Source organism: Mesorhizobium sp. M7A.F.Ca.US.010.02.1.1, assembly GCF_004023085.1.
GTDB lineage: Bacteria > Pseudomonadota > Alphaproteobacteria > Rhizobiales > Rhizobiaceae > Mesorhizobium.
Genome location: NZ_RZRV01000008.1, coordinates 195,200 through 241,473 on the forward strand (window position 1 = coordinate 195,200; position 46,274 = coordinate 241,473).

The following is a 46,274-nucleotide window of genomic DNA, read 5'->3' on the forward strand; positions in this document are numbered from 1 at the left end:
CCAGATCCTCGTTATAGAGATCAGGTGAAGCACCCTGTATTGTCATTGCAATGGTCCCCTTTTGCAGCACGCGCCCTCACGCGTTGGCCGCGTGCAGGTTAAGCCTGCCGCAGGGGAACCGACAAGCAACCTATTTGCCGGCTTTGGCCTTAAAGATATTCAATGAGAACTGCGATTATCGATGCACGGCGATGGTGGGTCATCGCTGAGCCCGGCACGGATGATTCGAAGTTCGACGCCGGGATTCCAATCTGAAGCGGTAGGGCCATCTAAGCGATGGCCATAAGCTGCTTGTGATCCGCGACTTCGGCGAGCAGCCAATCCTGAAACAGGCCGGTGCCTGGTTTGTTGCCGATGCTGCGACGCTGATGCAGGTAAATGCCGGCCGGATAGGTGTGGCGGGCACGGAACGGGGCGACCAGTTTGCCTTGCTGCAGAAAATCTTGCGCCATCATCGTGTCCGCGAGCGCTATTCCCGCGCCATTGATCGCTTCGCGCATGATCAAGGTGCAATCATCCAGTGTTGTGCTGGATTTTGGCGTCGTTTCCAGAACGCCTTCCTGCTCCAGCCAACGCTTCCATCTCATGGTTTCGCATTCATGGATCAGATGATGATTGACCAGATCGGCCGGCGATCGCAGCGGCACAGGCCCCTCCAAAAGCGAAGGCGCACAGACCGGCGTCAAAAGCAGCGGGATCAGCAGCGTCAAAGCCGGGCCGGCCTTGTAGACGAACTCGTCGACAATGGCCAAATCGAAGTTGGCGCGCTTGCCTGAAGTGGAGATCTCCAGATCCACCGACGGATGCAACCGGCGAAAGTTCGGCAACCGGTCCGCCAGCCAAAGGTTCAGAACAGTGGGCACGCACAAGACCCGGACACGTTGGATCTTGCCGTGGCGCGACCCCTCGGAGAGGCTGACGTCATCGGTGGCGCGCCAGATGGCTTCGAACGCCTCCGAGAGGCTGCGCGCATAGTAGGAGCCCCTGATAGTTGGCGTTATCTGGCGAAAACCGCGTTCGAACAGGTCCTGGCCAAGATTTCGTTCAAGCGCGCGGATGTGGCGGCTGACAGCCGAGGGTGTCAGATGCAGTTCTTCCGCCGCGTCCTTGACGCTGCCGAGGCGAGCGGCGGCCTCGAAAGCGCGCATGCCATTGAGTGAGGGAAGGGCCATTGGCCGATCATGAATTGTCAGTTGAGTTTTTGTCAATCGACATGGGCAGAATTCGCGTTTGATCGCCTGCCCCGTTAGGGGATACCCAGAAGGCAAGAGCAATTAAGTCGTCTCAAGAAAGCGACTGTTTGGGGACCGGCATTATACCACGAACGGCGGAGACCGGCTTGACCAGTCTCCACCGGGGCGAGCGAAGCGTTGCTCGCTACCGGCTGGTATTGCCGCAATTGGAGAGAGCGCCAGCCTATGCCTCAATCGCCAGCGCCGGTTTTCGAGACCGCGGATGAGATTTCCGCCGAAGCCTCTGTCGTCGTGATTTTGCAAACTGCCCACACGGGCTTTGGCCCGCGGGCAGTCGCCCTGGATGCCGAGATGAGCGGGATTCTCTCTCGCGCCTGCTCCGACCCGGCCGCCTTGGCCGAATCCGGCACCTGCATCGATCTTATTGCTCCTCAGGCCGTATCGACCAAGCGCGTGGTCGTCCTGGCCTTGGGCAAAGCTGAAACGGTAACCGCTCTGTCGTTGGCACGCGCCGGCGGTCTGCTTGCCGCGCATCTGGAGGGCAAGGGAGAATGCGCGGCCACGCTGGTCCTGGACCCCATCGCCGGCGTTGACCTGCCCGGAGCCGAAATCCTGGCGCGTGTCGCGCTCGGCATGCGGCTGCGCCGCTATCGTTTCGACATGCGCAACCGGCGGCAAGGGGCGGGAGCGGATCGAACCTTGCGGGTGAAACTGGTCGGGGCCCGCGGCCCGGATCTGACCGCGGCGCTGGCGCGGATCAATGCCATCGCCGACGGTGTCGAATATGCGCGGACCCTGGTCAACCTGCCGCCGAACCATCTCCATCCCGACAATTTCCATGATCATCTGGAGCCGCTGCGTGAAGCCGGAATCGACATCGAAATGCTCGATGCCCCGCAACTGAAGGAGCTCGGCATGAACGCGCTTCTTGCTGTTGGATCGGGCTCGGCGCGCCCGCCGCGGGTCGCTGTCCTGCGCTACCGGGGCAAAGGTGCTCCCGCCCAACCACTCGCTTTCGTCGGCAAGGGCGTCTGCTTCGATTCGGGAGGCCTCTGCATCAAAGGCGGAGCGCAGATGTTCGACATGAAGGCCGACATGGGCGGAGCGGCCGCTGTGGTCGGCCTGCTGATCGCGCTCGCCCGGCAAGGCAGCCCAGTACACGTTGTCGGTGTTCTCGGCATCGCCGAGAACATGCCATCCGGCACCGCGCTCAAACCGCGCGACATCATCACGACGGCGTCCGGACAGACCGTGGAAGTGTTCGACACGGATGCGGAAGGACGCCTGCTTCTGGCCGACTGCCTCCACTATGCAGCCACGCGCTTCAACCCTTCGGTGATCGTCGATCTGGCGACGCTGACCTATTCGGTGACGCGTGGCCTGGGCTCGATATTCGCCGGCCTGTTCAGCACCGACGATGCCATCGCGTCACAGATGATCGCGGCCGGAGAAACGGTCGGCGAACGGTTCTGGCGGCTGCCGCTCGACCGGGCCTATGATGAGGGTCTGCAATCGCCGTTCGCGGACCTCAGGCATCATGCCAAGGACATGGAGGACGGCGACGCTCCCTATGCCGCGGCCTTCCTGCGCCATTTCACGGAAGATCGCCCCTGGGTGCATCTCGACATCGCCAGCAAGGAACTGACCGACACCGATCGGCCTCTCGGCAGGCAAGGTGCCACGGCATTTGGCGTGCAGATGCTGGAAGAGTGGGTGCAGGTCACCCGCAACATGAGTTAGGCCCCCGTCGTCACGGACAAATACAAGATGCCTTCAACCGCACTGGGAACTGGGATGTCATCTGAGATCATCGGCATGGAAGGACGGGGCGCTTTCGGTGCCTACGAGACCTGGTATCGGGTCAGTGGCGAACTCGGTGGCGAAAAGGCGCCGGTGGTGATCCTGCATGGCGGCCCGGGCGTCGCCCACAATTATGTCGATGCCTACAAGCTTCTTGCGCGAAGGGATCGCGCCGTCATTCATTATGACCAGTTGGGCTGCGGCAATTCCACCTTGCTGCCTGAGAAAGGCGCCGATTTCTGGACACCTGGGCTGTTCATCGACGAGCTTGAAAACCTGGTCGACCACCTCGGCATTCGGGCGGGCTTCCACGTGCTCGGCCAGAGCTGGGGCGGCATGCTGGGCGCCGAATATGCCGTGACGCGGCCGAAGGGTCTGAAATCGCTGACCATTGCCAACTCACCGGCGTCCATGAAGCTGTGGGTCGAAGAGGCCAACCGGTTGCGTGCGGATCTGCCCGCCGATGTGCAGGAGACTCTGACCTGGCACGAGCAGGCCGGCACGACGGACGATGCGGCGTACCAGGCGGCGACGATGGTGTTCTACGAGCGGCATGTCTGCCGGGTCGTGCCTTTCCCGCCCGAAGTCACGGAAAGTTTCGCCCAGGTCGTGCGCAATCCGACCGTCTATAATCTGATGAATGGGCCGAACGAGTTCCATGTCATCGGAACGCTGAAGAACTGGAGCATCGTCGAGCGCCTGCCGGCCATCGATGTTCCCACATTGATCATCTCCGGACGTCACGACGAGGCCACGCCCGCGACCGTGCAGCCCTACAAGGACGGCATCAAGGGGTCTCGCTGGGAGATATTCGAGCATTCCAGCCACATGCCGCATGTCGAAGAGCAAGATGCGTGCATGCGGGTGGTGGGAGACTTCCTGGACCACAACGATAACTGAAAAAAGGGGAATCAAGACGTGAAGAAACTGCTTCTGGCGGCAACAGCCGCGGCATTGCTGGCCGGTACATGGCTGGCCCCGGCACAGGCCGAATATCTCAAGGAGCACCGGGGCGGCACCATCCGCCTGCTGGCCCGCTCCGCGGCCGGAACGCTCGATCCGCACATCAATTACACGGACCAGGGCTGGCAGATGTACCAGCCGATCTATGACGGCCTGGTGGCCTTCCGCAAGGCCGAGGGCATGGACGGCTTCACCATCGTTCCCGATCTGGCCGAGGCCCTGCCGCAGGTCAGCAATGACGGTAAGACCTTCACCTTCAAGCTGCGCAAGGGCATCAAGTTCTCCAGCGGCCAGGATCTTGGCGTGAAGGACGTCGTCGCTTCCTTCCAGCGCATCTTCAAGGTTTCCGGACCCACCTCCGGCACGTTCTATGCTGGCATCGTCGGCGCGGACAAATGCCTGGCCGACACCAAGAGCTGCACGCTGGAAGGCGGCGTTGTCGGCGACGAAGCGGCCGGCACCATCACCATCAACATCACCAAGCCGGATGCCGAACTGCTCTACAAGCTGGCCTTGCCGCATGCCGTGGTCCTGCCGGCGGACACGCCCGCAGAAGACATGGGTTCCAAGCCCATTCCCAGCACCGGCGCGTACACGATCTCGGCCTTCGACCCCAACAAGGGCATGACGGTTTCCCGCAACCCCAATTTCAAGCAGTGGAGCGAAGAAGCCCAGCCGGACGGCTATCCGGATGTCGTCCAGTATGATTTCGGCTTGTCCGAAGAGGCAGCCGTCACCGCGATCCAGAACGGCGAAGCGGACTGGATGTTCGACGCTCTGCCCAGCGATCGCCTGGGCGAACTGGGCAGCAAATCCATGGACCAGCTGCACATCTCACCGCTTTCGGCTTGGTGGTACGCGCCGCTGAACAACCGTCTCGCACCCTTCGACAATGAAAAAGCCCGCCAGGCCGTTGCCTATGCGATCGATCGCAACACGCTGGTCAAGCTGTTCGGCGGCAAGGTGCTGGCTTCGCCGGTCTGCCAGGTCCTGCCTCCGGACTTCCCCGGCCATGAAGACTATTGCCCCTTCACCAAGAATCCGGGCGCCAAATGGTCGGCTCCTGATCTCGACAAGGCAAAGCAGCTCGTCGAGGACTCCGGCACCAAGGGCCAGAAGGTGACGATCATCGTCGAGGACACCGCCATTTCGCGGTCCATCGGCGTCTATCTGCAGAGCGTGCTGACCAGCATCGGCTATGTCGCCGACGTCAAGCCGATCTCGTCGAACATCCAGTTCACCTACATCCAGAACACCAACAACAAGGTGCAGATGTCCGTCACCCAGTGGTACAAGGACTATCCTGCGGCCTCGGACTTCCTGAACATCCTGTTCAGCTGCGCCTCCTTCCGTGAAGGTTCGGACGCCTCGATCAACATCGCCGGCTTCTGCGACAAGGAAATCGACGCCAAGATGCAAAAGGCATTGGACCTCGGCGTCACCGATCAGAAAGCCGCCGACAAAATGTGGGCTGAAATCGACAGGCAGGTCACCGACAAGGCACCTGCCGTCGGCCTCTTCACGCCGAAGCGGCTCGACTTTGTCAGCAAACGTCTCGGCAATTTCAAGTTCAACCGGCAGTTCAACTGGATGATCACCCAATCCTGGGTACAGTAATGGCCTGGGTGCAGTAACGAACCGCGGAGAGGCACGCGCGTGTCGAACCAAGCTGTCACCATGCCGCGCAAGACGCGAGGGCCCTGGGCCGTCGCGTTTGCGAAGCTGGCAACGGACGGGGCTGCCATGGCGTCCCTGGCCGTGTTCCTCCTCATCGTCCTTGCCTGCCTCAGTGCGCCTCTTTATGCGAAATGGGCAGGCGTGGATCCCTTCGCCTCGACGCTCGACGCCGTCATCCAGATCGACGGTGCCGACGTTCCGGTGATGGAACAATCGACGGAAGGGCTGGGGCTTGGCTACACACCGCTCGGCCCGACCTGGCGGCTGGGCAATTATTTCCTCGGCGCCGACAGCCAGGGCCGCGATGTCATGGCCAGGATGCTCTATGGCGGGCTGAGCTCGTTGTTGATCTCCGGAGCAGCCACTATCTTCACCCTGATCCTGGGCACGGCGGCGGGATTGATCGCCGGCTATTTCGGCGGCGTCACCGACACGGTGCTGTCGCGCTTCCTCGACATACTGTGGGCGTTCCCGATCTATCTGCTGGCGATTTCGCTCTCCATCGTCACCATCGCGCATGGCATCACGATCGGTCCGATCCAGATCGAGTCCGGCAGTCTGTGGCTGCCTGTCATCATCATCGGCATCGTCTACGTGCCCTATGTGGCCCGCCCAATCCGCGGGCAGGTTCTGGCACTGCGTAAAAGCGAGTTCGTGCTGGCCGCGATCAATCTGGGCGTGCCGGGATGGCGCATCCTGTGGCGCGACATCCTGCCCAACGTCACCACCACGCTCATCGTCTTCGTGCCGCTGATGATGGCGCTAAACATGCTTACGGAATCAGCCCTTTCCTTCCTTTCGATCGGCGTGCAGCCGCCGGCCGCGAGCTGGGGCACCATCATCCAGGACGGACAGGCGCTGCTTTACACCAGGCCATTGGTGGCGCTGGTGCCGGGGCTGGCGATCGCGGTTTCCGTCATGGCGCTCAATGTCTTTGGCGACGGCCTGCGCGACGCGCTCGACCCGCGCTCCAAGGTTCGGCTGGGGCGCGACTGATGATCTACGCAATCCTGCGCCGGTTCGGCCAGATGCTGTTCGTGATGTTCGGCATCTCGGTCATCGTCTTCCTGATTTTCTTCGCAACGCCGGGCGCCGACCCGGCGGCGCGCATCGCCGGCCGCAATGCATCGCCCGAAGTGCTGGAGGCGGTACGCCACAGCTTCGGCTTCGACCGGCCGCTCTACGTGCAATATGTGACGATGATGGAGAAGATCTTCGTCACCGGCGATCTGACCTCCTTCGTCAATCGTGGCTGGAAGGTGGTGCCGGCGGTCATGGATTCGATCCCGGTTACACTCTCGCTGGTGTTCGGAGCGGCGATCCTGTGGGTGGTCGTCTCCATCATCATCGGCATCGCCGCCGCCGCGACGCGCGGCAGCTGGCTGGACAAGCTGCTGATGGCGCTGGGGCTGCTCGGTATTTCGATGCCGGTGTACTGGCTGGGCGAAGTGATGAACCTGATCACCCAGAGCCGCTACCACGACAGCTGGGCGTTCTCCTGGGTGCCACCGCTCGGCTACAAGAATTTCTCCGACGATCCGAAGGGCTGGTTTCTGACCCTGGTCATTCCCTGGATCACACTGTCCATTCTCTATATCGGCATTTACGGGCGCGTGCTGCGCGCGGCAATCATCGAATCGCTGCAGGAAGACTATATCCGCACGGCCCGGGCCAAGGGGCTGTCGGAAACCCGCATCCTGCTGCGCCATGCCTTGCGCACGTCGCTCATCGCCTTCGTCACTCTGTTCGGCCTGGATTTCGGCGCGCTGGTGGGAGGCTCGGCCTTGCTCACAGAGGTGGTGTTCGGGCTGCACGGCATCGGCAAGCTCACTTATGACGCTCTGCAGAATCTCGATCTGCCGATGATCATGGCGACGGTGATGTATGCGTCCATGTTCGTGGTTATCGCCAATGCGGTCGTCGATTTCGTCTACATCCTTCTCGATCCGCGCCTGAGGACATCATGATACTGTCGGTGCGCGACCTCAGAGTTTCCTTCCGCACAAATGATGGCCTGGTGCGGGCCATTGATGGCGTTTCCTTCGACCTCGAGGAGAGCGAGATCCTCGGTGTCGTCGGCGAGTCCGGTTCCGGCAAGACCGTGTCGCTGCTGGCCGTCATGGGTCTCATCACCGATCCCAACGCCACCATCGAAGGGTCGATCCGCTACAAGGGCCGCGAACTCGTGGGACTGCCCGCACGCGAACTCAGGCGGCTGCGCGGCAACGAGATCGCGATGATCTTCCAGGATCCGATGACCGCATTGACGCCTGTCTACACGATCGGCTGGCAGATTGCCGAACAGATCCGCGCGCATCGCAACATCAGCAAGTCCAAGGCGATGGAGCGCGTCGAGGAACTGCTGGCCGAGGTGAATTTTCCGAACCCGCACGAGGCGATGTCGCGCTACCCGCACCAACTGTCCGGAGGCATGCGTCAACGGGCGGTGATCGCAATGGCCTTGTCCTGCAATCCGGCGCTTCTGGTGGCCGACGAACCGACCACGGCGCTCGACGTCACCGTACAGGCCGGCATTCTCGATCTGGTGCGCAAGCTGCGCGCGACGCACAAGTCGGCGGTCGTCTTCATCACGCATGACATGGGCGTGGTCTCCGAACTCGCCGACCGGGTCATGGTCATGTATGCCGGCCGCGTGGTGGAGCGCGGCAGTCGCGCGGAGCTGTTTTCCGATCCGCGACACCCCTATACGCGCGCGCTGCTGGGTTCGATCCCGCCGCTGACCGGCGAAAAACCACGGCGCCTGCCGGCCATTCCCGGTTCGCCGCCATCATTGCTGCGACTGCCGCAGGGCTGTGCGTTCGGTCCGCGGTGTCCAGTTCACTACGAACCCTGCGAGGCCGGCAAGCCCGATCTCGGGAGCGGCACCCATGCCGCGGCATGCTTCAGGGTGGCACAGGCATGAGCGGACCGATGATCGACAAGAACCGCCCAATCCTCGAGACGCGTTCGCTGGGCAAGCGCTTTTCCATCGGCAGCCGCTTTTCTGCCGAGGGCAAGCGAACCGTCCATGCGGTCGACAATGTTTCCCTGACCGTGTGGCGCGGCGAGACGGTTGGGCTGGTCGGCGAATCCGGATGCGGCAAGTCCACGCTGGCGCGCTGTCTGGTGAGGCTCTACGACATATCGGACGGCGAGCTTCTGTTCGAAGGCAACGACATCACCTCGAAGTCGCTGTCTGAACTCAGGCCGCTGCGGCGGCGCCTGCAAATGGTTTTCCAGGATCCGTCGGCATCGCTCAATCCGCGCCGGCGCGTCGGCGACCTGGTGGCCGAGCCGCTGCGCATCCATGGCAGGCTCTCGTCGAGCGAGATCACCAAACGCGTGGCGGAACTGTTCGACCTTGTCGGCTTGCTGCCGGATCACGTCATGCGGTTTCCGCACGAATTTTCCGGCGGACAACGCCAGCGCGTCGGCATCGCGCGGGCTATTGCATTGAATCCGGACCTTGTGGTCCTGGACGAACCCGTCTCTGCGCTCGACGTGTCGGTGCAGGCGCAAATCGTCAACCTGCTCGCCGATCTGCAGGAGAAGCTCAACCTCACTTACATCTTCATCGCCCACGACCTGTCTGTGGTACGTCAGGTTTCAACCCGCATCGCGGTCATGTATCTCGGCTCGATCGTCGAAGAAGGGCCGGCGGAAGAAGTGTTTGCAGCACCAGCCCATCCCTATAGCCAGGCGCTGATCTCGGCGGTTCCCCTCGTGGAGACGACGCTCGGTGGGACGCGCAAGCGCATTATCCTCACCGGCGACGTACCGAGCCCGCTGAACCCTCCAACCGGCTGCCGTTTCCATCCCCGATGCCCGATCGCGGCGGAGCGCTGCCGTTCGGAGCGGCCGCAGTTACGGGAATACCGGCCCGGTCGCAAAGTCGCCTGCCACTTCCCCACGATGTAGGCGACACTCACCACCGCACGGGTGATCGCCTTCGCCTGACAGATTTCTAAAAAATTCCATTTTTGCCTGGAACCAACTGGCTATTGGCGCGTTTGGTGGGTTCGATCGAGCGCATTGCGGTCGACCGGGAGGAAGCGATGGATCAATTGCATTTCTTTTCGCCCGTGCGGATTTCGCGCGGGCAGGGACACCCTTTGGAAGAAATCGATAATGTTGCCGAAGCCATGATGTTCTTGCGGAAATGGCCGACGGGACGGCGCGGTCCGGTTTATCAGTGCGCGCTGAATTGTTGCTCGGCCGCCTTGTCGGGCCAGATGTCGGCCGAGGAAGCAAGGAAAGCGTTCACCGGCTTTGCCCGCATCACGCGTCTTCTCGATGACGACATGGCGTTGCCGGTGCCCGGCGAAAGCAAGGCAAGCGTACACGCGTTGCGGCGATAGGCTGTTGTCCTGACGGTCCCCACAAGGTCCCGCGCCGCAAGGCGCGGGACCTTGTGCCGCGCTCGGTTTGACGCATCGAAGTTCGTCCTGCATGGCACACTTTCACAGTGGACGGTCGTTCATGCTTACTTCGGTCACGAGCTTGCGGCGAAGCGCCATGGTGTAGTCGTCTGGCCCCTTTGGCGTCATGACGAAGGCTTGGGAACCGCCAATCACCGATTTGGCAAAATAGGATGCCAGAGGTTCGCCGGGATTCTCATCCTCCGTCGGGATGGCGATGGCGTTGATCGTATATCCCTTGGCTATGGCGTTCGACCTGCTCGGCTGGACGGGAAGCCCGTCGTTGTTCTCGCCGTTGGAAGAGATATCGATGACTTTCTTGGCCGCCTTTCCCGGGAACCGGTCGAGCAGGAGACTGCCGATGTCGATAGCCGAGGAAACGGATGTTCCGCCACGCCCTCTGCGGATGAAGCCGGTATCGCCTTTCCTGCTGATCACCGCTGCCGCCGCTTTGGCATCTTCCAGTCCGCAGATGCTTGTCCAGGGCAGCACGACGCGTGCGTGTCCGGGGCTCGACCATTCAAAATAGGCAACGCCGATGCAGCCAACGTAATTCCGGCTGATAGCGGCGATGATCTCTGGCGAGGTGAGTGCCGCGGCATGTCCCTCGCGTTGCATATCGGCGATCTTTGGATCGATCGACGACGAGAAGTCGACCGCGAACACGATGGCGACGTCAACGTTCGCGGCATGGGCAGAGATCGCCCAAAACATCGAAGCTGCGACTATTCCTGTCACTCTCGAGATTGAACTGACCGGCGTCAGAATGCCCCAACCTTTCGTCCGTACCCGTTCACGAAAGGATAGGGGGGCGGCGTCCTGATGATATACACTGCCAAACATGTCATTCTCCATCTCGACATCCGGTCGTTTCAAAAAGCGAGCTCAACATGTGGAAATTTGGCGGGGCGCCTTGGCACCCACCCCGAACAGCAGCAGATCGGCCTTGGTCCACAAAAGATAACAGCCGAGCAAGGTCAGCGGCATGGCGAGTGCCGCGAAGGACCCGCCCGACCAGACCTCCGGCAGAGCTCGGCCGAGGGCGACGGTCGTCGCCAGCATTGCCGGCAACCGGCTGGCGAGCACCGCACTGCGGAACGGATCGGGCCAAGCGGCCGGCCACATCGGAATTGGCGTGCCGGGCCTGTGGAAGGTGCTGCCGAATTTGCCCAGGGCATGGAGCAGGCCAGAGGTCGCCGCAAGCAACGGATCGCCGAGCAGCAACAGGGCAATACCGAGTCCGATCGCACCCAGACCCGACAGGAAGTCGCCCAGACGGTTGAGGGTGGGATCGGGAGCATCCGGCCTTGCCCAGGCCCGGTGATAGGCCTCGCCGCCCCAGAAGAAGACCAGGGTGGTCAAGGTCAGCGCAACAGTGCCATGGCTGCCGGCGAAATATTCGATCACCGCCATGGTGACGCTGCTTCCCTCATGCAAGCCGACCGGCGCGGTAGCAATCTGGATCGCGAGACCGACAATGAGGCCGAGCGCGTTACCGCTGTTGTAATAGCCGCCCGGTCCCTTCATGCGGGCGCGAAGCGCCGAAACCAAATGTGCGATAGGAAGAAGGATCGTCCGCGCGTCCATCACTGCGCCCCCACGACAAGTCCTGCCGCCATCGGCAAGGCCACCGCCGCCTGGCTGATCGACGCCACTGGCCCCGTGTCGGGCGGCAGCCGGGGCCGGAATAGGTTTCGCATCACCGGCAAGGGTCATCACATTCCTCCACTGGACCTGAATTGTTGGGGTGACGATCGCCTGCCCAATTTGCGGCGGCAGCTGCAAAGGCAGGGGCCCCGTCGGAGGGTTGAACCGAAGCGGTTCGCAAGGACGTGCGTGCCTGCGGCGCTCGGTTCGACAGTGCCACGGACAGGATCGCACCCAGAATGATGGCGGCACCCAATGCGCTCGCGGACGAGCTCCGCTCGCCGAGAAAGATCGCCGCGCCCAGCGCCCCGAAAACGCTTTCTGCGCTGACGATCACGGCGGCGTGGCTGGCCGGCGTAAAGCGGAGGGCAACCGTCTGTATGCCGAAGGCAATCGCAGTGGAGAACACGCCGAGGATCGCCAGTTCCGGGCCGGCTGCGAATGCGGCGGCCAACGACAGATTGCCTTGCATTGCGCCGAGCGGCAGGGCGAAGGCTGCGGCGCCGAAGAACTGTGTCGCGGCTGCGGTGAACGGCCGCGCATGCACCTGCATGTGCCGGCCCAGCTCGACTGCCCAGAGCGCATAGCAGGCAGCCGAGAGGACAGCGGTGAGATCGCCGCTGCTGAGCCCGGCGATCCCATCCGACAACAGCAGGGCTCCAACAACGGTCAGCCCGGCGGCGACCGTGAGACTCGGCGTCGGACGTTCGCCTATGAGAAACCAGGCGGCCAGCGGTGTCATTACCGTTGCCGTGCTGACCAGGAAGCTCGCATTGGTGACGGAGGCGCCGAGATAGCAAAGCTGCTGGAGCGTGATGGAGATGGCAAACAGCGCGCACACCTTGGCCAAGCTGGAAAAATAGTCCGGCCCGAGCGGAAGCCGCCTCTCCATCAAGACAAAGGGCAACACAAGCAGGCCGCCGATCAGGCAGCGCAGACCCACCGCACTCAGCGCGTCGAGATGCACAAGCACCATCTTTTGCGAGACATTGCCGAAGCCCCACAAAGCGGCTGCGAATAGCAGCAGCAAATTGGCTCTTGTCCTGGACACGCGTCCCCCTCGAACCAAGCCTTTCGTTGACTTGGTCACTTTAATTTAGCAAAGCCTAAACAGCCTGCCGTTACGGCAGCGCTTGAGCGCGAAGGCCGACTGTTGCGAAGCGTTAGTTTTGAGTTAGGATTTCGTCAGGCTGGGATAGCAAATGCAAAGTGAGGACAGGGGCGCTGCAAATAGAATCTCACTCTTCGGCGGTTTCCGGATTGAAAATGAAACGGCCGGTCCGCTTCGGCTGACCGGGAAACGAGGGCCGGCAATCATCGCCTATCTGGCCCGGTGTCCGGGCATGGCGGCGACGCGGGAGAGGCTGGCTGACCTCCTATGGGGCGACAGTGACGGCGAACATTCGCGCAACAGCCTTCGGCAAGCCCTCAGTGTCCTGCGCCAGGATCTGGCGCGAGAAGGGGTGGATCTCATCCATTCCAGCGGTGAGCTGATCGCCCTGAGGCCAGAGGCCTTTCAAATCGACGTGGAGAAGTTCGAAACGGGTCTCTCGGCCCGTTCCGCTCAGGACCTCGCGAAGGCCTTGGCGAACTACACCGGGCCCTTCCTCGACGGGCTTTATCTGGGAAGCAATGCGTTCGATGACTGGATCACATCGGAACGCGACAGGCTGCTCGGCCGCGCGCTTGAGTCCTTCGAAAAACTGGCCCGTCTCGTCGACCCCGATGCCGGGCTGATCCTGGCCGATCGTATTCTGAGCATGGAACCGACACGGGAAGAATCCTATCGGCTCAAGATGGAATTGCTGCTCGCATGCGGGCAACGCGACAGGGCAATCAGGACATACGAAGCTTGCAGAAGCATGCTGAAGAAGGAGTTCGGCGTCGAAGCCGGCCCTGAAACGCGGGCGCTTTGGCAATCTCTGTTGCTTGCCGCCGATGACGCTTCAAATGTGCAGTCGACAAGTGGTGTTCCGGCCAGCCAGCGCCTTGGGCGTCCGTCCATCAGCGTTGCCGACTTCGTCAATCTGACTGGAAAGCAAGGCGACGACTTTTTCGCCAAGGGACTTGTCCAGGACATCACGACGGCCCTTTCCGAAGTGGCCGATTATGTCGTGCTCGCCGCGCTTCCGCCCGAGAAGAGCGGCCCAGGCGAAGAAGCCAAGACGCCAGGGACACTCCGGGCGCGATATATGCTCAGCGGCAGCGTCCAGAGATCTGGCAATGGGTTGAGGGTAAATGTCCAGCTCGTCGACGCCGCCGGCGGCCACCACGTCTGGGCCCAGAAGTTCGACGGCCACTCCGAGAACGCGCTCGAATTCCAGGACAGGATCGCACAGTCTGTTGTTCTTGCCGTGATCCTCGAACTTCAACTGACCAACTGGAAGGTTCGAGACAAAAGCCCGCCGGGGACCCCTGAAGTGCGCAGGCTGGTCAACGAAGCCCTCATGAAATATTTTGAGATGACTCGGGACTCACTTTTGATCGGGATTGAGCTTGCCGAGAAGGCCTTCTCGATAGGTCCCGACAACGCTCGTGCAAAGCGGACGCTCTCGATCGTAATATCCATGGGCGTGGCGTTTGGTGCGCTGCCTCGGGAGCGAGGGGTGATCGAGCGTGCGGTCGAGCTTGCGGAAGCTGCGGTGCGCGCGGTGCCGGACGATGAAATTGCCCGATGTATCTTGTCGTTCGCTCTCGAAAGTTGCGGTCGTATCGACGAGGCGATCGCCGAATGCCGCCACGCGATCAGCCTCAACCCAAGCTACCCGACTGGCCACGGCGATATTTCGATGCTCTTTGCGTTGCGCGGACAGGTCGACGAAGCGGTGCGCGAGGCCAACGAAGCAATCCGGCTCGGAACGCACGATGTGATCGACTTCTGGCGCCACCACGGCCTGGTTGTGGCGCTCTTCGCTGGCGGAGACAACCAGCGGGCGCTCGAAGCCGCCCGCAAAGTGGTCAGGACAAAGCCGGGCTTCGTTCGCGGTGCCCTTTATTGGGCCGCGACCGCGTCGGCCACCGGGAACAACGAAGAAGCGTCCCGAGCCATCCACCATTGCCTGTCACAACTTCCGCATCTCAATCTGAGCAATGTCTGCCCTGGCTTTGTGCCGCGCTATGTGAAGGATCATCACCATTCCCGGTTCCTTGAGATGCTGTCGAGGGCTGGCCTTCCCAGTTCCTAGCCACATCTTTGGCGCAGACACCATCATACGAAACTGGAGGGTTCCATCCTCCGCCCAGGCATCGAAAGCAGATGACGCGTTGGCAATTCCGGCCAGGTCGACCTATAAGCTACCCCTGCGATTGAGCTAGTCGCGCCGCACGCCGTCGCGCCAGCCAGTCATCCGCCGAATTTGCAGCTTGGCCTATCATGGCGTGATAGAGTTCATACGATACGATTTAACCTATTGAAGTTACTAAATATGCAAGAGTATCAAAGGTTTAGGATAGCCATAGCGCCTATGATGGATTGGACGGACCGGCATTGCCGGTTCTTCCACCGCCAGTTGACGAGCCATGCGCTGCTTTACACCGAGATGGTGGTGGCCGACGCGGTCATTCACGGCGCGCGCGAGCGGCTGCTCGGCTTCGATGCGACGGAACATCCGGTCGCGCTGCAGCTCGGCGGCTCTGATCGTGAAAAGCTCGCCGAGGCTGCCCGCATCGGCGAGGCTTTTGGCTATGACGAGATCAACCTCAATGTCGGCTGTCCGTCGGACCGCGTTCAGTCGGGCACGTTCGGCGCCTGCCTGATGAAGGTGCCGGACCTCGTCGCCGGCTGCGTTGCGGCGATGAAAGCGGCGGTGAAGATCCCCGTGACGGTCAAATGCCGCATAGGCGTCGACGAGCAGGACCCGGAACCAGCCCTCGATGCGCTGGCGGATGGGGTTTTCGATGCCGGCGCCGACGCGTTGTGGGTGCATGCACGCAAGGCGTGGCTGGAAGGGCTGAGTCCCAAGGAAAACCGAGACATCCCGCCGCTCGATTACAGCAGAGTCTATCGACTGAAGGCAAAAAAGAACAACAAATTCATAGGCATAAATGGTGGAATTCAGTCGATTGAAGAGGCCCGGGCGCATCTCGGTCACGTCGACGGCGCCATGCTTGGCCGCGCCGCCTACCACACGCCCGGCATTCTGGCCGGCGTCGATGCCGCTTTCTACGGCGTTCAGTCCGAGCCGTTCGATTTTGCCGCGCTGATCGATACGATGGCGCACTATGCGGCACGCCATATCGAGCAGGGTGGCCGGCTTGGCCATGTCACTCGCCATATGGTCGGACTGTTCCATGGCCTGCCCGGCGCGCGCCGCTACCGGCAGATCCTCTCCACCGACGCGACAAAACCCGGCGCCGGCCCCGACGTTCTGAAGACGGCTTTCGCGGCCGTCGAGTTCGGTGGAGCAGCAGCCGAAGCGGCTTGAGTTTTGGAGATCAATCCCTGAGGATCATGCGGTCGCCGCGCACGTCAAAACCCGACAATGAACCGATGAAGTTCATGCCGAGCAGGCTCTGGCTGAGCATGCCGGGTGCGGCGATCATCACCGACATATCCTTGCGCGTGATGCCGCCGATCGCAATCTGATCGGTTTTCACGGCCGCGGCGCGCGCCATGCCGTTGGCGGTCGAAACCGGTATGGTGTAGTTGAGCGCCGCCGGATTGAAACCGGCGGCCTGCGCATCCTGCGACGTCAGCACGGTGCTGGTTGCACCCGTATCCACCACGGCCCGGACCGGGTTGCCATTGATCAGGATGCGCGCTTCGAAATGGCCGTTGTCGGCCTTGTCGAGCGTCACCGTGGCGTGGCCGTCCTCGACGCCAAGTGCAAGCGGGCTGCCGGGAACAAGGCCCGCGGTCACCCGGCTGGCGACATCCTGCAACTCATAGCGATACTGGTAGCCAGCGATCAGCGCGAGTGCGATCGCCGCCCAGGCGCCGAGGTTGCGGGCCATGGCGCCCAGGGGCCGGCCCGAGCGAAGCAGGCCGGCGCCGACAAGGGCGCCAAAGGCGCCGAGCCAGATCAGTCGGCTGAAATCGTTGTTCTCCACGCCGAGCGTGCTGCCGGCGGAATCGTTGAGCATGAGCAGGACTGCTCCCACCCCGATCGCGGCCATCAATATCCAGAACAACCGGCTCATCCGCACCTCACGATAGCGCGTCGCGTTCGCGCGCCATGCGGGTGCGGCGCGTTTCCCGGCGCGGCCGGCGCTCGACCGTTTCCAGCCGGGCCGGCAATTGCGCCATGACGCTGCGGCGCGTTTCCGTCGTCATCCCGATCCAGGTGCCGATCTCCTCGCGCGTGCGGCCGCAGCCGAAACAGAAGCCGGTTTTCATGTCGATCGAACAGACCAGGATGCACGGGGATTCGATGGCCGTCATGACTTTCTCTTGGGCTTCCATCCGGAATCCCTTGTTCCACCTCCACATGGTGCAACGGCAAAGCCAATGCAAGCCCTCGCGATTGCGCCCTTCGGGGCCGGCTTTGCGTCAAATGCAGGCCCATCATCCCAGAGGTTGTGCCAACCTCGCAAGGCGGCTATGCCGCTCACCAACTCCAGGGAATGATCGACAACAAGATGACCAGCGCACTGCCCTTCGACGATTTTCGCAACCTGTTGGCCAATCTGCCGGCGGCCGACACGGCAGCCGAGACCCGCGTGCGCATGCTGTTTGCCAAGGCCGACAAACCAGGCAATTCGCTTGGCCGTATCGAGGACATCGCCGCCTGGCTGGCAGCCTGGAGCGGGCGGGCCCCGCCCGCGGTGACAAGACCGCTGATGGCGGTCTTTGCCGGCAATCACGGCGTCACGCGCCACGGCATTTCGCCACGGCCGGTGGCGGCGACCGCCAATGCGGTCGAGCTTTGCGCCGCCGGAGGTGCCGCGATCAACCAGATCTGCATCGCCAACGACCTCGGACTGAAGGTCTTCGATCTCGCCCTGCACATCCCGACCGCCGACATCACCGAGGATGCCGCGCTCGACGAGCGCGGCTGTGCCGCCACCATGGCCTTCGGCATGGAAGCGATCGCCGGCGGGACCGATCTTTTGTGCCTGGGCGATCTCGGCGTCGGCAACTCCACCGTCGCTGCCGCCCTGTTTACGGCGCTGTTCGGGGGCAGGGGCTTCGACTGGGTCGGCGCGGGGTCGGGCGCCGATGCGGCGATGCAGGCACGCAAGGCCGACGTGGTCGATGCGGCGCTGGCTTTTCATGGCGGCCATCTCGGCGACCCGCTCGAGGCGCTGCGCCGGGTCGGCGGCCGTGAATTCGCGGCGATCGCCGGCGCCATCCTTGCCGCGCGCATGCAGAAGATCCCGCTGCTGCTCGACGGATTGGCCGCCACGGCAGCCGCAGCGGTACTGCATGGCGTCAATCCCGCCGCGCTCGATCATTGCCTTCTGGCCAGCCTGTCGCCAGAGACCGCGCATGCACGCGCCGCCCAAAGGCTCGGCCTGCGCCCGTTGCTTGATCTGGGCATCAGCCATGGCGAAGGGGCAGGGGCCGCCCTTGCCGCGGGTCTGGTCAAGGCCGCCGCGCTGACCAGTTCGGGCATGGCAGCTGCGGTACGCGGCTAGAGTCTTGCCGGATTACCGTCGTCGAGCCGCCACCGCCGCCGTCGGCAGCGCGGGCAGTTCCTCCATCACCCGGCTCAGCGGGAAGATGGCGATCGCCTCGGTGCCTTCGCGCAGCTTGGAATGAAGCTCGAACTCGCCGCCATGCATGGCGAGCAGCCCTTGCACGATCGGCAGGCCAAGCCCGGTGCCTTGCTCGGCGCTCTTGATCGCGATCGAGCCCTGGCCGAAGGCGGAAAGCACGATCGGGATCTCGTCTTCCGGTATGCCCGGACCGTTGTCCTTGATCGAAATGTATTGTCCGCCGCCCGCCGTCCAACCAACGCGGACACGGATTTCACCGCCGGTAGCGGTGAATTTTATCGCATTCGACAGAAGGTTGAGCGTGATCTGTCGCACCGCACGCTCATCAGCGAAAAGGCGCGGCAGTTCGTGCTCGAAATCCTGGACGACCCGGATATCCTTGTTGCGCGCCCTCAACTCCATCATGTGACAGCAGTCCTCGACGATACCAAGCAGCATCACCGGCTCTTCGTTGAGCTGGTAGCGGCCGGCCTCGATGCGCGAGAGGTCGAGGATCTCGTTGATCAGGTCGAGCAGATGCTGGCCGGATTCGTGCACGTCATGGGCGTAGTCGCGATAGGTGGGATTGCTCATCGGCCCCAGCACCTCGTTCGACATCACCTCGGAAAAACCGAGAATGGCGTTGAGCGGTGTGCGCAATTCGTGGCTCATCGAAGCGAGGAACCGCGATTTCGCCAGATTGGCGTCCTCGGCCCGCCGCCGCGCCTCGTCCGACATCGATTTCGCCGTCTCCAGTTCGGCGATCAGCGCATCCTTTTCGGAGCGGAACGACAACATCATCAGGGACGAGTGGTTGAGATGCCGGGCCACATAGGCGAAGAACGGCAGCGACATGACCAGCAGCGCGGCCATGATCGCCTCGACCGGCATCCATAGCTTGGCGCCGGCATAAGCGTAGAGCGCCACGGGAACGGCAAAGGTGGCCAACAGCGCCCCGCGCAGAGACGAGGTCATCACCGCGGTCGCCGCCATGGCGAACAACAGCACCACGGCCTTGACGATGTGGAACGGATCGACCTCGCAGACGCTGCAGCCAAGCCACACAAACCATGCCCAGCCGAGACCGCAAAGGAAATGGCCGATCAGGAATTCCCGTCGTGCTTGCGAAGGGTTGAGGTCGGAAGCTTCCGTGCGCTCGATGCGCCGCGCCATGAAGGCAACGATGGTGTAGCAGGTCAGGGCGAACAGCGCCCAGAGCCCGATCTCGTTGCCGATTCCGGCCAGCCGGCCGGCCGCCGCGATCGCCAGAACAAGAAGCGGGATGGCGATGGCGCCGCTGGTCATCGCGCGGGCATGCAGCTTCAACAGTTCGCGATCGAAATCGGGATTGCCGGCCTGCTGCGAAAGACGGTCACGCGTCTTGCGCACCGCGCGCGCCACATCGCTGTTGCGATGAGGTTTCCTGCGGTCCACAATGAACTTGTCCGCTGTGTTCGAGCGTTGCAAGGGCATCAAAACTTCAATTTATGCGAGCAGCGGTTTCCAAGTGTTAAGCTACGTTCGAATGATTAACCAACCGTTTGCCATATGAGCCGCTCGTGGTCGCCAAGACCGCGCCGGCGATACGTTGCGCGCCCCAGAAGCCTGTGGCGCCGGCTGGTGGATTACGGGCTTGCCGTCATCATCCTCGGACTGCTGATCCTGCTGGCGGCCCGCCTCGACCGGGTGGAGACACGCAAAACGCAAGGCGTGGCAATCATCAACGACGGCGATTCGATCACGCTTGGCACCGAGCGTATCCGCATGCGCGGCATCGATGCTCCGGAATATACGCAGACCTGCCGCAAGAACGGCGCGGACTATTCCTGCGGCACGCTTGCGCGTCAGTCGCTCGTTCGCCTGATCGCCGGCAAGCCCGTCTCTTGTACCGGCTGGCAGCGTGATCGTTATGGCCGGCTGCTCGGCGACTGCACCGCCGGCGGCAAGAATCTCAACCGCGCGCAGGTCGAGGCCGGCTGGGCGGTTGCCTATGGCGACTTCGAGAGCGAGGAGGCCGTCGCCCGGGCGGGAAAGGCCGGCATCTGGGCGGGAACGTTCGATCAGCCGCAGAACTGGCGAGACAGCCATCACGGGGAAGTCGTCGAGAAGAAGCACGGCACACTGGCCTCGATCGGCGATGCCGTGCGCGAGATTTTTCGCTTCTGGTGATACGCGTCCTGGAACTGGAACCGAGAACGAACAGGAGGATGGAATGAAACTCTTCGACGGGGGCCGGGCGCCCAATCCACGGCGGGTCCGCGTTTTCCTAGCCGAGAAAGGCATCGAGGTTCCGCAGGTGCCCATCGACATGGGGGCGCTCGAACACAGGCAACAGGCGGTCAGCTCGCGCAATCCCTTGCAGCGCCTGCCGGTACTGGAACTCGACGACGGCACCGTCATTACCGAATCCGTCGCCATCTGCCGCTATTTCGAGGAACTGCATCCCGAACCGGCCCTGTTCGGGCGCGGCGCACTCGGCAAGGCGCAGGTCGAGATGTGGCAGAGGCGGATGGAATTCAATTTGCTCAGTTGCGTCACGCAGGCCTTCCGGCACACCCATCCGGCCATGAAGGAATGGGAAATCCCACAGGTCCCCGAATGGGGTGAGGCCAACAAGCCGAAGGCCGTGGCGTTCCTCAGGCTTCTGGACGGCGAACTGGGCAGCCGGGAGTTCATCGCCGGTGACAGCTATTCGATCGCCGACATCACCGGCCTGATCGCCGTCGACTTCATGAAGCCGGCACGCATCAAGGTGCCGGATGACTGCGCGAATGTGTTGCGCTGGCATCAGGCCGTCTCCAGCCGGCCGAGCGCATCAGCCTGAGAATGACTGTTGAACTCGAAAACCTCGTCGCCAGGGTCCGCGCCTGCCGTATCTGCGTGGAAAATCCGGCCGGCAAGCCGTTGCCGCATGAGCCACGACCAGTGCTGCGCCCTTCGTCCAGCGCCCGTATCCTGATTGCCAGCCAGGCGCCCGGCACCAAGGTGCATTTGTCTGGCATGCCGTTCACTGACGCCTCCGGCGACCGCCTGCGCAGTTGGCTTGGCGTGACGAGCGACGAATTCTACGACATTGAAAAATTCGCCATCGTCCCGATGGGCTTCTGCTTTCCCGGCCAGGATGCCAAGGGGGGAGATCTGCCGCCGAGGCGCGAATGCGCGGCGGCCTGGCGCGCACCTTTGATGGCCTCGATGCCACGGATCGATCTGGTGCTGACGATCGGCATCTATGCGCAGTCCTGGCACATGGGTGCGGCGCGCCGGCCCTCACTGACGGAAACGGTCATGGATTGGCGCTCCATCTGGGAGAATTCCGTCGGTCCGAAAGTGCTGCCGCTGCCGCATCCCTCGTGGCGCAACACCGGCTGGCTGAAGAAGAATCCATGGTTTGAAATGGATTTGCTGCCTTTTCTGCGTTCGGAAATCCGATATCGCCTCGGCTGACCTTACAGCAAGAAATCACTCGCTTTTCCGTCAATTGGCAGAATTTCTTTCTTGTGAAAGGTCGGAATAAGGGGGAGTATAGCCAATCTATTCCCCTGGGGAGCAAAATATGGACCGCCTCGATAGAAAAATTCTCCGTCTTTTGCAGGAGGACGCGACACTCGCGGTCGCCGACGTCGCCAAGAAAGTCGGGCTGTCGACAACACCTTGCTGGCGGCGCATCCAGAAGCTCGAGGAGGAAGGCGTCATCAAGCGGCGCGTTGCCATTCTCGACCATGAAAAGGTCAATGTGCGCGTCACCGTCTTCGTGTCGATCCGCACCAATTCGCACAGCCATGAATGGCTGCGGCGTTTCTCGGAAGTCATCCAGGAGTTTCCCGAGGTGGTCGAGTTCTACCGCATGAGCGGTGACGTCGATTATCTGCTGCGGGTCGTGGTTCCAGACATCGCCGCCTATGACGCCTTCTACAAGCGGCTGATCGCCAAGATCGAAATCCGTGACGTGTCGTCGTCCTTCGCCATGGAGCAGATCAAGTACACGACCGAAATCCCGCTCGACTACATGGTGCTGGACAAGGAATCGGGTGCCAACGCCGCCTGAGCTGCAGCAGGTTGTCCTGCTTAGTTCTTCTTTTTGTTGAGGAAACTCCAGGGCGAATTGACCGGCAGGGTGACGGTGTCCGGTACGCTGCCGACGGCGACCACGTCTGCCTTGCGGACGCTGTAGCCAGACTGGATGACGCTGACGCCGTCGAGGATGAACAGCTGGCTCTTCTCCATGTCCGGCTTCAGCGCGCCGGTGACCGCGACCGGCTGATAGGCCTCGGAGATTTTGTAGGGACGTGCCGGCGTGACCAGCACGATCTGGTTGGGGGGCGGCGTTGGCATGTGGCTGCACGCACCCGTCCACGGCACCAGCAGGAACTGATAGACAAGATCGCCGTCGCGATCGACCGGCAATGCGTAGCCGGCTAGCTGAATGCTTTTGTCCTGCAGGTTGAGGGACAGCGTCTCGCCATGGTCGGGCAATTTTGCCGCGATCATCGGCAGCCCGACGTTTTCGGCGGCGGATTGCGTAGCCGGACGCAGATCCTTCCAGAATATGTGCGCGGTCTCGGCCGAGGCATCGGTGGCCGCGGACACAAACAATGCCGCTGCGAAGGCCAGGATTGATTTGGGAGGATTGCTCATTGGCCGCGTCCCTTTGAAGCTCAAGTAAAGACGCCGCTGTCAACGACGTCAACGCTCCCGCCGCATCACATGTCGGCAGCCGCATCGCATGTCGGCAGCCACTTCACATGTCGGCGAGATCCAGACATGCCGGAAAGCGGATTTCCGCGCCGTCAGCCTTTCCTGGCGACGATCCGCGCGAGCGTCTTGGCATTGGACAGCTCCCTTACGGCGTCCTTGCCGATCCAGCGCGCCGTCTTGTCTGCCGACTGCGCCAATCGTTCGGCGACAGCCAGGGCAGCGCCGTGCATGTCCATTGATCGTTTGCCGATCGACCGAAGCGCCCAGTTCACGGCTTTCTTCACGAAATTGCGGCTGTCGTTGGCATGCGTTTCGATGATCGGCAGGAAGGCGAGGAAGGTCGTCTCCGGCTCCTTCTTCCGGTGGACGACAGACCAGGCCATCATGGCAAAGGCCGTGCGCCGAACGAATTCCCGCTCGTCCGCCGCGAACTCGGCGATCAGTTCTTTCCAGGCGTCCGTGTCGACAAAGAGGTCGGAGACGCCGTCGACGATGTCCCAGGAGTCGAAGCTGGCCGCCCATCGTCTTGCATCTTCAGCAGAAAACCGTTTCGGGTCAGCCGTGACGGAGGCGATGAACTGCGGCTCCATGATGCCGGTGTCCCATAGCTCGAAGGCGCGCTCGTGGTTGCGTCTGATCTTCCTGGCGATCTGCCGCTGCATGCCGTGCGAGATACCAAGCGCACGGTCGATCTTGATGCCGTAGCGCAACATGCCGAGGCGGTTCTCCTCCGACCCGATAGCGCGAAGATGGGCGACGACTTCCGCGGCTGTGGATTGAGGTGAGAGCTCTGCCACGGCGGAAACCTACTTCTCCAGGCGCGCCAGCAGCGAGGACGTGTCCCAGCGCTTGCCGCCCATCGCCTGCACATCCTTGTAGAACTGGTCGACAAGTGCTGTCACCGGCAGTCTGGCGCCATTGCGATCGGCCTCGGCCAGACAGATGCCGAGATCCTTGCGCATCCAGTCGACGGCGAAGCCGAAATCATATTTGCCGACGTTCATCGTCTTATGGCGGTTCTCCATCTGCCAGGAGCCGGCGGCACCCTTGGAAATCACCTCGATCACCTTCTCGATGTCGAGTCCGGCCTTCTTGCCGAAATGGATTCCTTCGGCCAGGCCTTGGACGAGGCCGGCTATGGTGATCTGGTTGATCATCTTGGTGAGCTGGCCGGCACCGGCCGACCCCATCAAACCGACCATGCGGGCAAAAGCGTCGATAACAGGCTTCGCTCTGTCGAAAGCGTCCTGCTCGCCGCCGACCATGACGGTCAGTACGCCATTCTCGGCGCCGGCCTGGCCGCCCGAGACAGGCGCATCGAGAAACGAAAACCCGCCGGCTTCCGCCGCCGCCGCCAGCTCGCGAGCGACCTCGGCCGAGGCCGTGGTGTTGTCGATGAAGACCGAACCCTTCTTCATCGATTTGAAGGCGCCTTCCGGACCGGTCGTCACCGAACGCAGATCGTCGTCATTGCCGACACAGGAGAAGACAAAATCCTTGCCCTCGGCGGCCTGTGCCGGCGTCGCCGCAAGGCTACCGCCATGCTGGCCAACCCATTGCTCGGCCTTGGCCTTGGTGCGGTTGTAGACGGTGACATCATGGCCACCCTTGTTCTTCAAGTGCCCGGCCATCGGATAGCCCATCACGCCAAGACCGAGAAATGCAACAGATGCCATGAGCTTGCCCTTCAGAAACGGAATTTGCTGCGAAAGCTCTAGGCTCTGCGCTCAATTCGTCAAGACGCGTAGGGCAGGATCGGCTGGTGCAGCTGAATTGAAATAGTCAGCGTTTCAGGTGAACGGTGATCCGGCGCTCGATCCATTCGACGCCATGGCGCAATATCTCGACCATCACCAGATAGACGAGCGCGACCCAGATATAGGCCTGGATGTCGAACGAGTTGGCGAAGGCGAGCTTTGCATTGCCCATCAGATCATAGACCGTGATGATGGCGACGATGGCGGACGCCTTGACCATCAGGATCAGTTCGTTGCCATAGGGCCGCAAGGCGACGATCAGTGCTTGCGGCAGGATGATCTTGCGCAACGTCTGCAATTTGTGCAGGCCAAGCGAGGCAGCGCCTTCCCACTGCCCACGAGGCACGCTCTCGATGGCGCCGCGCAGAATCTCGGCCTGATAGGCGGCGGTGTTGAGCGCAAAGGCAAAGACGCCGCAATTGAACGCGTCCTTGAAAAAGTCCCAGAGGCCGATCGACTGGAGTTCGATCCTGAATGAGCCCAATCCGTAATAGACGAGATAAGTCTGGACCAGCAGCGGCGTGCCGCGGAAGAAATAGACGTAGCAATAGGCGAGGCCGGACAGGATCCGGTTCTTGGACATGCGCCCGTAAGCGACGGGCACCGACAGAATCGCGCCGAGCACCATCGATATGGAAACCAGCGCGAGCGTAACCCCAAGCCCGCTCAAATAAGCCGGCGCATATTTGGCGAAGAAATCGGGATTCCAGGCAAGGAAGAGATAGCTGACGATGCCAATGCCGAACAAAATCCATAGGCAGACCAGCGCGTAACCGGCGATACGCCTGCGCGGCCAGCCGCGCGCCCGTGGCGGCGGCCGTTCGACCATTGTGGCCGTGGCGCTCATCGCTGCGCCTCCTGCCGACCAAGCGAGCGCAGAATAGCGCTGGTGGCGAAGGACGACAGGACGGCCAGGGCAAGAAAGACCAGGGAGGCGACGCCGAAGAACAGGAAAGCGTGCTTGGTGACACGGGCGGCAATGCTGGCATTGCGCAGCGTCTCGGCCAGGCCGACGACCGACACCAGCGACGTGTCCTTGAGCAGGCTGAGCCAGCAATTCTCCAGGCCGGGGAACGCGATGCGCAGCAGCTGCGGCACGATCACCTTGCGCATGGTCAGCCAGTTCGAAAGACCGATGGCATAGCCGCCCTCGTATTGGCCTTTGGGAATGGCGCGGAAGGCGGAAAGAAAAACCTCGCTGGCATAGGACGAGAAGATCAGCGCAAGCACGATCATGCCGGCGACGAAGCTGTTGACGTCGATGGTGGTGTCCGGCCGGAAATACCTGACGAGATGCTGCAGCAGGATCGGCATGCCGAAGAAGAACAGGAAAAGCGTCACCAATTCCGGCAGACCGCGAAAGACGGTGGTGTAGATGTTGGCGGCAAGGCGCAACGAGGGTTCTTCGGACTGCTTGGCGAGTGCAATGAAAAAGCCGATCGTCAATCCGATGGGCAGCGTGGCAAGCGCAAGCGCAATGGTGATCAGTGCGCCATAGGCAATATCGTCAAGCCAGCCTTCGGGTCCCCAACTGAGAAGTGTCCATATGCTCTGGGCTGGCATCGACCGGTCTTATCTCCACGGCATTCCCAAGACGAATAGAAAGACGGCGGGGAAATTCCCCGCCGTCTTGACCGTATTTATCAGGACTCGGCGCCGTAGACGTCGAACTTGAAGTACTTGTCGTTGATTTCCTTGTATTTTCCATTGGCGCGGATGGCGTCGATGGCCGAATTGAGCTTGTTGACCAGGTCGGTCTCGCCCTTGCGCACGGCAATGCCGGCGCCCGGCCCGAAGATCTCGACCGGCTGCGGCGAAGGCTGGCCGAGAATCTTGCAGCAGGCGCCATCAGGCGAATCCAGAAACTGCTGCAGCACGACGATATCGTCCTGGATGGCGTCGAGACGACCATTGGCAAGATCGGCCTGCTCCTCGGGGCTGCTCGGATAACCCTTGACGGTGCTGTCGGTGTAGGTCTTCGAGGCATAGTTGAAATGCGTGGTGGTGGTGGCGACGCCGATGGTCTTGCCGGCGAGATCTTCCTTGGTCACGCCTTTCAACGTCGAGTCTTTCGGCACGGCGAGCGCCGACGGCGTGTTGTAGTATTTGTTCGAGAAGTCGACCTTTTCCTTGCGCTCGGGCGTGATCGACATCGAGGCGACGATGGCGTCAAACTTGCCGGCCTGGAGGGCTGGAATGATGCCGTCCCAATCCTGGGCGACGAAGGTGCACTTGACCTTCATCTCATCGCAAAGCGCCTTGGCGATGTCGATGTCGAAGCCGACGAGCTGGCCATCGGCGGTGAGGTTGTTGAATGGCGGGTAGGCGCCTTCGGTGCCGATCTTCAGGGTCTTTTCCTGGGCCTGAGCTACGCCGAGCGTCAGCAGCGCGGCCGAAGCGGCGAGCGCGATACGGAGTGCAATACGCATGATAGTCCTCTCTTTATGGTCCCGGCCGTCGTTCCGAACGGCTCTGTGGGGCGGTGCTTTTGACCGCCCGCTGGCGCGATACTCCCATTCTTTCCAAGAAAAAAGCAACTGCAAAACCACAAAAATGGGCAAGGCTATTCTGCCGTTGCGTCAGCGCTCAAGCAACGAGCCCAGTGGTGCGCTCGATGAAGTCGGCTATCGATTTTGCATCGTCGAGATCGAATACCGGCAGCAGCTCGCCTTCAATCGCAAAATCGGCGGCGACAGCGACGATGTTGGGATCCTCCGCCGAAAGCGGCGTACGGTCCTTCGCATCCAGCCGGCGGGTTTCGATCTTGTCATGGGCTTCGCGCTTGTAGCCCTCGACCAGCACAAGGTCGCAAGGGGCAAGCCGCGACAGGACAGTCTCCAATGTCGGCTCGTCCTCGCCGCGCAGCTCGTGCATCAGTGCCCAGCGAACGCCGGAGACGATCGCGACTTCGGTGGCGCCAGCCTGCCGGTGGCGAAAACTGTCGGCGCCCGGTTTGTCGATGTCGAAATCATGATGGGCGTGTTTCACCGTCGAGACTTTCCAGCCGCGCCGGACAAGTTCGGTGACCAGCCTTTCGGTCAAAGTCGTCTTGCCGGAATTCTTCCAGCCGGTGATGCCGAAGACGCGTCTGTTCATGGCTTGATGCTCTGCAACAGACGCTCGGCAGACACAAGATCGTCCGGATCGTTGATGTTGAAGAAAGGGTCGACCCCCGCCGATTGCAGAACAGGGAATTCCACCTCGACAAAACCGTGCCGGTCGATGAAAGCCGAAACCCGCCTGATATCCTCGTCGACCAGAAAGTGCCGCAAGGCATCGCGGCAGCCGAGCGGCCAGAGCGCGAAGGTCGGGTGCCGCTTGCCGGCCGAGCAGGCAACGGCAATCGAACCGGGACTTTGATCGGCGGCCGCAGCCAGACGCTCGACAAGGTCCAACGGCAGGAAAGGCGTGTCGCCGGCAGCGCTGACGATCGCCTTGCAGCCCGGGTTGGCCGCGGCCCATTCGAGGCCGGTCAGGATTCCGGCGAGCGGCCCGGCAAAGCCGGGCACGCTGTCGGCAAGCACCGGCAGTCCAAAGCGCAGGAATCGTGCAGGATCGCCATTGGCGCTGAGCGCCAGCGATTCGATCTGCGGAGTGAAGCGCGACACGACCTGGTCAAGCAGGCAGCCATCGCCAAACGGCAACAGGCCCTTGTCGCCGCCGCCCATCCGTCTCGACTGGCCACCGGCCAGGATGATCCCCGCAATGTCTCGCTTCATGCCACGAAGCCTGTACGCCAGCCGTCGGAAATCACAAGAACCTTCAATGATCTGGCTAGATTCCGTCCGGAACCATGCTCGGCCCCGTGCTTTCGGCGACGATCTTGCGCCGGCCGGCGACCCGCTCGCGGTAGAGCGCATAGAGGCCCGAGCCGATGATGATGGTGGCGCCGACGATCATCGGCGGATCGGGGATATCGGCGAAGATGAACAGGCCAAGCAGGATCGACCAGATCAGGGCCGTATAGCGGAACGGCGCGATGAAGGAGATGTCGCCCGCCCGCATCGCCATGATGATGAACTGGTAGCCGATCAGCACCAGCACCGCCGCCAGGGCCAGCAGGGCTGTGCTGTCCCCCGTCATCGGCGTCCAGCCGCCCATTGCCGGCAACAGCGCCGCACCGACGATGGTCATGGCAAGCGCGGTTGCCGTCGACACCAGCAATGTCGGAATGGCCTTGGGAATTTGCTTGGTGGCGAGATCGCGCACCGCACAACAGGCAACGCTGGCCAGCGCCGCCAGCGAGTAGATGCTGAACCCTTCGAAGCCAGGCCGCACGATGATCAGCACGCCGGCAAATCCGATGGCGATGGCCAGCCAGCGCCGCCAGCCGACAGCCTCGCCAAAGACGAGCGCGGCCCCCATCGTCACCGCCAGTGGCAGCGCCTGCAGCACCGCCGAAACATTGGCGATCGGCAAATGGGCGAGGGCGACGAGAAAACTCACCGTGGCACCGGCCTCGCTGATCACGCGCAGGGCCACCAGAGGGTGCAGCATCGAGCCCGGGCGGGCGAGCGCGCCGCGCTGCCAGGCGAGCAAGCCAACGAAAAGCGAAGCGAAAGCCCCACGGATCAACATGACCTGCGCCATGTTCATCGATTGTGACGAGTATTTGGTGATGGCGTCGTTGAGGCAGAAGCCGGCCATCGCCACCATCATGAACAACGCGCCGCGAATATTTGGTGACAGGGGCAAGACGGCTACCGGTTCTGCTAATGCATGTCGCCCAAAAGTGACCTCGATTTTTGGGAAACGGCATGCATAAGAAACAAAGACCTAAAGCGCGTCACCTGAATCCGTTCAAACGCGACGCGCTTTAGGCAGCAAGCCTGTAACAGCCGGGCATGAAACAGCAATAGCAAAGGGCTGGGCCACAGCCTTGTTTGTGGCCCAGAAGATCACCTGCAATGGCGGCAGAACTTACTTCTTCGGCGTCAGCACCTCGGTGCCATTGCCTTCCTTGCCGGCGATGGTCCACAGACCATGCAGCGAGCCGTCGTCCGTCATCTTGTAGACGACGAGGCCGATATCCTTGCCCATGACATAGCCGGCGGAGAAGGCGTCATCGTTGCGCATGCAGATGCCGTCGGAAGATGAGCCACCGGTTTCCCAATGGATCGCGCAGGTCGTCCCGCTGGTCAGCGTGATGGTGGCTTCGCCGCCATAGGCCGAACCGTCGAAGTTGGTGCCGGCGACCGTATAGGTGCCGCCGATCGACTGCGCCGCGGCGGGCGCGGCCGCGAGACCGAGCAAGGCGAGAGAAAGAATGAGTTTGCGCATGATGTATTCCCCCTGTGAGCGAAGAGCCGCTTCCAGAGAAAGGCTAGGCTGGAACAGACTGGCCGTAAATCCGGCTGCGGTTCGCGAACAAGACTTTTTCTGGGGTGTGGTCCGAAACGTTCATGGTCCCTTGAGACTGCCGGCAATGGCGCCGACCAGCGGGTCGTATTTCGACTTCAGGGCCGGAGGGTAGTCGACCCAGACCGTGCGGATGACGCCATCTCCACCAAACAGGCGCCGCTCGTAAAAGATCTTTCCTTCCTTCAAGCCCGACAGCACTGCCCAGTCCTTTCCGGCCCTGCTGTAGGTCACCTTGTAGCCCGGCTCGTTGCTCGCCTTCTGCGCCGCGACAAAGCCTTTCGGCGTATCGTCGTCGATGTTGAGGATGCCCGAGCAGATCAGGCTGGCACCATCGGCACTCAGCCATTGCTGCCCGTCGCCATTGTCGGGCTCGGGCTGGTGCTCGGTGAAGATTTCCTCGGGAAAGGTGCAGACGGTGCCGAAGCGCTCGTTCACATAGGTGAACGGCGCGGCAATTGCCGTGCTCGCCGCGATCGCAGCGAAAAACGTCCCGAATGAAAAGAACCGCCGCATGTCTTGCCCCGAAGTCGATGACCGCACGGCAATTCTTGCACAGATCGGCGGGAAGATCAGCCGCCGGTGACGCTCATATGGCGCGATACCGATGGGCGGCTGGTGCGGCGGTCGATGATGAAGTCATGGCCTTTCGGCTTGCGGCCGATCGCTTCGTCTATCGCTTCGGCGACCAGCTCGTTGCCTTCGGAGGCGCGCAAGGGCGCGCGCAGGTCAGCGGCATCTTCCTGGCCCAGGCACATATAGAGGGTGCCGGTGCAGGTCAGCCGGACGCGGTTGCAGCTTTCGCAGAAATTATGCGTCATCGGCGTGATGAAGCCGAGCCGTCCGCCGGTCTCGGCGACCTGGACGTAGCGGGCCGGGCCGCCGGTCTTGAAGGGAATGTCGGTCAGCGTGAACTGGCGTTCCAGCGACGCGCGCAGCAGCGACAGCGGCAAATACTGGTCGGTGCGGTCGGCATCGATCTCGCCCATCGGCATGGTTTCGATGACCGTCAGGTCCATGCCGCGGCCATGCGCCCAGCGCATCATCTCGGGCAGCTCGGCGTCGTTGAAATCCTTCAGCGCCACCGCGTTGAGCTTGACCTTCAGCCCCGCCGCCTGCGCGGCATCGATGCCTTGCATGACCTTGTCGAGATGGCCCCAGCGGGTGATCTTGTGGAACTTGTCGGCATCGAGCGTATCGAGCGACACGTTGATGCGCTTCACGCCGCAATCGGCGAGTTCGGCGGCAAAGCGCGACAGCTGCGAGCCGTTGGTGGTCAGCGTCAGTTCTTCCAGCGCGCCGCTGGCGAGATGCCGCGACAGCTGGCGCACCAGATGCATGATGTTCTTGCGCACCAGCGGCTCGCCGCCAGTCAGGCGCAACCGCCTGACGCCCTTTTCGATGAAAACCGTGCACAGCCGATCGAGCTCTTCCAGCGACAGCAGGTCCTTCTTCGGCAGGAAGGCCATGTCCTCGGCCATGCAATAGGTGCAGCGGAAATCGCAGCGGTCGGTGACCGACACGCGGAGATAGCTGATCGTGCGGCCGAAAGGATCAATCATGTCCATGCAAGCGCTTCCCGTGGCCGTGAACGGCTTCGTTATATACCGCTATGTGATACGATCCGGCCATTCATTCAAGATACCGCCTCTCGATCTTTGGTAACATCCCTCAGCCGACATCGCATGTCGGTCGGTCTCATCAGGTCTTTTCCCGTTTGGCGAAGCGGCGTAGGGAAGGGCGGATGAGACGGGATCGAACAGCATGACCGCACCGAAAGAACTCCGGGTCTCGAAGGACCGCAAACTGCTGTCCGTCACATTTCCCGACCATCGGCCGTTCGAACTGCCGGCGGAACTGCTGCGCGTCGCCTCGCCATCGGCCGAGGTGCAGGGCCATTCGCCGGATCAGCGGGTGACGGTTCCCGGCAAGCGCAATGTCGCCATTCTCAAGATCGAGCCAGTCGGCAACTACGCCGTGCGCATCACCTTCGACGATTTCCACGACACCGGCATCTTCACCTGGAATTACCTGCATACGCTCGGCCACGAGAAGGATGCGCGCTGGGAAGCCTATCTCGCGGAGCTTGCGGAAAAGGGCCTGAGCCGGGACCGCTAAAATTGATTCCCCTCGCTGTCGTTAAAACGTCATCGATATGGCGTAGCGCCGGCAAAAGTTTGGAGGCGAAAACATGTCCGTCATCACCACGGTCGAGCAGCTCGAGGCGCTCTATGGCGTTCCAGGCGAGGCCTCGCTGGTCAAGGAACTCGACCACGTCATTCCCGAATATGCCGCCTTCATCGAAGCCTCGCCGTTCGTCGCGCTGGCGACCAGTGGCCCGGAGGGGCTGGACTGTTCGCCGCGCGGCGATCTCGCCGGCTTTGTGCGCATCCATGATCCGAAAACCCTGATGATGCCGGATCGTCGCGGCAACAACCGCGCCGATTCGCTGAAAAACATCATCCGCGACCCACGCGTCGGCCTGCTGTTCCTGGTACCGGGCTCCGGCACGACGCTGCGTGTCAACGGCCGCGCTCATATCACCACGGATACGGCGCTGTGCGCATCATTCACGGTGGACGGCAAGGCGGCGCGATCGGTAACCGTCGTCGACATCGATTCGGTCTATTTCCAATGCGCCCGGGCCATCGTCCGTTCCGAGCTCTGGAACGCGGCAAGGCACGTCGACCCGAAGTCGCTGCCGACGCCCGGACAAATCCTGGAAATCACCAGCCGCAGCAACATCGACGGCGAAACCTACGACAAGGAATGGCCGGAGCGGGCGAAGAAGACGATGTGGTAGGTCTGGCTGAATCGTCACGCCTCTTTTAGCACATCATAGATCTTGCGCATCTGCTCGCCGATCATGTCGCATTGTTCCGGCGTCGACTGGCTCATCGCCTTCTCGATCAGCGCCATATGCACTTTCAGCGCCTGCATCAGCAGCGCCTCGCCGGCCTCGGTGAGCGCGAGCCGCAGGATGCGCTTGTCCTTCTCATCACCTTCGCGGCGCAGCAGGCCGCGCGCCTCCAGCTGCGGCAAAAGCATGGTGATGTTGGAGCGGCCGACGAGCAGCTTGCGGGCAAGATCGTGCTGCGACATGCCGGGGTGGCGATAGAGGTTCATCAGCACGTCGAGCTGCGCCGGTTTCAAATCGAGCGGTGCAAGCTTCACCGCGAGCGTGCGCTCCAGCACATGGCATGCGCGCGCCACCGCGACCCAGTTGCGGAAACGGGGGTTGTCCCAAGGCAGCTCTTGTTTATTGTTCATCTTTGAACTATTATGTTCATGCTTGAACGTATGGATGGATTTTCACTATGGCATCATTCGGGCTGAAGGTCATCCGGGGCGTGTTCGGTGCGGCAGAGCGTGTCGCGCCGCGGCTTAGCGGACGCGCGGCGTTCGAATTGTTCTGCCGCACGCCGAATGTCAAGGCGCTCAGCGATGGCGAGCGCCGCGCTGTCGAGCGTGCGGCCGGGTTCATGACCGAGGCGCGACATCACCGACTGAAGACCGCGACCGGCTGCGTCATGGTGCACGAGTTCCGGCCCGAGCCGGGCAGGGCGGCCGCCGGCACGGTGCTCGTCGTCCATGGCTGGCGCTCGCGCACCGAATATATGCGCGCCTTGATCGAAGGCTATCGCGCCGCCGGCTACAGGGTCGTTTCGCTTGACCTGCCCGGCCACGGCCAGTCGCAGGGCCGGCGCCTGAACATGGTCAATGCCGTGGATGCGGTGCGAATTGCCGGCGAATGGTTCGGCCCCTTCGTGGCGGCGGTCGGCCATTCCTTCGGCGGCGCCGTCGCCGCCAATGCCATCGCCGGTTCGGTCAAGAACATTCCGCCGCTGGCGGCCGGACGCCTGGTGCTGATCGCGGCGCCAAGTTCCCTGCCGGCGATCTTTGCCGACTTCAGTCATATGTTGAATGTCGGCCCGCGCTCGCAAGCCGCCATGGCGGACCGGGTCGAGCATCTTTCCGGCCGGCCGCTGCACGAATTCACCGGCGACCGTCAGCTCGCCCAGGCGCCGGTGCCGACCCTGGTCATCCATGCGCAGGACGATCGCGAAGTGTCGGCCGATCATGCAAGGCGCTATGCCGGCGCCGGCGGCCATGTGCGGCTCTACTGGGCCGACGGGCTCGGCCACCGCCGTATTCTCGCCGACAAGGGCGTGGTCGAACGCGCGGTCGGCTTCGTGACGCATCGCGAGCCATTGCTGCTGCACTGAGCGGCGGTCGAGATTATTTCTTCTTCTCGCCGGGTTCGACCGGCAGTCCGGCGGCCTTCCAGGCGGTGTAGCCGCCAAGGATGTGCTTGACCGGCGAAAGCCCCATGTCCTGCGCCGTCTTTGTGGCCAGCGCCGAGCGCCAGCCGCCGGCGCAGAAGAACACGAAGCTCTTTCCCGAGGCGAAGAACGGCTTGTGGTAAGGGCTTTCGGGGTCGATCCAGAACTCCAGCATGCCGCGCGTGACATGCTTGGCGCCGGGAATCTTGCCGTCGCGTTCCACTTCGCGTGGATCGCGCAGATCGACGAAGATCGTGTCTTCATCGTCGAGCAGCCCGGCCGCTTCCTCCGGCGAAACCACCTCGATCACGGCGTTCGCCTCGTCCAGCAGCTCGCGATAACCCTTTTTCACACTCTCATCCCTCCCGGCCTTGCCGGCCCTAGCATTGCTGGCCTCCCGGCCTTGCCGGCCCTAGCATTGCTGGCCTCCCGGCCTTGCCGGCCCTAGCATTGCTGGCAAGTCAGAATTTCGAGCACACCAGCCGGCGTTTGTCACGCCGCGTTGCCGCCGGCCAGCGTCCTCCAGGCCGCCATGGCCCCGGCAACCGTCGCCAGCAGGGCATCGTGCGAGGCGCCGTCGCGTGCCTGGATCGACATGCCGTGCTGGACCGTGGCGAAGAAAGTCGCGGCGGCGCTCGCATCGAAATTCGCCGGCAATTCGCCTTCGGCAACGCCGCGCTCGAGACGCTTCTGCAGGGCGGTGTGGTTTTCGGCACGGCGACGGCGCAGATCGGCGCAGATGGCGCCTCGGCTCGAATCCTGATGCAGCGCGCCGAGCGTGATCAGGCAGCCCTGCGGACGATCGCTCTGCGCATAGGCCTTCGCCGTCAGGCACAGGAATTGTTCGATCGCCTGCCGCGCGGTCGGAGCTTCCTCCAGCGCCAGCCAGATGTCGGCACCCTCGGTGTGCGAGTAAAAATCCGTCGCCTCGAGGAACAGCGCCTCCTTGCTGCCGAAGGCGGCATAGAGGCTGGGCGAGTTGATGCCCATGGCGGCGGTCAGATCGCTTATCGATGCGCCTTCGTAGCCACGCGCCCAGAACACCTGCATAGCGCGGCGCAGGGCTGCGGTTCGATCGAAGGTGCGGGGGCGGCCTCGTTCCGACATGATGATCTTTTCTGTGTTGATCGATACATAATTAAGTTGACGCCGGTGGGCAAGGCTGACAGATATTTATGTATCGATCGTTACAAAAGGAGAAATCGATGTCATCCAACCAACTGGGCGGCAAGGCCGCGCTCGTCACCGGCGGCAGTCGCGGCATCGGTGCGGCGATTGCGCGACGGCTCGCGGCCGACGGCGCCAGTGTCGCGCTGACTTATGTGCATGGCGAGGAGCAGGCTCGCTCGGTTGTCGCCGAAATCGAGGCCAAGGGCGGCCGCGCCATCGCGATCAGGGCCGACAACCGCGATGCGGTCGCCGTAGACAAGGCCGTCGACGACGCAGTGACCGCCTTCGGCCGGCTCGACATCCTGGTCAACAGCGCCGGAATCTGGCGGGCCGCCCCAATCGACACGCTGTCGCTCGCAGATTTCGACGAGACCATGGAGGTCAATCTCCGGGCTCCATTCATCGCCTCGAAGGCGGCGGCCGTGCATATGGGTGAGGGCGGCAGGATCATCTCGATTGGCAGCAACCTTGCCGAGAGGGCGACCGACGGCAGCCTCACGGCCTATTCAGCCAGCAAGGCGGCGCTGGTCGGCCTGACCAAGGCGCTGGCGCGCGACCTCGGCGCGCGCGGCATCACCGCCAACGTCGTCCACCCCGGTTCGACCGACACCGACATGAACCCGGCCGACGGCCCGCACGCCGAGCATCAGCGCCGGAAGATGGCAACACCGCGTTTCGGCAAGGCCGATGACATTGCCGGTATGGTCGCCTGGCTTGCAGGCCCTGAAGGCCGCTTCGTCACCGGCGCTGCCCTGACCATCGATGGCGGCGCCAACGCCTGATCCGAGAGATTTCCGGCTGGGGCGGAACAACCCTCCGCTCCAGCCGTCACGATCTTGTGAAACCGTTCTGCAACAGGCTTTCCAAAATTTATGAAAGCTTAACGAAATCGGTATGAATCAGTATAGTCGCGCCTTACATCCGCCATGCGGTGAGCGGGACGATCTAGCGTGCGGAACGGGAACCGGTTGCGGCCGGAGCGGGTGATTCATGAAATTCCTCGGAAACAAAGCAACCGTGATGCCGCTGATGGCAATCACGGCAACGCTGGCTTTCGGTGTACCCCAGGCAGGCGCGCAGGGGCTGTTCGACATGCTGTTCGGCGGCGGCGTCAAGCATGCGCCGAAAGGCGAGTTTCCGCCTCCGCCACCGAAGCACAAGCCAAAGCCGAAGGCTCCGGCCAGCGGTGGCGGTGGCGGTGGCGGTGCGAGAATCAGCAGCCCATCCTACTACACCTACAAGGCCGACCGGCTGGTTCGCGTCGACTTCTCGGCGCTGGCCCCGACGCCAGAGCCGGCGACGCCACAGGATGCGGCTTTCGTGCCGTCGGCAACGGGCGCTGCGTTTCGTGAAGCGGTTGCCAGCTTGGGTGACTACGAACTCTTAGCCGAGCCCGACATCGCCAAGGCGCTGATCGCGTATTACTCGGCCAATCCGGATTTCATCTGGATAAGCGGAACCAGCCTCAACAGCCGCGCGCAGGATGCGGTGCGGGTGCTTGGCGAGGCTTCAAGCTATGGTCTCACGCCCGCCGACTATACGGTCGAAGTGCCCGCTGCCGGCGCATCGTCGGCCGATGCCAATGCGCAACTGAAAGAGCTCGTCCGTTTCGAGATGGCGCTTTCCGCGCGTGTGCTGCGCTATGCCCACGACGCCCAGAACGGCCGCGTCGATCCCAACCGCATGACCGGCTACTATGATTTCCCGGCCAAGCCGCTCGACTTGCAAGGCGTGCTGAGGACGCTGGCGCATACCCAGCAAGTGCGCACCTATCTCGAGTCGCGGCATCCGCAGAATGCGGAATACCAGGCGCTGCGCGTCGAACTCGAATCGCTGCAGGCCAGCGCTGAAAACGAAGTCGTCGTCGACCCCAAGCTGTTGTTGAAGCCGGGCGAAACCAGCCCGGAACTGCCGAAGCTGCTGACCCTGATCGCGCGCAATCTCGATGACGAGATGGGCGGCGCCTATGGCGAGATCCTGTCCAGGCTGGCCACCAGCGAAGTCTATGATCCGGAACTGGTCCCGGTCATCAAGGCGGTGCAGCAGAAGGCAGGCATGAAGGGCGACGGCGTCATCGGCCCGCGCACCGTCGCGACGCTGGCCGGAACATCCAAGGCCGACAAGCTGCTGAAGGTGGAAGTGGCGCTGGAGGAACTGCGCTGGCTGCCCTCCGATCTTGGCAGTCCGCGCGTCTTCATCAACCAGCCGGCCTTTACCGCAAGCTACATCGACAATGGCGAGGAAAAGCTGAAGACGCGTGTCGTCGTTGGCCGGACCACCAACCAGACCTCCTTCTTCTACGACCAGATCAAGCAGGTCGATTTCCATCCCTATTGGGGCGTGCCGCAGTCGATCATCGTCAACGAGATGCTGCCGAGATTGCGCAACGATCCGGGCTATCTCGACCGGGCCGGCTACGAGGTGACGGATTCGCGCGGCAAGCGCATTCCTTCGTCGGCGGTCAACTGGGGCGCCTATGGCTCCAACATCCCCTACAGCGTTCGCCAGCAGCCGAGCGAGGCCAACGCGCTGGGCGAGTTGAAGATCCTGTTCCCCAACAAGCACGCGATCTACATGCACGACACCCCGCAGAAATCATTCTTCCAGCGAGATATGCGCGCGCTCAGCCATGGCTGCGTGCGGCTGCAGGACCCGCGCGGCATGGCCGCGGCGGTGCTTGGCACCTCCGTGGACTATATCGCCGAGAAGCTGAAGCACGGCCATGCGACCGAGAATGTGACGCGCACGATCCCGGTCTATGTCGCCTATTTCACCGCATGGCCCGATCTGTCCGGCAAGGTCGAGTATTTCGGCGACGTCTACGACCGCGATTCGCGCCTGAAGCAGGCTCTGGACGCTACGGAGGCGGTTCGCTCGCCTTTGAGTTGATCCAGGACTTCGGTAGACCGTTAACTCATAAATACGGAATGACCGAAAGCGGAAAGGCGGCTGAGGGGGAACGAGGAGCGGCGGCTACCGTTATCGAACAAGCTCAAAACGCAACTGTGATCCTGTTTCGGTAGGGACGAACGATGTTGAGCGATCGAAGCGATTCTGCGACGGTGTTTTGCCATCGTCGGCATTCTGCCGATGGCTGACGAAGGTCGACCAAGCTACGGAAGTGGGCACGTTTCGCTTCAGCGTTCAGATGGAAGACGCGCAACCGTTGGCACGACACCATAGCGACGATGCCAACGACTTCGGGCCTTCATTCGCGATCACACGGCCACAAAAGGGGCCCTGACCTACTCGCGAAATGGTCACTAACGGAGGCGCCTATGTCGAGCCATTATGCGATTCTCGAAGCCCCCTCCACGCTGGGCCTGGCGACCGACGGTGTGGAGCGCTTGCCTGACCGGCTCCTGGACCTTGGCCTTGCGGAGCGCATCCAGGCGCGCCGCGCCGGGCGGCTGGCTGTGCCTGCGAAGGACCCGACGCCCGATCCCGAGACCGGCACCCTGAACGCCAGGGCAATTGCGCAGTGGTCGCCCCAGCTCGCCGACGCCGTGGAAGCGGTGCTTGACGCAGGCGGGTTTCCAGTGGTGCTGGGCGGCGATTGCACGATCGTGCTGGGCTCGGCGCTCGCGTTTCGACGACGCGGCCGCTACGGCTTGCTCTTCATTGACGGCAACGCCGATTTCTTCCAGCCAGAGGCGGAACCCAATGGTGAGGGCGCCTCGATGGACCTCGCCTTCGTCACCGGCTACGGTCCATCGCTCCTGACCGACATCGAAGGTCGCGGTCCTCTGGTCCGCCCTGAAGACGCTGTCGCCTTCGCGTATCGCGATCACAAGGATCAGGAGGAGTACGGAAGCCAGCCGCTCCCCGAAGAGCTCAAGGTGCTTGACCTTCCCGCTGTGCGCGCCACGGGCATCGAGGCCGCCGCATGCGAAGCGATCGATCACCTGACGAGAGCTGAATTGGACGGCTTCTTCATCCATCTCGACGCCGACTGTCTCGACGACGTCATCATGCCAGCTGTCGATTTTCGCGTGCTAGGCGGGTTGTCGTGGGACGAGCTGACGGCTGCGCTCCGGCTTGCCTTGGCGAGCGGCAAGGCAGTCGGCCTCGAGATCACCATCTACAATCCGCGCCTTGATGAGGACGGCAGCGCCGGACGCGGCCTCGCCGACGTACTGGCCGCTGCGCTCGGAACAGCAGCGCCATGACGACGAGCTATGGCTGCTCTCAGGCAGCAAGGCGCACTGAGCGACCGATTTGAGATCGTTTTCCGACTGGCGGCTTTCATAATGCGGCGGAATCTGTTTCTTTCAGGCTCGGCATGAGCCGATATGCCGGGCTCGCGATTGTGAGCCTGCAAGCTAGTAGCGCTGGAACAATGGCCGCCGGAAGCCGGCGTCGCGCCCGGCGATCAGCCAATAGAGCAACCCGGCGACAAGTCCGGCAGCGGCAATGATGCCGATGTCGACCCAACGCTCCGGGTCCATATCCTCCGGTGCACTCGGCCAGATCAGGGCGAAACCGCCGACCGCGGCGCCGGCGCCGAAAACCATGTGCAGCAGGACATTGCGCAACGAGAAGAACTCGGCGATCAGCGCGAAGATCAGCGTCTGCAGCGCGGTCACCACGATGGTCAGGAAATAGACGAACATGCCGAGCGGCGGCACCAGCAGCACCGCGATCGGCGAAACGCCCATGACGTCGAAATAGCTGGGCGCGTTGGGCAAGGAACTGAGCACGCCATAGATCACCGCGATGGCGATCAGGCCGACCAGCACCGACACGAAGTAGCCGGCCAACATCATCAATATGCGCTTCATCACGTGCTTTGCCGTCGCCATCCCCATCCCCCAATGCGGCCCGCGTCGCGACAGTCAGCCATCAAAGCGGGCCTGACGCAAGGGGAGGCGGCCTTTGTGCCAAGGCAATCGCTTTAGGCCAACGACAAGTCCGACTTGCAGCGGAGAACGCCAATCGCCAAAGTCAGCGCTGCCCCTCATTGTCCTGCCGGACATTTCTCCCCGTATAGTGACGGGGAGAAAAGGCGGTTTGTACCGCTGGTGCTCATCTTTCAACGTTGATGATTGGCGAAACCGGCGATGAGAGCGTCCCTCTCCCCGTCCCTATACGGGGAGAGGATGCCGGCAGGCAGGTGAGGGGCGGCGCTAGCGCGGAAAGGCCGATGACACAGCCAAGAAAGGGCCAGTGAATTCGCGTCGGAACGTCCCCTATTTCGGCTCCGCCGTCACAGGATCATAGGTGATTTCGACCTTCGCCTTGTCTGCCGTATAATAGGTTACGGTGTAGGCGCCGCTGTCCCAGTCGACCTCGTCCACATAGCGAAAGCCGTCGCGCTGCTCGACCTTGGCGATGATCTCCGACAGCTTCTTGGCATTGGGCGGCGGCAACGGCTTGTCGTCCGCGGCCAAGGCCGGCCCACCGGCGAGAAGAACGGCGATGCTGGTCGCCAGCAGAAATCTGGACATGGCTTTCCCTCAAGTTTCGTCGGACAGAAACTCGCTGGCGCGCCGGTTTGTTCCGCAGCTGGAACAGATGATGATTTGGTCCGCCGATTTGCAGCTGCCCGAACGAGGGGCCGCCGCCCGCTTGCCTACGCAGCGCGTCGTTGAGCGGGGTGGAGACCTGAACGGGTTCGGCGAGGGTCGACGGCGGTCACGATGCTGTGGTGGTGATCGCAATAGACGCGATCCGCCGAAGTTGGCCCGGCACAAAAACGATAGCCGCCGGGTACCGACCGGTCTTCGCTCACCGGGAAGCGGCACTGATAGACGCCTAGCTGAATGAGGGGGACGTCTTTCGAAATCGGTCTGATATTGTCAGGCATGGTTTTTCAGGTTCCTGGTTCATAGCCATTGCCGGCCGATGGCCGCAATGCGACCGTGTCAAGGCGAGCTTCTCTCGTTTTGGAGGGCTGTGGATCACCATATGGTGTTGGTCGCAGCGCCAATGAAGCCCGAAACCCTGCTTTTCGGAGGCCAATCATTGCGACTTAAGGCCACACTGGCCGTTGGGCGGAGGGCTGCGGAAGCGAATACATTTTGTCAGCAGAAGTGTGGTCGCGTCCCGGAGCATCTCTGCGAACCGCTTCGCCGGTGCTATGGTGTGCCTGCATGATCAGGCAGCAGGGATATGAGGCATGCCCGAAATCACCCGTCGTACACTTCTTGCGTTCACCGCCGTGGCCTCGGCCATTGAACCGACGTTTGCCGAAGAGGAAGGTGCCTCACCCGAATTGCGGGCGCTGATCGGAGCCCATGAAGCCAGCTATGTCGGGCTTCACAGGGTTGTTCATCAAGCGGGCAGCACCAGCAACGAACGCAAGACGGCAGACCGGATTGAACAGGAAGCATTGCTGGCCATCTGCTCCTATCCGGCGATCAGCCGAGGCGACCGCCGGGCCAAGGCCGATTACCTGTTGACCGCTGAGGCTCGCGGTGAACTCGACCTGGAAGAGCACATGCAGGCCATCCTGCACTCGATGAAGCGCTGATCGCGACGCGACCGGGGCATCTCCACAACCAGACATCGCCGACTTTACCACCATGGCGACAAGTGGGTCGGGCATTGGCCAAACTGATGACCGATGCTTTCAAGGAAGCCGTCGCGTTGTTCGACCTTGGCGATGATCTCCGACAGTTTCCTAGCATTGGGCGGCGCGCAGCGGAGCATCGTCCGCGGCCAAGGCCGGCCCGCCGGCGAGAAGAACGGCGACGCTGGTCGCCAGCAGAAATCTGGACATGGCTTTCCCTCAATTTTCCTCGGACAGAAACTCGCTGCGATGCCGGTTTGTTCCGCAGCTGGAATGCATGCCCATTTCGGCCACGGCTTTGCCGCTGCCCGAAAGAGAAAAGTGTGAGTCATGAAACGGCCGAAGTGGTTAGAACGGTATCTCGTCGTCCAACTCGCGAGCCTTCCTGCCAAAGTCCTCGATTTGCTTTTTCGGTGGTTCGATGCGTTTGATGTCGTCGGGCGACGGTAGTTTAGCGGGCTCCGGCTCCTCGCTCTTCGCGCCGCCAATCAGCTCATTGATACGCTTCACAAGATCTGTGATAGGTTTCAGTGCGTCAGTGCCTTTGTGCACCACGTCTGCCAAGTCAACGAACGCCAACAGGGCGTTGTCAAAGCGCGTCCGCGCGCGATCAACATCAGCCTCGAACGCATTGAGTTTGGCGAATAGGGAATTGCGCTTGCGCTCGGCCAGGTTCGACTTTTCGACCAGCTCGCGGATTTGCCCGACCAGGATGTGAATACGGGCCTTAGTTGCGGTGTCCAGACTGACGGAATAAATCTTGGTGACGCGCGCGTTCTGGATTTGCACCTGAAGCACAACACTCTTCACCGCTAAGTCGAAGTTGCGATGAACGTTGTAAACGTCGTCGTGGTCTGGAATTTCCCATGTACCGAGGAGGTCAATCTCCAAGGCACGGGCGGCGCCCATGATTTTGTTCATGTGGCTGACTAGCGCCTGCCGTGTGGCTGACTAGCGCCTGCCGGTTGTCCTCATTCCGGTCTAGACTTTCCGTCTCATTCTGAAGCTGCTCGTCAAAAATCTCGACCAGCGTCGCAAACGCCATGCGAGGGTCGTCCGGCAAGCTGTGATAGTCAATCTGTTCTGGCATAGTCCCCCATCCTCGGCCTGCGTCAACAGATAGAGAACGAACGGGGAATCTACAATGCTTGTCAGTATAGCGCCTGTTTGAATTTCTGGCGGTCTTTGGCGTCCATCCAATTGAAGGCGTTGCCATTTGCAAAGCTCGTTAAAATCTCGATTTCACCACGGTAAGCTTCAACTTCGGCGGCATTGACCGCGTACACTCCAAACGGTGTCATCGTCGGGCCGAATTGCTCGCGCGCGAAATAGAGGGTCGCGCCCTTTTCACATGCCTTGCTGTGAGCGCTGGTCTTCAAACCCCGAAGCTCCAATGTGGATACGACTTTGAGGCCGTTTGCCTTGTAGGCGAAGTCGGCAACGATTTCCTTGTCCTCAGAGACAACGAATTTCTGGATTACCTTGCCGTCGTTGATGGTCTGCCCTTTGTCGGCTAGCACACCGACTTTGCGCAGCATAGCCGTAATTTCCGAATTGATTTTCTGCTGCTTTTCCTTGCGCGTGAGCGCGGGCTTATCGACGTAGATGTTGAGGATTTTTGCAACGTTGGCTTCGTACTCATCCAGCCCCGCCGCGCGGATTTCCCCGGCCGAACTCATGCTGAAAACGTCGCTGCGAACCGCGCTTTTCTCCCGCAGCTCGTCTAGGTGATGGAGGGATGATTTGGACAGCACGGTATAATACGCGGTGGCAATGTCATCCCACTTGTGGCCGGTGAGGTGCATAAGCTTCCTTACCTCGGGCAAGCGAACGTCCAAGCCGTTCGGCCCAAAGACAACCAAGCCCACATTCACCCGTTCGCCACGGATGGCGCTGGGACGTGCTTGGATAATCGAAAACTTATAAGAGGGTGCCATCGTTCACGCCGTCTCTGATTGCTGCGACCCTGGCTGCGCGCGCACCGTTCGTCCACCAATCAACAATGTCGTCCTCCTGTTGTTGCGCCAACCAGTCCTTGGGGTGACCAGCTAGGATTGCGCGGACCCCAACCTCGTCAATGCCGTCGATTCTGTCCAAAACCTCCAAGGCGACAGCCGGATTCAGATATTGGCCAAATGTCTGTTTCATCCACACTTTGTTGGCCACGGTGTTCAGCCCTGGGTCCATCATTATGGCCCCAGGGAGGGCGTCATGGTAGAGCCACGCCCGCGAATAGTCGAATGAATAGACGCGGTGGCCAGTGCCCACTGGCACGACCATGTAGTTGTTCATGTGCCTGTCGTCGTTGTGAACGAAAAGGTCGAGGGCATAGATTCTCGAAAGGTCGTCGGCCAAGCTCAGGAAGTCGATTGAGCCCTGCTGAGCCAGATTCCACCAATCCGGCGTCCGGCCATTCATCCAAAGCGAGCCGAACCAGAAATTGCCGTCAGTGTGCTTCACGACACTGAACGGTATTTGTGGCACTCCGGTGCCTTGTGCAAGGGAGGAGCAAAACCATTCACAGTGAGGCAGGGCAGGGTAGATGTCGCTCTTCTTGAGAACGAAGAAGCCTGCGTCCCCACAGAAGCACCCTTCGTTCATGTCCTGGCTGCCAAGATTTCCCGGACCACAGAACATCGCATCCACAGCAAAAAGCTGCGGAACCTGTGCCTGCGCGGGAGCCTTAACCATCCGCCCACCATTCGCGCGCCGCTGTTGCTGCCGGCGCTTCGGCAACCCTGCCGTTTCCCCAAGTGGACTCTTAGAAAGTTACAAGTGCTATGGCAATGACCTCAGCCGCGTGACTTGCGCGCTTCGCATTCTCTTCGGTGTCAAATGGCACCGTTCCACATCGCCAGCGTGCCGGATAGCTTCACCATGACGGAGGGCTTACGCGCCAGTTACGCACCAGCGACCGAAAACCACCAAATCGCTCCGGAGTGAATTAGATAACAATTTCGGGAAAGCAGATGGTGGGCGATGCAGGGATTGAACCTGCGACCCCACCCGTGTGAAGGGTGTGCTCTCCCGCTGAGCTAATCGCCCGCTCGTTGCCCGAAGGCCAAGCGAGCCGCGATATAAGGGAGGCAGGTGCGGGAAGTCAAGGCGGTGTCCGGCGTTCCGACAAGGATCGGATTTTCTGTCCTTTCGGCCCTGTCTCCGACCGACGCCGGCCGCTTTCCGGTCAGTTTCCAGCCGCGGCAATCAGCCTTTGCGCCAGACCGAGCGTCAGGGCGTCGAAATGCGAGATGACCGCCGAAGGTTCGAATTCGCGGACATGGCGGTCGGTGTAGCCGAAATCGACCGCCACCACCGGGATGCCGGCGGCTTTTGCCGTGTCGATGTCGGTTTGCGAATCGCCGACCATCAGCGCGCGGTGCGGGTCGCCGCCGGCCAGCTTGATGGTCTCGATCAGATGGCGCGGGTCGGGCTTGCGGAAGGCGAACGTGTCCTGGCCGGCGATGGCCGCGAAATGTTTGGTCAGGCCGAGCGCCTCGATCAGCGCCAGCGAGTTGGCTTCGTATTTGTTGGTGCAGATGGCGAGGATATAGCCGGCCTTCTCGAAGCGCGCGATCGCCTCGACGACACCGGGGTAGGGGCGCGATTTGCCGGGGATGTTGAGCGTGTAGTGGTCGAGGAAAAGTTTCAGCAGCCGGTCGTGCTCCTCGACGGCAAGCGATCGCTGATGGGCGGCGTGCGCCCGCTCGATCATCACCCGGCCACCGTGGCCGACAAAACGCCTGAAGCCGGCTTCGTCGACCGCCGCGATCTCGCTGGCGGCCAGGCTGTGGTTCAGGCTGTCGAGCAGGTCCGGCGCTGTGTCGATCAGCGTACCGTCGAGGTCGAACACGATGATCGGTCGGGTCATGGTCTGTCCTGGGCAGGTGTGCAATGGGCAGGCGATAGCGGCTGCGGCGCGTCAAGGCAAGCGCGGGGCCAGTTCGTTCAGGCAGGGCCTGCCCATCAGGCCGGGCATTCGCGGCGGGCCGTCCGATATGGAAAAACCCGCCTCGATGAACTGACCCCTTAAAGTTGGACAGTTTAAGGTGGCGGCAGATTTAAGGGCTGGGTTCTGTATTGCACAGGGCTCAGCCCTTTCAGTTTCAGTTTGATGCGATCATGATTGTAGTAGTGGATGTAATCCTCGATGCTGGCCTTGAGGCTCT

The 46,274-nt window shown here is 61.9% G+C and carries 52 protein-coding genes and 1 tRNA gene (1 of these 53 cut by a window edge); 22 read left to right on the top strand and 31 right to left on the bottom strand.

From position 1 onward, the window contains the following. Both EOA19_RS11455 and EOA19_RS11460 read right to left on the bottom strand, forming a co-directional pair. On the bottom strand, positions 1-46 hold the 5' end (the start) of the coding sequence (locus EOA19_RS11455) for an NCS1 family nucleobase:cation symporter-1 (protein ID WP_027161571.1). Its footprint begins 1,412 nt before the window's first position; only the first 46 of its 1,458 coding nucleotides appear in the window; the start codon lies at positions 44-46; its stop codon lies off the left edge, out of view. A 223-nt stretch (positions 47-269) separates the two neighbouring features. After that, on the bottom strand, positions 270-1,172 hold the full coding sequence (locus EOA19_RS11460; protein ID WP_128303639.1) for a LysR substrate-binding domain-containing protein: 903 nt from the start codon (positions 1,170-1,172) through the stop codon (positions 270-272). Positions 1,173-1,418: 246 nt separating this feature from the next. On the opposite strand from EOA19_RS11460, the gene EOA19_RS11465 reads away from it, so the two are divergent. The 8 genes from EOA19_RS11465 to EOA19_RS11500 all read left to right on the top strand — a co-directional run bounded on the left by EOA19_RS11465 (position 1,419) and on the right by EOA19_RS11500 (position 9,991). Then, positions 1,419-2,933, top strand: coding sequence for a leucyl aminopeptidase (locus EOA19_RS11465; protein WP_128303640.1), 1,515 nt, complete (start codon positions 1,419-1,421; stop codon positions 2,931-2,933). Positions 2,934-2,987: 54 nt separating this feature from the next. After that, positions 2,988-3,893: a proline iminopeptidase-family hydrolase gene (locus tag EOA19_RS11470; RefSeq protein WP_128303641.1), complete on the top strand. Its 906-nt coding sequence runs from the start codon at positions 2,988-2,990 to the stop codon at positions 3,891-3,893. An 18-nt stretch (positions 3,894-3,911) separates the two neighbouring features. Then, complete coding sequence (locus EOA19_RS11475) at positions 3,912-5,573, top strand: ABC transporter substrate-binding protein (RefSeq protein ID WP_023813927.1); 1,662 nt, start codon at positions 3,912-3,914, stop codon at positions 5,571-5,573. Between the two features lie 39 nt (positions 5,574-5,612). Next, a complete protein-coding gene (locus EOA19_RS11480) occupies positions 5,613-6,629 on the top strand; it encodes an ABC transporter permease (protein ID WP_023813928.1) in 1,017 nt (338 codons plus the stop codon). Then, positions 6,629-7,600 carry an ABC transporter permease gene (locus EOA19_RS11485; protein WP_023813929.1) on the top strand — a complete coding sequence of 324 codons (972 nt, stop codon included), beginning with the start codon at positions 6,629-6,631 and terminating at the stop codon, positions 7,598-7,600. Before EOA19_RS11480 ends, EOA19_RS11485 begins: the two co-directional genes overlap by 1 nt. Next, complete coding sequence (locus EOA19_RS11490) at positions 7,597-8,556, top strand: ABC transporter ATP-binding protein (RefSeq protein ID WP_013531724.1); 960 nt, start codon at positions 7,597-7,599, stop codon at positions 8,554-8,556. Before EOA19_RS11485 ends, EOA19_RS11490 begins: the two co-directional genes overlap by 4 nt. Further along, entirely contained in the window at positions 8,553-9,551 is a 999-nt protein-coding gene (locus EOA19_RS11495; RefSeq protein WP_245486136.1) for a dipeptide ABC transporter ATP-binding protein, read from the top strand. Before EOA19_RS11490 ends, EOA19_RS11495 begins: the two co-directional genes overlap by 4 nt. 137 nt (positions 9,552-9,688) lie before the next feature. After that, positions 9,689-9,991 (top strand): DUF982 domain-containing protein, encoded by a 303-nt coding sequence (locus EOA19_RS11500; protein WP_128303672.1) that lies wholly within the window; start codon positions 9,689-9,691, stop codon positions 9,989-9,991. 102 nt (positions 9,992-10,093) lie between these two features. Here the strand turns inward: EOA19_RS11500 and EOA19_RS11505 are convergent, their stop codons facing one another. From EOA19_RS11505 to EOA19_RS11515, 3 genes are all read right to left on the bottom strand, one after another. Continuing rightward, on the bottom strand, positions 10,094-10,765 hold the full coding sequence (locus EOA19_RS11505) for a DUF1194 domain-containing protein (protein WP_164892905.1): 672 nt from the start codon (positions 10,763-10,765) through the stop codon (positions 10,094-10,096). A gap of 171 nt (positions 10,766-10,936) precedes the next feature. Continuing rightward, positions 10,937-11,767: a hypothetical protein gene (locus EOA19_RS11510; RefSeq protein WP_245273307.1), complete on the bottom strand. Its 831-nt coding sequence runs from the start codon at positions 11,765-11,767 to the stop codon at positions 10,937-10,939. Further along, positions 11,751-12,749: a DMT family transporter gene (locus EOA19_RS11515; protein ID WP_128303642.1), complete on the bottom strand. Its 999-nt coding sequence runs from the start codon at positions 12,747-12,749 to the stop codon at positions 11,751-11,753. Before EOA19_RS11515 ends, EOA19_RS11510 begins: the two co-directional genes overlap by 17 nt. 151 nt (positions 12,750-12,900) lie before the next feature. Between EOA19_RS11515 and EOA19_RS11520 the strand changes: the two genes are divergently transcribed. Further along, a complete protein-coding gene (locus EOA19_RS11520; protein ID WP_128303643.1) occupies positions 12,901-14,883 on the top strand; it encodes a BTAD domain-containing putative transcriptional regulator in 1,983 nt (660 codons plus the stop codon). A gap of 240 nt (positions 14,884-15,123) precedes the next feature. Then, entirely contained in the window at positions 15,124-16,122 is a 999-nt protein-coding gene (gene dusA, locus EOA19_RS11525) for a tRNA dihydrouridine(20/20a) synthase DusA (protein ID WP_128303644.1), read from the top strand. 10 nt (positions 16,123-16,132) lie between these two features. Here the strand turns inward: dusA and EOA19_RS11530 are convergent, their stop codons facing one another. Beyond that, the gene (locus EOA19_RS11530) at positions 16,133-16,837 is read right to left on the bottom strand and encodes a TIGR02281 family clan AA aspartic protease (protein WP_128303645.1); all 705 of its coding nucleotides are present in this window, start codon (positions 16,835-16,837) and stop codon (positions 16,133-16,135) included. A 7-nt stretch (positions 16,838-16,844) separates the two neighbouring features. After that, on the bottom strand, positions 16,845-17,078 hold the full coding sequence (locus EOA19_RS11535) for a DUF1289 domain-containing protein (protein ID WP_164892906.1): 234 nt from the start codon (positions 17,076-17,078) through the stop codon (positions 16,845-16,847). 197 nt (positions 17,079-17,275) lie between these two features. Here EOA19_RS11535 and EOA19_RS11540 point away from each other — a divergent pair, with 197 nt between their 5' ends. Further along, complete coding sequence (locus tag EOA19_RS11540; RefSeq protein ID WP_127297311.1) at positions 17,276-18,274, top strand: nicotinate-nucleotide--dimethylbenzimidazole phosphoribosyltransferase; 999 nt, start codon at positions 17,276-17,278, stop codon at positions 18,272-18,274. Between the two features lie 12 nt (positions 18,275-18,286). Here EOA19_RS11540 and EOA19_RS11545 read toward each other — a convergent pair whose 3' ends face one another. After that, positions 18,287-19,807: a HAMP domain-containing sensor histidine kinase gene (locus EOA19_RS11545; RefSeq protein ID WP_128303647.1), complete on the bottom strand. Its 1,521-nt coding sequence runs from the start codon at positions 19,805-19,807 to the stop codon at positions 18,287-18,289. A 75-nt stretch (positions 19,808-19,882) separates the two neighbouring features. Between EOA19_RS11545 and EOA19_RS11550 the strand changes: the two genes are divergently transcribed. The 4 genes from EOA19_RS11550 to EOA19_RS11565 all read left to right on the top strand — a co-directional run bounded on the left by EOA19_RS11550 (position 19,883) and on the right by EOA19_RS11565 (position 22,379). Then, entirely contained in the window at positions 19,883-20,503 is a 621-nt protein-coding gene (locus tag EOA19_RS11550) for a thermonuclease family protein (protein ID WP_127297290.1), read from the top strand. Positions 20,504-20,546: 43 nt separating this feature from the next. Further along, on the top strand, positions 20,547-21,158 hold the full coding sequence (locus tag EOA19_RS11555; protein ID WP_128303648.1) for a glutathione S-transferase: 612 nt from the start codon (positions 20,547-20,549) through the stop codon (positions 21,156-21,158). After that, on the top strand, positions 21,098-21,778 hold the full coding sequence (locus EOA19_RS11560) for a uracil-DNA glycosylase family protein (RefSeq protein WP_128303649.1): 681 nt from the start codon (positions 21,098-21,100) through the stop codon (positions 21,776-21,778). Before EOA19_RS11555 ends, EOA19_RS11560 begins: the two co-directional genes overlap by 61 nt. Positions 21,779-21,887: 109 nt before the next feature. Beyond that, positions 21,888-22,379 carry an Lrp/AsnC family transcriptional regulator gene (locus EOA19_RS11565; protein WP_006205209.1) on the top strand — a complete coding sequence of 164 codons (492 nt, stop codon included), beginning with the start codon at positions 21,888-21,890 and terminating at the stop codon, positions 22,377-22,379. A gap of 20 nt (positions 22,380-22,399) precedes the next feature. Here EOA19_RS11565 and EOA19_RS11570 read toward each other — a convergent pair whose 3' ends face one another. From EOA19_RS11570 to moaA, 12 genes are all read right to left on the bottom strand, one after another. Further along, positions 22,400-22,969 carry a DUF3299 domain-containing protein gene (locus EOA19_RS11570; protein ID WP_023813946.1) on the bottom strand — a complete coding sequence of 190 codons (570 nt, stop codon included), beginning with the start codon at positions 22,967-22,969 and terminating at the stop codon, positions 22,400-22,402. 152 nt (positions 22,970-23,121) lie between these two features. After that, complete coding sequence (locus tag EOA19_RS11575) at positions 23,122-23,826, bottom strand: DNA alkylation repair protein (protein WP_128303650.1); 705 nt, start codon at positions 23,824-23,826, stop codon at positions 23,122-23,124. Positions 23,827-23,835: 9 nt separating this feature from the next. Then, on the bottom strand, positions 23,836-24,705 hold the full coding sequence (locus EOA19_RS11580) for an NAD(P)-dependent oxidoreductase (RefSeq protein ID WP_128303651.1): 870 nt from the start codon (positions 24,703-24,705) through the stop codon (positions 23,836-23,838). A gap of 106 nt (positions 24,706-24,811) precedes the next feature. Next, entirely contained in the window at positions 24,812-25,633 is an 822-nt protein-coding gene (locus EOA19_RS11585; protein ID WP_128303652.1) for an ABC transporter permease, read from the bottom strand. Next, a complete protein-coding gene (locus EOA19_RS11590; protein WP_128303653.1) occupies positions 25,630-26,349 on the bottom strand; it encodes an ABC transporter permease in 720 nt (239 codons plus the stop codon). The genes EOA19_RS11585 and EOA19_RS11590 overlap by 4 nt, the downstream gene beginning before the upstream one ends. A gap of 80 nt (positions 26,350-26,429) precedes the next feature. Beyond that, the gene (locus EOA19_RS11595; protein ID WP_023813951.1) at positions 26,430-27,215 is read right to left on the bottom strand and encodes an ABC transporter substrate-binding protein; all 786 of its coding nucleotides are present in this window, start codon (positions 27,213-27,215) and stop codon (positions 26,430-26,432) included. Positions 27,216-27,372: 157 nt separating this feature from the next. Continuing rightward, complete coding sequence (gene mobB / locus EOA19_RS11600) at positions 27,373-27,882, bottom strand: molybdopterin-guanine dinucleotide biosynthesis protein B (protein ID WP_023813952.1); 510 nt, start codon at positions 27,880-27,882, stop codon at positions 27,373-27,375. Next, the gene (gene mobA / locus EOA19_RS11605; protein WP_128303654.1) at positions 27,879-28,505 is read right to left on the bottom strand and encodes a molybdenum cofactor guanylyltransferase MobA; all 627 of its coding nucleotides are present in this window, start codon (positions 28,503-28,505) and stop codon (positions 27,879-27,881) included. The genes mobB and mobA overlap by 4 nt, the downstream gene beginning before the upstream one ends. Before the next feature lie 55 nt (positions 28,506-28,560). Then, entirely contained in the window at positions 28,561-29,481 is a 921-nt protein-coding gene (locus EOA19_RS11610; protein WP_128303655.1) for a DMT family transporter, read from the bottom strand. A 225-nt stretch (positions 29,482-29,706) separates the two neighbouring features. Beyond that, positions 29,707-30,066, bottom strand: coding sequence for a hypothetical protein (locus EOA19_RS11615; protein ID WP_023813955.1), 360 nt, complete (start codon positions 30,064-30,066; stop codon positions 29,707-29,709). A gap of 120 nt (positions 30,067-30,186) precedes the next feature. After that, positions 30,187-30,660, bottom strand: a complete 474-nt coding sequence (locus EOA19_RS11620) for a hypothetical protein (protein ID WP_023813956.1) — start codon at positions 30,658-30,660, stop codon at positions 30,187-30,189. Between the two features lie 56 nt (positions 30,661-30,716). Next, entirely contained in the window at positions 30,717-31,712 is a 996-nt protein-coding gene (gene moaA, locus EOA19_RS11625) for a GTP 3',8-cyclase MoaA (RefSeq protein ID WP_031213805.1), read from the bottom strand. Between the two features lie 196 nt (positions 31,713-31,908). On the opposite strand from moaA, the gene EOA19_RS11630 reads away from it, so the two are divergent. Together EOA19_RS11630 and EOA19_RS11635 are read left to right on the top strand one after the other, a co-directional pair. Then, entirely contained in the window at positions 31,909-32,262 is a 354-nt protein-coding gene (locus EOA19_RS11630) for a DUF971 domain-containing protein (RefSeq protein ID WP_023813958.1), read from the top strand. Between the two features lie 73 nt (positions 32,263-32,335). Beyond that, entirely contained in the window at positions 32,336-32,947 is a 612-nt protein-coding gene (locus EOA19_RS11635; protein ID WP_023813959.1) for a pyridoxamine 5'-phosphate oxidase family protein, read from the top strand. Between the two features lie 14 nt (positions 32,948-32,961). Here EOA19_RS11635 and EOA19_RS11640 read toward each other — a convergent pair whose 3' ends face one another. Next, complete coding sequence (locus EOA19_RS11640) at positions 32,962-33,414, bottom strand: MarR family transcriptional regulator (protein WP_023813960.1); 453 nt, start codon at positions 33,412-33,414, stop codon at positions 32,962-32,964. A 47-nt stretch (positions 33,415-33,461) separates the two neighbouring features. Between EOA19_RS11640 and EOA19_RS11645 the strand changes: the two genes are divergently transcribed. Further along, entirely contained in the window at positions 33,462-34,370 is a 909-nt protein-coding gene (locus EOA19_RS11645; RefSeq protein WP_128303656.1) for an alpha/beta hydrolase, read from the top strand. 13 nt (positions 34,371-34,383) lie between these two features. On the opposite strand, the gene EOA19_RS11650 is transcribed toward EOA19_RS11645, so the two are convergent. Further along, positions 34,384-34,779 carry a rhodanese-like domain-containing protein gene (locus tag EOA19_RS11650; protein WP_023813962.1) on the bottom strand — a complete coding sequence of 132 codons (396 nt, stop codon included), beginning with the start codon at positions 34,777-34,779 and terminating at the stop codon, positions 34,384-34,386. Positions 34,780-34,919: 140 nt separating this feature from the next. Next, on the bottom strand, positions 34,920-35,534 hold the full coding sequence (locus tag EOA19_RS11655; protein WP_128303657.1) for a TetR/AcrR family transcriptional regulator: 615 nt from the start codon (positions 35,532-35,534) through the stop codon (positions 34,920-34,922). 98 nt (positions 35,535-35,632) lie between these two features. Here EOA19_RS11655 and EOA19_RS11660 point away from each other — a divergent pair, with 98 nt between their 5' ends. The 3 genes from EOA19_RS11660 (at position 35,633) to EOA19_RS11670 (ending at position 39,766) form a co-directional block, all read left to right on the top strand. Further along, entirely contained in the window at positions 35,633-36,379 is a 747-nt protein-coding gene (locus EOA19_RS11660) for a 3-oxoacyl-ACP reductase family protein (protein WP_128303658.1), read from the top strand. Positions 36,380-36,587: 208 nt separating this feature from the next. Then, a complete protein-coding gene (locus tag EOA19_RS11665; protein ID WP_128303659.1) occupies positions 36,588-38,486 on the top strand; it encodes a murein L,D-transpeptidase in 1,899 nt (632 codons plus the stop codon). Positions 38,487-38,875: 389 nt separating this feature from the next. Continuing rightward, positions 38,876-39,766, top strand: coding sequence for an arginase family protein (locus tag EOA19_RS11670; RefSeq protein WP_128303660.1), 891 nt, complete (start codon positions 38,876-38,878; stop codon positions 39,764-39,766). 153 nt (positions 39,767-39,919) lie between these two features. On the opposite strand, the gene EOA19_RS11675 is transcribed toward EOA19_RS11670, so the two are convergent. Beyond that, positions 39,920-40,405 carry a hypothetical protein gene (locus EOA19_RS11675; RefSeq protein ID WP_032909546.1) on the bottom strand — a complete coding sequence of 162 codons (486 nt, stop codon included), beginning with the start codon at positions 40,403-40,405 and terminating at the stop codon, positions 39,920-39,922. A gap of 381 nt (positions 40,406-40,786) precedes the next feature. Next, positions 40,787-41,044, bottom strand: coding sequence for a PepSY domain-containing protein (locus EOA19_RS11685; RefSeq protein ID WP_128303661.1), 258 nt, complete (start codon positions 41,042-41,044; stop codon positions 40,787-40,789). 671 nt (positions 41,045-41,715) lie between these two features. On the opposite strand from EOA19_RS11685, the gene EOA19_RS11695 reads away from it, so the two are divergent. Next, positions 41,716-42,069, top strand: coding sequence for a hypothetical protein (locus EOA19_RS11695; protein ID WP_128303663.1), 354 nt, complete (start codon positions 41,716-41,718; stop codon positions 42,067-42,069). Between the two features lie 387 nt (positions 42,070-42,456). Here EOA19_RS11695 and EOA19_RS11705 read toward each other — a convergent pair whose 3' ends face one another. The 6 genes from EOA19_RS11705 to EOA19_RS11730 all read right to left on the bottom strand — a co-directional run. Then, a complete protein-coding gene (locus EOA19_RS11705) occupies positions 42,457-43,029 on the bottom strand; it encodes a hypothetical protein (RefSeq protein WP_128303664.1) in 573 nt (190 codons plus the stop codon). Between the two features lie 230 nt (positions 43,030-43,259). After that, entirely contained in the window at positions 43,260-44,045 is a 786-nt protein-coding gene (locus EOA19_RS11710; RefSeq protein ID WP_128303665.1) for a hypothetical protein, read from the bottom strand. Continuing rightward, complete coding sequence (locus EOA19_RS11715) at positions 44,029-44,844, bottom strand: hypothetical protein (protein ID WP_128303666.1); 816 nt, start codon at positions 44,842-44,844, stop codon at positions 44,029-44,031. Before EOA19_RS11715 ends, EOA19_RS11710 begins: the two co-directional genes overlap by 17 nt. A gap of 234 nt (positions 44,845-45,078) precedes the next feature. After that, positions 45,079-45,153 (bottom strand) — tRNA-Val (locus EOA19_RS11720). Positions 45,154-45,292: 139 nt separating this feature from the next. Further along, entirely contained in the window at positions 45,293-45,976 is a 684-nt protein-coding gene (locus EOA19_RS11725; RefSeq protein WP_127297194.1) for a phosphoglycolate phosphatase, read from the bottom strand. Between the two features lie 173 nt (positions 45,977-46,149). After that, the coding region (locus EOA19_RS11730; protein WP_164892907.1) for an IS3 family transposase at positions 46,150-46,274 on the bottom strand (125 nt) is incomplete at its 5' end.

Bases quoted from the DNA above. Each gene is read 5' to 3' on its own strand.
- EOA19_RS11460 (WP_128303639.1), bottom strand. From the start codon at position 1,172: ATGGCCCTTCCCTCACTCAATGGCATGCGCGCTTTCGAGGCCGCCGCT.
- EOA19_RS11465 (WP_128303640.1), top strand. From the start codon at position 1,419: ATGCCTCAATCGCCAGCGCCGGTTTTCGAGACCGCGGATGAGATTTCC.
- EOA19_RS11470 (WP_128303641.1), top strand. From the start codon at position 2,988: ATGTCATCTGAGATCATCGGCATGGAAGGACGGGGCGCTTTCGGTGCC.
- EOA19_RS11485 (WP_023813929.1), top strand. From the start codon at position 6,629: ATGATCTACGCAATCCTGCGCCGGTTCGGCCAGATGCTGTTCGTGATG.
- EOA19_RS11490 (WP_013531724.1), top strand. From the start codon at position 7,597: ATGATACTGTCGGTGCGCGACCTCAGAGTTTCCTTCCGCACAAATGAT.
- EOA19_RS11495 (WP_245486136.1), top strand. From the start codon at position 8,553: ATGAGCGGACCGATGATCGACAAGAACCGCCCAATCCTCGAGACGCGT.
- EOA19_RS11500 (WP_128303672.1), top strand. From the start codon at position 9,689: ATGGATCAATTGCATTTCTTTTCGCCCGTGCGGATTTCGCGCGGGCAG.
- EOA19_RS11505 (WP_164892905.1), bottom strand. From the start codon at position 10,765: ATGTTTTGGGCGATCTCTGCCCATGCCGCGAACGTTGACGTCGCCATC.
- EOA19_RS11510 (WP_245273307.1), bottom strand. From the start codon at position 11,767: ATGACCCTTGCCGGTGATGCGAAACCTATTCCGGCCCCGGCTGCCGCC.
- EOA19_RS11520 (WP_128303643.1), top strand. From the start codon at position 12,901: ATGCAAAGTGAGGACAGGGGCGCTGCAAATAGAATCTCACTCTTCGGC.
- dusA (WP_128303644.1), top strand. From the start codon at position 15,124: ATGCAAGAGTATCAAAGGTTTAGGATAGCCATAGCGCCTATGATGGAT.
- EOA19_RS11530 (WP_128303645.1), bottom strand. From the start codon at position 16,837: ATGAGCCGGTTGTTCTGGATATTGATGGCCGCGATCGGGGTGGGAGCA.
- EOA19_RS11535 (WP_164892906.1), bottom strand. From the start codon at position 17,078: ATGACGGCCATCGAATCCCCGTGCATCCTGGTCTGTTCGATCGACATG.
- EOA19_RS11540 (WP_127297311.1), top strand. From the start codon at position 17,276: ATGACCAGCGCACTGCCCTTCGACGATTTTCGCAACCTGTTGGCCAAT.
- EOA19_RS11545 (WP_128303647.1), bottom strand. From the start codon at position 19,807: ATGCCCTTGCAACGCTCGAACACAGCGGACAAGTTCATTGTGGACCGC.
- EOA19_RS11550 (WP_127297290.1), top strand. From the start codon at position 19,883: ATGAGCCGCTCGTGGTCGCCAAGACCGCGCCGGCGATACGTTGCGCGC.
- EOA19_RS11555 (WP_128303648.1), top strand. From the start codon at position 20,547: ATGAAACTCTTCGACGGGGGCCGGGCGCCCAATCCACGGCGGGTCCGC.
- EOA19_RS11565 (WP_006205209.1), top strand. From the start codon at position 21,888: ATGGACCGCCTCGATAGAAAAATTCTCCGTCTTTTGCAGGAGGACGCG.
- EOA19_RS11570 (WP_023813946.1), bottom strand. From the start codon at position 22,969: ATGAGCAATCCTCCCAAATCAATCCTGGCCTTCGCAGCGGCATTGTTT.
- EOA19_RS11580 (WP_128303651.1), bottom strand. From the start codon at position 24,705: ATGGCATCTGTTGCATTTCTCGGTCTTGGCGTGATGGGCTATCCGATG.
- EOA19_RS11585 (WP_128303652.1), bottom strand. From the start codon at position 25,633: ATGAGCGCCACGGCCACAATGGTCGAACGGCCGCCGCCACGGGCGCGC.
- EOA19_RS11590 (WP_128303653.1), bottom strand. From the start codon at position 26,349: ATGCCAGCCCAGAGCATATGGACACTTCTCAGTTGGGGACCCGAAGGC.
- EOA19_RS11595 (WP_023813951.1), bottom strand. From the start codon at position 27,215: ATGCGTATTGCACTCCGTATCGCGCTCGCCGCTTCGGCCGCGCTGCTG.
- mobB (WP_023813952.1), bottom strand. From the start codon at position 27,882: ATGAACAGACGCGTCTTCGGCATCACCGGCTGGAAGAATTCCGGCAAG.
- mobA (WP_128303654.1), bottom strand. From the start codon at position 28,505: ATGAAGCGAGACATTGCGGGGATCATCCTGGCCGGTGGCCAGTCGAGA.
- EOA19_RS11615 (WP_023813955.1), bottom strand. From the start codon at position 30,066: ATGCGCAAACTCATTCTTTCTCTCGCCTTGCTCGGTCTCGCGGCCGCG.
- EOA19_RS11620 (WP_023813956.1), bottom strand. From the start codon at position 30,660: ATGCGGCGGTTCTTTTCATTCGGGACGTTTTTCGCTGCGATCGCGGCG.
- moaA (WP_031213805.1), bottom strand. From the start codon at position 31,712: ATGGACATGATTGATCCTTTCGGCCGCACGATCAGCTATCTCCGCGTG.
- EOA19_RS11630 (WP_023813958.1), top strand. From the start codon at position 31,909: ATGACCGCACCGAAAGAACTCCGGGTCTCGAAGGACCGCAAACTGCTG.
- EOA19_RS11635 (WP_023813959.1), top strand. From the start codon at position 32,336: ATGTCCGTCATCACCACGGTCGAGCAGCTCGAGGCGCTCTATGGCGTT.
- EOA19_RS11640 (WP_023813960.1), bottom strand. From the start codon at position 33,414: ATGAACAATAAACAAGAGCTGCCTTGGGACAACCCCCGTTTCCGCAAC.
- EOA19_RS11645 (WP_128303656.1), top strand. From the start codon at position 33,462: ATGGCATCATTCGGGCTGAAGGTCATCCGGGGCGTGTTCGGTGCGGCA.
- EOA19_RS11655 (WP_128303657.1), bottom strand. From the start codon at position 35,534: ATGTCGGAACGAGGCCGCCCCCGCACCTTCGATCGAACCGCAGCCCTG.
- EOA19_RS11660 (WP_128303658.1), top strand. From the start codon at position 35,633: ATGTCATCCAACCAACTGGGCGGCAAGGCCGCGCTCGTCACCGGCGGC.
- EOA19_RS11665 (WP_128303659.1), top strand. From the start codon at position 36,588: ATGAAATTCCTCGGAAACAAAGCAACCGTGATGCCGCTGATGGCAATC.
- EOA19_RS11670 (WP_128303660.1), top strand. From the start codon at position 38,876: ATGTCGAGCCATTATGCGATTCTCGAAGCCCCCTCCACGCTGGGCCTG.
- EOA19_RS11675 (WP_032909546.1), bottom strand. From the start codon at position 40,405: ATGGGGATGGCGACGGCAAAGCACGTGATGAAGCGCATATTGATGATG.
- EOA19_RS11685 (WP_128303661.1), bottom strand. From the start codon at position 41,044: ATGTCCAGATTTCTGCTGGCGACCAGCATCGCCGTTCTTCTCGCCGGT.
- EOA19_RS11695 (WP_128303663.1), top strand. From the start codon at position 41,716: ATGCCCGAAATCACCCGTCGTACACTTCTTGCGTTCACCGCCGTGGCC.
- EOA19_RS11705 (WP_128303664.1), bottom strand. From the start codon at position 43,029: ATGAACAAAATCATGGGCGCCGCCCGTGCCTTGGAGATTGACCTCCTC.
- EOA19_RS11710 (WP_128303665.1), bottom strand. From the start codon at position 44,045: ATGGCACCCTCTTATAAGTTTTCGATTATCCAAGCACGTCCCAGCGCC.
- EOA19_RS11725 (WP_127297194.1), bottom strand. From the start codon at position 45,976: ATGACCCGACCGATCATCGTGTTCGACCTCGACGGTACGCTGATCGAC.